Origin of the sequence: Pseudarthrobacter sp. 902506025 (assembly GCF_040702325.1) — a bacterium.
Lineage (GTDB): Bacteria > Actinomycetota > Actinomycetes > Actinomycetales > Micrococcaceae > Arthrobacter.
The window spans coordinates 172,429-215,005 of sequence record NZ_JBFBKW010000008.1 but is presented as its reverse complement, the minus strand read 5'-3'; the positions used below and the strand labels follow the sequence as shown (position 1 = coordinate 215,005).

General features: G+C 68.2%; 35 protein-coding genes (1 of these 35 cut by a window edge). 24 read left to right on the top strand and 11 right to left on the bottom strand.

Features of this window, described 5'->3' with window-relative positions:
* The 5 genes from AB0280_RS15525 to AB0280_RS15505 all read right to left on the bottom strand — a co-directional run.
* On the bottom strand, nt 1–182 hold a 182-nt coding region (locus tag AB0280_RS15525; protein WP_307488516.1), incomplete at its 3' end, for a hypothetical protein.
* Between the two features lie 139 nt (nt 183–321).
* Nucleotides 322–1,401: an adenylate/guanylate cyclase domain-containing protein gene (locus AB0280_RS15520; protein ID WP_236561043.1), complete on the bottom strand. Its 1,080-nt coding sequence runs from the start codon at nt 1,399–1,401 to the stop codon at nt 322–324.
* Nucleotides 1,402–1,513: 112 nt separating this feature from the next.
* Nucleotides 1,514–2,113 carry a PH domain-containing protein gene (locus AB0280_RS15515; protein ID WP_307488517.1) on the bottom strand — a complete coding sequence of 200 codons (600 nt, stop codon included), beginning with the start codon at nt 2,111–2,113 and terminating at the stop codon, nt 1,514–1,516.
* The gene (locus AB0280_RS15510) at nt 2,106–3,014 is read right to left on the bottom strand and encodes a biotin--[acetyl-CoA-carboxylase] ligase (RefSeq protein WP_366367716.1); all 909 of its coding nucleotides are present in this window, start codon (nt 3,012–3,014) and stop codon (nt 2,106–2,108) included. The genes AB0280_RS15515 and AB0280_RS15510 overlap by 8 nt, the downstream gene beginning before the upstream one ends.
* 84 nt (nt 3,015–3,098) lie before the next feature.
* Entirely contained in the window at nt 3,099–3,986 is an 888-nt protein-coding gene (locus tag AB0280_RS15505; protein ID WP_307488519.1) for an SDR family oxidoreductase, read from the bottom strand.
* A 215-nt stretch (nt 3,987–4,201) separates the two neighbouring features.
* Between AB0280_RS15505 and AB0280_RS15500 the strand changes: the two genes are divergently transcribed.
* From AB0280_RS15500 to AB0280_RS15480, 5 genes are all read left to right on the top strand, one after another.
* The gene (locus AB0280_RS15500; RefSeq protein ID WP_159632455.1) at nt 4,202–5,785 is read left to right on the top strand and encodes an acyl-CoA carboxylase subunit beta; all 1,584 of its coding nucleotides are present in this window, start codon (nt 4,202–4,204) and stop codon (nt 5,783–5,785) included.
* Nucleotides 5,785–6,033, top strand: a complete 249-nt coding sequence (locus AB0280_RS15495) for an acyl-CoA carboxylase epsilon subunit (protein ID WP_307488781.1) — start codon at nt 5,785–5,787, stop codon at nt 6,031–6,033. The genes AB0280_RS15500 and AB0280_RS15495 overlap by 1 nt, the downstream gene beginning before the upstream one ends.
* Before the next feature lie 41 nt (nt 6,034–6,074).
* Nucleotides 6,075–7,760 carry a DUF885 domain-containing protein gene (locus tag AB0280_RS15490; protein ID WP_307488520.1) on the top strand — a complete coding sequence of 562 codons (1,686 nt, stop codon included), beginning with the start codon at nt 6,075–6,077 and terminating at the stop codon, nt 7,758–7,760.
* Nucleotides 7,761–7,894: 134 nt separating this feature from the next.
* On the top strand, nt 7,895–8,746 hold the full coding sequence (locus tag AB0280_RS15485; RefSeq protein WP_307488521.1) for a phosphatase PAP2 family protein: 852 nt from the start codon (nt 7,895–7,897) through the stop codon (nt 8,744–8,746).
* A 119-nt stretch (nt 8,747–8,865) separates the two neighbouring features.
* Nucleotides 8,866–10,317, top strand: coding sequence for a dicarboxylate/amino acid:cation symporter (locus AB0280_RS15480; protein ID WP_159632457.1), 1,452 nt, complete (start codon nt 8,866–8,868; stop codon nt 10,315–10,317).
* 114 nt (nt 10,318–10,431) lie between these two features.
* Here AB0280_RS15480 and AB0280_RS15475 read toward each other — a convergent pair whose 3' ends face one another.
* Nucleotides 10,432–10,995, bottom strand: a complete 564-nt coding sequence (locus tag AB0280_RS15475; RefSeq protein ID WP_366367713.1) for a hypothetical protein — start codon at nt 10,993–10,995, stop codon at nt 10,432–10,434.
* A 198-nt stretch (nt 10,996–11,193) separates the two neighbouring features.
* Between AB0280_RS15475 and AB0280_RS15470 the strand changes: the two genes are divergently transcribed.
* The 6 genes from AB0280_RS15470 (at nt 11,194) to AB0280_RS15445 (ending at nt 18,300) form a co-directional block, all read left to right on the top strand.
* Nucleotides 11,194–11,883, top strand: coding sequence for a TetR/AcrR family transcriptional regulator (locus AB0280_RS15470; RefSeq protein WP_307488522.1), 690 nt, complete (start codon nt 11,194–11,196; stop codon nt 11,881–11,883).
* 18 nt (nt 11,884–11,901) lie between these two features.
* Complete coding sequence (locus AB0280_RS15465; RefSeq protein ID WP_366367711.1) at nt 11,902–14,424, top strand: MMPL family transporter; 2,523 nt, start codon at nt 11,902–11,904, stop codon at nt 14,422–14,424.
* A gap of 9 nt (nt 14,425–14,433) precedes the next feature.
* Entirely contained in the window at nt 14,434–15,078 is a 645-nt protein-coding gene (locus AB0280_RS15460) for a Maf family protein (protein WP_307488524.1), read from the top strand.
* 130 nt (nt 15,079–15,208) lie between these two features.
* Complete coding sequence (locus tag AB0280_RS15455) at nt 15,209–17,020, top strand: acetyl/propionyl/methylcrotonyl-CoA carboxylase subunit alpha (protein ID WP_370871747.1); 1,812 nt, start codon at nt 15,209–15,211, stop codon at nt 17,018–17,020.
* Between the two features lie 18 nt (nt 17,021–17,038).
* Nucleotides 17,039–17,476, top strand: coding sequence for a YybH family protein (locus AB0280_RS15450; protein WP_159632463.1), 438 nt, complete (start codon nt 17,039–17,041; stop codon nt 17,474–17,476).
* A 92-nt stretch (nt 17,477–17,568) separates the two neighbouring features.
* Entirely contained in the window at nt 17,569–18,300 is a 732-nt protein-coding gene (locus AB0280_RS15445) for a glutamine amidotransferase (RefSeq protein WP_224025498.1), read from the top strand.
* A gap of 57 nt (nt 18,301–18,357) precedes the next feature.
* Here AB0280_RS15445 and AB0280_RS15440 read toward each other — a convergent pair whose 3' ends face one another.
* The gene (locus AB0280_RS15440) at nt 18,358–19,767 is read right to left on the bottom strand and encodes an MFS transporter (RefSeq protein ID WP_307488525.1); all 1,410 of its coding nucleotides are present in this window, start codon (nt 19,765–19,767) and stop codon (nt 18,358–18,360) included.
* A 277-nt stretch (nt 19,768–20,044) separates the two neighbouring features.
* Between AB0280_RS15440 and AB0280_RS15435 the strand changes: the two genes are divergently transcribed.
* The 5 genes from AB0280_RS15435 to AB0280_RS15415 all read left to right on the top strand — a co-directional run bounded on the left by AB0280_RS15435 (nt 20,045) and on the right by AB0280_RS15415 (nt 27,561).
* Nucleotides 20,045–21,466, top strand: coding sequence for an MFS transporter (locus tag AB0280_RS15435; protein ID WP_307488526.1), 1,422 nt, complete (start codon nt 20,045–20,047; stop codon nt 21,464–21,466).
* 1 nt (nt 21,467) lies between these two features.
* Entirely contained in the window at nt 21,468–23,687 is a 2,220-nt protein-coding gene (locus tag AB0280_RS15430) for a molybdopterin oxidoreductase family protein (protein WP_307488527.1), read from the top strand.
* Nucleotides 23,684–25,243, top strand: a complete 1,560-nt coding sequence (locus tag AB0280_RS15425; RefSeq protein ID WP_307488528.1) for an FAD-dependent oxidoreductase — start codon at nt 23,684–23,686, stop codon at nt 25,241–25,243. Before AB0280_RS15430 ends, AB0280_RS15425 begins: the two co-directional genes overlap by 4 nt.
* An 84-nt stretch (nt 25,244–25,327) precedes the next feature.
* The gene (locus AB0280_RS15420) at nt 25,328–25,963 is read left to right on the top strand and encodes a hypothetical protein (protein WP_307488529.1); all 636 of its coding nucleotides are present in this window, start codon (nt 25,328–25,330) and stop codon (nt 25,961–25,963) included.
* Between the two features lie 140 nt (nt 25,964–26,103).
* Nucleotides 26,104–27,561 (top strand): benzaldehyde dehydrogenase, encoded by a 1,458-nt coding sequence (locus AB0280_RS15415; RefSeq protein WP_307488530.1) that lies wholly within the window; start codon nt 26,104–26,106, stop codon nt 27,559–27,561.
* A gap of 192 nt (nt 27,562–27,753) precedes the next feature.
* Here the strand turns inward: AB0280_RS15415 and AB0280_RS15410 are convergent, their stop codons facing one another.
* A complete protein-coding gene (locus AB0280_RS15410; protein ID WP_224025491.1) occupies nt 27,754–29,169 on the bottom strand; it encodes an NAD(P)H-quinone dehydrogenase in 1,416 nt (471 codons plus the stop codon).
* Nucleotides 29,170–29,273: 104 nt separating this feature from the next.
* On the opposite strand from AB0280_RS15410, the gene AB0280_RS15405 reads away from it, so the two are divergent.
* Nucleotides 29,274–30,092, top strand: a complete 819-nt coding sequence (locus AB0280_RS15405; RefSeq protein WP_224025490.1) for a purine-nucleoside phosphorylase — start codon at nt 29,274–29,276, stop codon at nt 30,090–30,092.
* Nucleotides 30,093–30,149: 57 nt separating this feature from the next.
* Nucleotides 30,150–31,898, top strand: a complete 1,749-nt coding sequence (locus AB0280_RS15400) for a phospho-sugar mutase (RefSeq protein ID WP_307488531.1) — start codon at nt 30,150–30,152, stop codon at nt 31,896–31,898.
* 49 nt (nt 31,899–31,947) lie between these two features.
* On the opposite strand, the gene nirD is transcribed toward AB0280_RS15400, so the two are convergent.
* Nucleotides 31,948–32,328, bottom strand: a complete 381-nt coding sequence (gene nirD, locus AB0280_RS15395) for a nitrite reductase small subunit NirD (protein ID WP_307488532.1) — start codon at nt 32,326–32,328, stop codon at nt 31,948–31,950.
* A gap of 259 nt (nt 32,329–32,587) precedes the next feature.
* Here nirD and nirB point away from each other — a divergent pair, with 259 nt between their 5' ends.
* The 6 genes from nirB (at nt 32,588) to AB0280_RS15365 (ending at nt 39,702) form a co-directional block, all read left to right on the top strand.
* Nucleotides 32,588–35,227 (top strand): nitrite reductase large subunit NirB, encoded by a 2,640-nt coding sequence (nirB, locus tag AB0280_RS15390; RefSeq protein WP_275180391.1) that lies wholly within the window; start codon nt 32,588–32,590, stop codon nt 35,225–35,227.
* Between the two features lie 2 nt (nt 35,228–35,229).
* The gene (gene cobA, locus AB0280_RS15385; RefSeq protein ID WP_307488533.1) at nt 35,230–36,261 is read left to right on the top strand and encodes a uroporphyrinogen-III C-methyltransferase; all 1,032 of its coding nucleotides are present in this window, start codon (nt 35,230–35,232) and stop codon (nt 36,259–36,261) included.
* A 14-nt stretch (nt 36,262–36,275) separates the two neighbouring features.
* Entirely contained in the window at nt 36,276–37,424 is a 1,149-nt protein-coding gene (locus tag AB0280_RS15380; RefSeq protein WP_159632480.1) for a uroporphyrinogen-III synthase, read from the top strand.
* Between the two features lie 224 nt (nt 37,425–37,648).
* Nucleotides 37,649–38,518 carry an FAD-dependent oxidoreductase gene (locus AB0280_RS15375; protein WP_224025486.1) on the top strand — a complete coding sequence of 290 codons (870 nt, stop codon included), beginning with the start codon at nt 37,649–37,651 and terminating at the stop codon, nt 38,516–38,518.
* 148 nt (nt 38,519–38,666) lie between these two features.
* Nucleotides 38,667–39,386: a deoxyribose-phosphate aldolase gene (gene deoC / locus AB0280_RS15370; RefSeq protein WP_224025485.1), complete on the top strand. Its 720-nt coding sequence runs from the start codon at nt 38,667–38,669 to the stop codon at nt 39,384–39,386.
* Between the two features lie 52 nt (nt 39,387–39,438).
* On the top strand, nt 39,439–39,702 hold the full coding sequence (locus AB0280_RS15365; protein WP_159632483.1) for a hypothetical protein: 264 nt from the start codon (nt 39,439–39,441) through the stop codon (nt 39,700–39,702).
* An 80-nt stretch (nt 39,703–39,782) separates the two neighbouring features.
* Here AB0280_RS15365 and AB0280_RS15360 read toward each other — a convergent pair whose 3' ends face one another.
* Both AB0280_RS15360 and mfd read right to left on the bottom strand, forming a co-directional pair.
* The gene (locus AB0280_RS15360) at nt 39,783–40,595 is read right to left on the bottom strand and encodes a metal-dependent hydrolase (RefSeq protein ID WP_224025484.1); all 813 of its coding nucleotides are present in this window, start codon (nt 40,593–40,595) and stop codon (nt 39,783–39,785) included.
* 6 nt (nt 40,596–40,601) lie between these two features.
* Nucleotides 40,602–42,577, bottom strand: the 3' portion of a protein-coding gene (mfd, locus tag AB0280_RS15355) for a transcription-repair coupling factor (RefSeq protein WP_307488534.1). The gene runs 1,711 nt beyond the window's last position; 1,976 of the gene's 3,687 nt are visible here — the last part of the coding sequence; its start codon lies beyond the right edge, outside the window — the gene reads right to left on this strand; it ends in the stop codon at nt 40,602–40,604.

Sequence of the window (42,577 nt, the reverse complement as noted above, 5' to 3'; positions counted from 1 at the left end):
CCACCGTCATTCAACTCCACCTCAGTGGTCTTGAACCCCGGATACAACACAGCACCCGTCACCACCACAGCAACCACAGCACCAAACGCAGTACCGGAGAACCACCGGGAGCGCGCCAGGCGGCTCCACCGGGGCGTGCCGGAGACAGGGCTTTGGGCGCGCGTTTGTCCGCGACGTTTCATGAGTGAAAATCCCCCGGTAGATCTAGGCTCTTTGCCTGCAGCCGGCGTCACGGGACCCCGGGCACCACAACGATACCGCTATACGCCAACAAATGGACAAATTCTTCCAGCAGGCCTGGCGGCGGCCGAAACCTGGTTCCTAGTCGAGGACCAGGCCCTTGCCCCGGCCCCGTGTGAGGCGGACGGGATTGATCTCGCCGAAGCCGCGCACGTTTTCCGGCTCCTGGGGAATCAGGACGAACCGCTCGTCGTGCTCCAAGGCGGAGGCGGTCATGGAGTCCACCAGCACCGTGCCCGGATCCGCAAGGGTGGTCAGGCGCGCTGCGAGATTGACAGTGGGACCGTAGATGTCGCCCAGGCGGGACAGGATCCTGCCCCACACCATGGCCACCCGGGCTTCGGGGAGGATCTCGTCCTCGGTGAAGGCCTCGGCGAGCGCCAGGGAGATCTCGGCACCGGCTGCCGGGGTTTCGGCGATGTACAGGACTTCATCGCCCACCGTCTTGACCAGCCGGCCGCCGCCGACGGAGATGATCTCGGCGCACTTGTTCTCGAAGCGCTGGACCAGGCGGGCGAGCGTCTTTTCGTTCATCCGGCGGGACAGGCTGGTGTAGGAGACCAGGTCAGCGAACCCCACGGCGCGGGCCAAGGGCAGCGGAGCGTCATCCTCGTCGCCTTCGCGGCCTTCTTCGCTGGCCTGCAGGCCGGCTTCGGCCCGGACCGCGAGCCGCTGGACCCCGGCGTTGAGCTGGCGGCGCCAGGAGTAGACCAGCACTTCCTCCAGCGCGTCCACCAGCGCGGGCAGTTCGTTGACCAGGCGCTTGCGGGCCACGGCATCCGTGACGCCCTGCTCGTGGACCATGTCCTCCACCAGCGCTTCGATCTGCCAGACCACCATGCGGTCGGTCATTTGGCCGATGGAGCGGGTCACCGAAATGGCGGCTTCCTCCGTGAGCTTGCCGGCGCGGACCAGGTCCACCACCGTGGACAGGGCCGCCTGGTCACGTTCGGTGAAGGCCACGTCCTCATCGCCGAAGTTCGGGAACCCCAGGGCGCGCCACAGTTTGCGGGCAGAGAGCAGTGAGAGTCCCGCGCCGGCAGCAACTTCACGCCGGCGGAGCTTGCGTTCACCACCCAGCAGCCGGGCTTCGAGCGCCTTCATGGCCAGGCGTTCGGCGGACATGGCGCCTGTGGGCGGGTGCCGGTCGACGGCAGGCATCTCCACGGGGGAATCCGGGCCGGCCAACGACGCGCCGGCATGGTAGTCGCCGGAAGCAGGCTCGACGGCGGCGGTTCCGGTCGGGATGCGCTCGACGCGTTCCTGCTGGGCCTCATCGGTCATCCCGTCCACCTTCTCTCATGTCCTCCGGAAAAGCACCGGCGGGGTAATACGTCGCGCCACCCGGCTGGGTCCCGCTGTCCTCCGGCAGTTCCCCGATGGCGTCGAGGATAAAGTCGCGGAACCGGGCAACCTCGGGCACGTCGCGAAAGGTCACCATGCCCTGGTGCCCGGTTTCCAAGGATATATTCCCTGAGCGCACCAGTCGCTGCAGCAGCGATTCATGGACCGTCAGGTTGCGCACCGACGCCAGGTTCACCTGCTGGTCCCGCCGGTTCAGCAGGCCATACCGGGCCACCATCCGCTGGCTGGTCAGGGTGTAGCGGGTGCCTTGCCAGCGCAGCAGGCGGGGCAGGCAGTAGCCCAGCCATACGGCTGCGGCGGCGAGGACGCAGGCGGTCACGAGCCAAGGCGTCCACTGCCGGCCCAGGGTGGGCACCAAGCGGGCGGCCCCGCCGCGGATGACCCAGCCGCTGGCGAAGGCGGCAAGTGCCGGCGCCAGGACAAAGGCCACGGCGGCTCCGGTGAGCTTCCTCGGCTGCGGACGCGTGGTGACGATGACCTGCTCCCCTGGCACGAGGGTTTTACGCATACCCACCCTGGTTTGGCGCGTCCGGGGAAGTCCAGGGCCGCAGGTGCACCACGTCACCGGCGGTGACCACGTGCTCGTGCGAGTCCCGGTCCACCACCAGCAGGGAGCCGTAGTCATCCAGCCGGGATGCATGCCCAATGATTTCGTGGTCGCCGGGCAGCTGCGCGCGTACCTGCTTTCCCAGGGTGACCATGACGGCCTCCACCATTTTGTGCAGCGAAGGGCCCCCCGCCATGCCGGCCGTCGGGTCGCCGTCGGCGTTGCAGAAACTGCGGTACAGGACCGCGAAGTGGGACAGGTAGCTTTTCAGCAGCGCGGTGCGGTCGGTGGTGCGGGCACCTTCGATGGCCACGGACGTGGCAGTGGGAACCGGAAGTTCGCTTTCGCGCAGGGTGACGTTCAGCCCGGTCCCCAGGATCACGGGGGGCACGCTGCCGTCCACCATGGGGCCCAGCTGGGCCAGGATGCCGGCGATCTTCCTGCCGCGCACCAGGACGTCGTTGGGCCATTTGAGCTCGGCCGGGAGGCCCGCCGTTTCCAGCAGTGTTTCACGCAGCGCCAAGGCTGCGATGAGGGACAGCCAGGAGTAGCTCTGGGTGGGGAGGGGCCTGCCCTCCGCGTTGACCGGACGCAGCACCACGGAGACCGACACCGAGCTCAGCGGGGGCGCCTCCCACCGCCTGTCCAGGCGTCCCCGTGCAGCTGTCTGGTACTCCGCCGTCAGGACGGAGAGGTCCGGCCAGGCCCCAGGGTCCACTGTGACACCGCGCAGGAGGTCGGCGTTGGTGGAGCCGGTGGAGTCCACGACGTCGATCCGGGGGATCCCCGCGGCGGCGAGGAAACGCTGGTCGGCCAGGTCCCCTCGGTTCAGGGGGGAACCCGGTGCATGTGCGTCATCCATAGCTAGATCCTACCGAGCCCGGCCCGGTCCCACCCAGCCACCTGCCGTCCCGGAACAGACCGTCAGGGCACCGCCGGGGGCATGCTAAAGGAAGATGTCGGGAACCAGCCGGTCTTCGGGTGCCCCCAGGCTGTAGGGGCGGAAGTCGGTCACGCCCGCGGCGGCGAGGACCTGCTCATCCGTGTAGAAGTTGCCCGACGGCGGCGCGCCCGCGGCGAGGTTGCTTCCAGTCAGGACGGCGTGGGCGGCGTCGGCCATGATCTGCGGGCCGCGCGCGGCCAGCACCATGGTGTCGCCGTGGGGCATGTTGCGGATGGCCGCCGTGTCGATCAGCGTGCATGGCCACAGTGAGTTGACCCTGATCCCGTCAGCCTTGAGTTCCTCGGCCAGGCCCAGGGTGGTCAGGCTCATCCCGTATTTGGCCATGGTGTATGCAAGGTGCTTTCCAGCCCAGGAGGGGTGGAGGTTCAGCGGCGGCGAGAGCGTCAGGATGTGCCCCTGTTTGGAGGCACGCAGCGCCGGGAGCGCCAACTTGGACAGCAGGAAAGTGCCACGGACGTTGATGTCCTGCATGAGGTCGTACTTCTTCATGTCCACGGCGTCCGTGGTGGAGAGGTCAATGGCGGAGGCATTGTTGATGACGACGTCGATGCCGCCGAACCGGTCCACGGCTGCGGCCACGGCGCCTGCCACGTCCTCGTCCCTGCGCACGTCGCCCACCAGGGGCAACGCCTGGCCCCCGGCCGCCTCCAGCTCCCGGGCTGCGGTGTAGACCGTCCCGGCAAGCTTGGGGTGCGGCTCCCCCGTCTTGGCAAGGAGGACGATATTGGCGCCGTCCCGGGCCGCCCTCAGGGCGATGGCCAGGCCGATCCCGCGGCTGCCGCCGGACAGCAGGATGGTCCGGCCCGCCAGGGAGCCGGCGGCCCGGTACGGGCTTTCGGAGGCATGCAAAGCATCGTCGCTTGAAGTCATGGGAACACTGTAACCCAACTATGTTACCGGTGAGTAACATTGCGAAGGGGCTGCTCGACCCGCAGAAAATTGTAGGTTCCCTACAGCCGTCGGCGCCCAAACCGTCACTAGACTTGCCAGCAGGGTTGGTCTTTTGTGTGGATGCTACTTAAAGCGCCGGACAACACGGGCCGCCAGCCGACAGAACTGACCTGCTACAGAGCCGGAGACACTTGATGAGCCACGATCTGACAACGACAGCGGGAAAGATTGCCGATTTCCGCGACCGCCAGGCGCGCGCCGAACAGCCTTCCGGCCCCGAAGCCATCGAAAAGCAGCACGCCCGCGGCAAGAACACTGCCCGCGAGCGCATCGCGCTGCTGCTGGACGAGGACTCGTTTGTTGAGTTTGACGCCCTGGCCGTGCACCGCTCCACCGCCTTTGGCATGGAAAAGAAGAAGCCGCTGGGCGATGGCCTGGTCTCCGGCTACGGCACCGTGGACGGACGCCTGGTGGCGGTCTACAGCCAGGACTTCACCGTCTACGGCGGATCGCTGAGCCAGGTCAACGGCGAAAAGATCGTCAAGGTCCAGGAGTTCGCGCTCCGCAACGGCTGCCCCGTCGTCGGCATCCTGGACGGCGGCGGCGCCCGCATCCAGGAAGGCGTGGCCTCGCTGGCCATGTTCGCGGACATCTTCCGCAACAACGTCCACGCATCCGGCGTGGTGCCGCAGATTTCGCTCATCATGGGCCCGTCCGCCGGCGGCGCGGCCTACTCCCCCGCGCTCACCGACTACGTGGTGATGGTGGACAAGACCTCACACATGTTCATCACCGGCCCGGACGTCATCAAGACCGTCACCGGCGAGGACGTGGACATGGAAACCCTCGGCGGCGCCCGGCAGCACAACGCCACCACCGGAACCTCCACCTACCTGGCCTCGGACGAGACAGATGCCATCGAGTTCGTCCGCGAACTACTGGACTTCCTCCCGTCGAACAACCTGGCAGAGGCACCCGTCCTGGGGCACCAGCAGGAGTTGGAGATCGACGACGACGACCTCGCCCTGGACACGCTGGTTCCGGATTCAGCCAACCAGCCCTACGACATGCGCGCAGTGGTGGAGCAGATCGTGGACGACGGGCACTTCCTGGAGATGCAGGCCCTGTACGCGCCCAACGTGATGATCGGCTATGGCCGGGTGGAGGGCCACACGGTAGGCATCGTGGCCAACCAGCCCCTCCAGTTCGCCGGCACCCTGGACATCGCCGCATCGGAAAAGGCGGCCCGCTTCGTGCGCCACTGCGACGCCTTCAACATCCCCATCATCACCCTGGTGGACGTCCCCGGCTTCCTGCCCGGCAAGGACCAGGAGTTCCAGGGCATCATCCGCCGCGGCGCGAAGCTTCTCTACGCCTACGCCGAGGCCACCGTCCCCAAGCTCACCGTCATCACCCGCAAGGCCTACGGGGGCGCCTACATCGTCATGGGCTCCAAGAAGCTCGGTGCCGACCTGAACCTGGCGTGGCCCACGGCGCAGATCGGCGTGATGGGTGCGCAGGGTGCGGTGAACATCCTCTACCGCCGCGACCTCGCAGCCGTTGCCGAGGACGGCGGCGACGTCGAGGCCCGCCGCGCCCAGGTGATCCAGCAGTACGAGGAAGAACTCCTCAACCCCTACCAGGCCGCCGAGCTGGGCTACGTGGACGCTGTCATCGCCCCCTCGGACACCCGTCTCCAGATCATCAAGGGACTGCGCGCCCTGCGGGACAAGAGGGCCAGCCTCCCCGCCAAGAAGCACGGGAACATCCCGCTGTGATCAGCACCCCAGGGGCGCCTGAGCCCGCCGAAGCCCCGGACGCGGCAGCCGCCGCACCCCTGCTCTCTGTGGTCAAAGGGCAGCCGAACGCCGAGGAACTGGCCGCGCTGGCCGCCGTCGTCCTTTCCCTCAGTGGGGAAAGCCCGGCGCCGGCCAGGACCGCCAGCGTGCGGCACTGGGTGCGGAGGCAGCAGCTGCGGCTTGCCCCCACGCCCGGACCGGGAGCCTGGAAACGCAGCCAGGGCTGACGGCTTCCACATCCTGTCCATGCGGCCGGTAGGCTCGGGATGTGACTACCGACACTGCACCCGCCACGCGCCCGCATACCCGGATCGACGATGTCGCGGACAACTACACCGACACCCTGATCAGGCTCAATCCGACCTTTGCCACCACCCTTGGCCTGCCGGGACATGAGACGGAATACCAGGACTTCTCCCCTGCCGGCATCGCCGGGTTCGCCGAGGCGGCACGGGACGCCCTCGTTGCGCTGGAAGGCCTGGAGCCGGAGGACGACGTGGACGCCGTCACCCTGGACGCCATGCAGGAGCGGTTGGGCCTGCAACTGCTGATCCACGCCTCCGGGTGGGAGTATGCGGACCTGAACAATATCGCCTCCCCGGCCCAGGACATCCGCGCCATCTTCGACCTCATGCCTACCGGAACCGAACAGGACTGGGAGCACATCGCCGGGCGCGCACACAACGTGCCGGCGGCCATCAGCGGCTACACCGAGTCCCTGCGCATGGCCAAAGATGCAGGCAAGGTCGCCGCTGCCCGCCAAGTGCGCATCGTCATCGAACAGGTCAACAAGTACGCCGCCGGGGACGGCTTCTTCGCAAAGCTGGCCGCGGGTGCCGCCACGGATGCGGGGCCGCTTCCCACGGCCCTGCAGGAGAAGCTCGACGCCGGTGCTGCCGCCGCCCGCCGGGCCTACGCCGGCCTGGCGGAATTCCTGCGCACCGAGCTGCTCCCCGCTGCTCCCGAAAAGGATGCCGTGGGCAGGGCCCGCTACGCACTGGCTTCCCGGTCCTTCCTCGGCGCAGAGGTGGACCTGGAGGAAACGTACGCGTGGGGCGTCCAGGAACTCGACCGCCTCATCGCGGAGCAGGAACAGGTCGCAGCCGCCATCAAGCCAGGCGCCACCATTGCCGAAGCCAAGGAAATCCTCAACAACGACCCCGCACGTCAGCTGAAAGGCACGGAGGCGCTGCGGGAATGGATGCAGGGCCTCTCCGACAAGGCCGTGGCCGAACTCGCCGGCGTGCACTTCGACATCCCCGAGGTGATGAAGACACTTGAGTGCCGGATTGCCCCCACCGACGAGGGCGGCATCTATTACACCGGCCCGTCCGACGACTTCAGCCGGCCCGGCCGCATGTGGTGGTCCGTTCCCGCAGGCGAGGACACCTTCACCACCTGGGCCGAAACCACCACCGTGTACCACGAGGGTGTTCCGGGCCACCACCTCCAGGTGGCCACCGCCACCTACCGGCGCGAACTGCTTAACAAGTGGCGCCGGAACGTCTGCTGGACCTCCGGCCACGGCGAGGGCTGGGCCCTCTACGCCGAGAAGCTCATGCAGGAACTGGGCTACCTGAACGATCCCGGCGACCACATGGGAATGCTGGACATGCAGCGCATGCGGGCAGCCCGCGTGGTCTTCGACATCGGCGTGCACCTCGAACTCGAGATGCCCGAACGCTGGGGAACCGGCACCTGGACCCCGGACAAGGGCTACGGATTCCTCAAGGAAAACCTCCCCATCAGCGAAGGCCAGCTCAACTTCGAGTTCACCCGCTACCTTGGCTGGCCGGGCCAGGCCCCCTCCTACAAAGTTGGCCAGCGGCTCTGGGAACAGATCCGTGCGGAGCTGGAGTCACGGCCCGGGTTCGACCTGAAGGAGTTCCACACCAAGGCCCTCAACATCGGTTCTGTTGGGCTCGATACCCTGCGCCGGGCGCTGCTGGGCTGACAGTCCATCCCCCGGCCGGATCCCTGGCCGGCGGACCGCGCCCCCGGCATTCGGTGGACAGCGCCCACGGCAATCCATAAGCTTACTTACTAAATTGCCGTGGCGCGCACCGCCGTATGGACAGGGAGACGACGTTGACCAACCTCCAAGAGACACCGGCCGGGACGGGGGTGTCTGGTGAACTGCGCCAGGACACGACCGTCGGCGGCAAGGACCTCACCAGATGGGACACCCGGACAGGCCGGCGCCTGGTGGAAGTGGTCCACCGCATCAGCCAGGTACTGGGCCCGCATGGCGCACTGATCCTGACGCTGCTGGTGGGGGCGGTCATTTCCGCCGCCCTGACCGCCGCGTTCAGCGAGGTCTATGAAGCGGTAGTGGCCGCCGACGGGGTGGCCGGACTCGACCATCCGGTATTGGCGGCCAGCAAGGACCTCCGTACCCCTGCCCTGGATGTGGCGGTCACGGCCTTCACCGATGTTGGCGGGACCATCGGGATGCCGGTCCTCGCCGTCGCCATCATGGCGGTGCTCGCGTTGCGGCGCCGCTCCTGGACCCCCGTCATCCTGATCGTCACCGCGGGCCTGGGTTCACTGCTGATGACGATCGCCGGCAAGCGCCTCGTGGGACGCACGCGGCCGGACCTCAGCGACGCCGTACCGCCCTACGAACACTCGGCATCGTTTCCCAGTGGACACTCACTGAACGCGGTGGTGATAGCAGGCATCGTGGCGTACCTCATCATCCTGCGGCTCCACTCGAACCGCGCCCGCATCCTCACCGCCGCGGCGGCAGCCCTCTTCGCTGTCGCGATCGGCCTGAGCAGGGTCTTCCTGGGCCATCACTGGCTCACCGATGTGCTGGCGGCCTGGGCATTGGGTGCCGCCTGGCTGGCCATCGTCATCACCGCCCACCGGCTCTACCTGACGGTCAGGAAACACCACGAACCACGAGACGTTAAGCACACCCCTGCCGGGAATAAGTAACAAATGCCGCCGTCATCCCTGATTCTCCGGGGATTTCCGGCTGGGGCCCGCATCCAGAGCGCGTAATATTTCTCAATGTTGGTTCGACGTGATATTTAACGGAGGTCTAGCTTGTTCTGGTGAGCACTCAGACAAGCACCCCCTCCCCCGCAGGGAAGACCGGATTCCAGCTCCCCAAGTGGGCGGGTTCCTTCGGCTTCCAGATCATCGCCGCCCTCATTGTGGGTCTTGGCCTCGGCCTGCTGGCAAAGTACACCGGCAGCACCAAGACCAACCCCAACGCCCTCGGCGCCACGCTGCAGACCATCGGCTCAAGCTATGTGTCACTGCTGCAGACCGCCGTTGTTCCGCTGATCTTCACCGCCGTCGTCAGTTCCATCTCCAACCTGCGGCAGGTATCCAATGCCGCCCGGCTGGCGTGGAACACGCTCCTGTGGTTCGCCATCACGTCCCTGATCGCCGTGCTGATCGGCATGGGCCTGGGCGTGCTGCTGCAGCCCGGCGCCAACACCGGCATCGCCGGAGACGCCAAGTACACCGGCAAGTCCGGTGACTGGTGGGCCTTCCTCGTAGGCCTCTTCCCCAAGAACTTCCTCGGCCTGGGCGCCAGCTCCACCGTCGCCGATTCCGGCGCCGTCACCACGTCGGTCAGCTTCAACGTCCTGCAGATCCTGGTCATCGCCATCGCGGTGGGCGTCGCCGCGCTGAAGGTGGGCAAAGCCGCAGAGCCGTTCCTCACCCTCAACGCATCAGCCCTTGCCGTGATCCAGAAGGTGCTGTGGTGGATCATCCGCATCGCGCCGCTGGGCACCATCGGCCTCATCGGCAACGCCGTCGCCGTCTACGGCTGGGACACCATCGGCTCGCTGGGCAAGTTCACCGTTGCCATCTACGCGGGCCTGGTCCTGGTGCTGTTCGTGGTCTACCCCATCCTGATCCGCAGCCACGGCCTGTCCATCAAGCAGTACTTCTCCGGCGTATGGCCCGCCGTGCAGCTGGCCTTCGTGTCCCGTTCCTCGGTGGGAACGCTGCCGCTGACCCAGCGCGTGACCGAGCGCAGCCTGGGCGTCCCCCGCGCCTACGCCTCCTTCGCCGTGCCCCTGGGCGCCACCACCAAGATGGACGGCTGCGCAGCCATCTACCCCGCCGTCTCGGCGATCTTCGTGGCCCAGTTCTTCGGCATCCACCTGGACTTCAGCCAGTACCTGCTGATCGCCCTGGTCTCCGTCCTCGGCTCCGCTGCAACCGCCGGCACCACCGGCGCCGTGGTGATGCTCACCCTGACACTCTCCACGCTGGGACTGCCGCTGGCCGGCGTCGGACTCCTCCTTGCCATCGACCCCATCCTGGACATGGGCCGCACCGCGGTCAACGTCGCGGGCCAGGCACTGGTCCCCACCATCGTGGCCAAGCGCCAGGGCATCCTGGACGAGTCGCTGTACAACGCCCCCCGCAACGGCACGCCCTTTGTTGAGGAAGAAACAGGCAGCGACGCCGCCGCCGGTGGCCCCGCCACGGACGGCACCAGCGCCGACACCGCACCCCGCGAACTGCAGGATGCAAAGGCATAACGCGCAGCAGCAATGAAAGACGTCCCCGGGAAACCTCCCGGGGACGTCTTTTTTGTTTCATGGGCTGCGCCTCCGGCCATTCACCGGCCGGCAGCAGTCAGCGGCCGGCATCAGTCAGCGACCGCCCCCGCCAATCACCCCGTTCTGGACCGCCTTGGTCACGGCGTCGGCTTCCGCCTGCGTCAGCTTTCCATCGGCCACGGCCTTGTCCAGGCGCGTCTTCAGCGCGGCGGCGTGCTCGGACTGCTCGTCGCTGCGGATCTCCTGGAGGGCGGCCGTCACTTTCGCCTCATCGATGCCCAACGACTCAGCCAGGGACTTCGCGAGCGCGGCCTCGCGCGCGGCGGGGTCCGGCTTCTGGCCGTCGGCGGGCGGAGTGGCGGGCTTGTTGGCGTCGCGGAAGGCCTTCAGCGCGTCAGTCACCTTGGCTTCGTCCACACCGAGTTTCGCTGCCAGCGCGGAGGCCTGCTCCATGCCGTGGCCGCCGCGGCCGCCATGCCTGCCCATGCCGTCGTGGCCGGTGCCGGTGCTGCCGTCAGCGGAGGCGCTGGAACTTGCACTCGGCGTGGGAGCGGGAGTTGTGGTGGTGGCAGAGGCCATGCCGGCCACGCCGATTCCTGCACCGAGCGCCAGCGCCGCGGCTGACAGGCCCAGGGTCATCTTCTTCGTGCGTGTCATTTCTTGTCTCCTGATTCGCCGTCGCCTGACGGCTGCTGGTGATACGCCTGGTGGCGGGACATTCCAAGCATCCGCGACCAGGTTCAGCAAAGGCTGTTGGGAACCTTTCGTTCTCCTGTGAATCCGGAGACACCCCCGCACCCGAGCCCTCGCGCAGATAACTTGCATGCAGTGCAAACTTGCACGTAGTGTAAGGCCGTGCCCAACCCCTTTTCACCGCCCGACGCGTCGCAGGACGCCGGGTCCGCCGCCCCTTCCCGGCGCGAGCTGAACAAGGCCGCCACCCGCCAGGCCATCACCGATGCCGCCCTGGGACTCCTGCGTTCCAAGGGCCCCGGCAACTTCACGGTGGAGGACATCGCCGATGCCGCAGGCATTTCGCGGCGCACTTTCTTTAACTACTTCAGCAGCACCGACGCCGCCCTGGCGTCCATCGTCCATGGCTTCCTGGACAACGCCATCCAGCAACTGCGCCTCCGCCCGGCGGACGAGCCCATGCTCGAGTCGGCCCAGGCCGCACTGGTGGCCCTGGCCGATCCCAAGGCCATCGCGCCCCTGGCTGAACTGTTCACGCTGACCCAGCAGAGCCCGCTGATGTCCCACACGGAACTGGAGGCGTGGGACCACTGCCGGGCCCAGGTCTTCACCGTGGCCCGCGAACGCCTCGCCGGCACCCCCGGCGAGCGGGACGAGCTGTATGTCCACGCCCTGGCCGGCTCCATCATCTCCTGCGGAAAAGCCGCCATGGAGGTCTGGTTCAGCCGGCGCGGCCCGGACCTGTCACCCGCCTCCCTGGCGGAACTCCGCCAACTGCTGATCGATGCCATGGCCCTGCTGGGCGCCGGCTTCACCACCACTGCTTTCCCATCCGCCACCCGTTCCTCCTGATCAGATCGGTCCTCCCGCATGGCACTCCTCCTCTACCGCCTCGGCAAGTTCTCCTACCGCCGGCGCTGGCTTGTCATCTCCCTCTGGCTTGCCGTGCTGGTGGCCGTTGGCGGTTCCGCCGCGGCCTTCCATGGCACGCTGTCCAACAACTTCCAGATCCCGGGTACCGAGACCCAGCGGATCGCGGACAAGCTCAAGCAGGATTTGCCGGCAGCCTCGGGCGGAAGCGCCACGATCGTCTTCGAAGCCCCCGACGGCGGGTTCACGGCTGAGAGCCGCGCGGCCGTCACGGATGCGCTGAAGAAACTTCAGACCATCCCCGAGGTCCGCGGAACGGTGGATCCGTTCGCCACCCAGGCCCAGGTGGACCAGGCCGGCAAGGCCATCACCGACGGCGAAAAGCAACTGGCCGCCGGCCAGGCACAGCTGGACGCCTCCCGGGCGCAGCTGGAGGCCGGCAAGGCACAGCTGGCGGCAGCCGAGCAGCAACTCACCGCGGCAGGGGCGCCGGCAGCTGCGATCGAGGCCCGGCTGGGCCAGCAGAAGGCAGGGCTGGCTGCCGGCCAGGCCAAGCTCGACGCCGGCGCCCAGGAACTGGAGGCCAACAAGGCGAAGCTGGAACTCGGCAAGCGCCAGGCCCAGGCGGCCTCCGCCATCCGCTTCGTCTCGGAGGACAACAAGGCGGCCGTGGCCCAGGTGCAGTTCAACACCTCCATCAACGGCCTGGCACCGGCGGTCCGCAAGCAGGTCCAGGAGATCGCCCACGAGACGTCCTCCGCCGGCGTCCAGGCCTTTGCCAGCAAGGAAATCACCGAGGACATCTCAGCCCTGTTCGGCACGGCGGAAATTGTCGGCATCGCCGTCGCTGCGCTGGTCCTGATCCTCATGCTGGGGACGCTGATCGCGGCCGGACTGCCGCTGCTGATGGCCATCATCGGCGTCGGCGTGGGCGTCGGCATCACCTTCGCCCTCTCCGGCCTCTTCGACATGAGCTCCATCTCCCCCATGCTGGCCCTCATGCTGGGCCTCGCCGTCGGCATCGACTATTCGCTGTTCATCGTCAACCGGCACCGGACACAGCTCCTGGCCGGCATGGATCCTGAGGAGTCCGTAGCCCGGGCCAACGGCACGTCCGGCAACGCCGTTGTCTTCGCCGGCCTGACCGTGATCATCGCCCTTGCCGCCCTGGTGGTCCCGGGACTGCCGTTCCTCACCGTCATGGGCCTGGCCGCCGCGGGAACCGTGGCCGTGGCGGTGCTCGTTGCCATCACCCTGACCCCTGCCATGCTGTCCCTGATTGGCCGCCGCATCATCTCCAGGCGGGCCTGGGCCAAGTCCGAGGCGCACAACGCGGAACCGGGCCATGAGGCAGCCGACCTCGCCACCGACCGCGAACGCAGCACCCACGGGTGGGGCGGCCTGGTCACCAAGCACCCCTGGGTTGCCCTGACCGCCGGCATCGTCCTGCTGGGCACCCTGGCACTGCCCGCCACCCAGCTCCAGCTGGCACTGCCGGACGGCGGCTCCGAGCCCGTGGAGTCCGAGGCCTACCAGGCCTACGACCTGACGGCACGCAGCTTCGGCGAAGGCGTCACCGGGCCGATCGTGGCCGTGGGCGAGTTCCCCGCGAACCTTGACGCAGCCCAGGCGCAGAAGCTGCAGTTCGACATCGCGGACAAGCTCCGCGCCGTGGACAACGTGGTGGCCGCCGTGCCGGTGGCCCTCAGCGAGGACCGCCGCACCGCCGTCTTCCAGGTCATCCCCAAGGAAGGCCCCGCCAGCGCCAGCACGGTCAAGGTGGTCTCCGAACTCCGCGGCCTGAACGCCGAAATCAAGGCCGACTACGACGTTGCCATGGGCCTGACCGGCCAAACCGCCGGCAACGTGGACGTCTCCACCAAGCTCGGTGACGCCCTGCCGCCCTACCTGGCGATCGTCGTCGGACTTTCCCTGATCCTGCTCCTGCTGGTGTTCCGCTCCATCGTGGTCCCGCTGCTGGCAACAGGCGGATTCCTGCTGTCCCTGTCCGCCGCCTTCGGCGCCGTGGTTGCCGTCTACCAATGGGGTTGGCTGGGGAACGTCTTCGACGTGGCCAACCCAGGCGCGGTGCTGAGCTTCCTTCCGATCATCCTGATCGGCGTGCTGTTCGGCCTGGCCATGGACTACCAGGTGTTCATCGCCTCCGGCATGCGCGAGGCCTACATGCATGGATCGTCAGCCAAGGAAGCGGTGCGGGTGGGCTTCCGGCACGCGGCCGCCGTGGTCACCGCCGCCGCGATCATCATGGTCAGCGTGTTCTCCGGCTTCATCTTCAGCCACCTCACCATGGTCCGGCCGCTGGGCTTCGCGATGGCTTTCGGCGTCCTGTTCGACGCGTTCGTGGTCCGGATGACCATCGTCCCGGCCGTGATGTACCTGCTGGGCGCCAAGTCCTGGTGGCTGCCGCGCTGGCTGGACCGGATCCTGCCGGACGTGGACGTGGAGGGCGCCAAGCTCAACCGCGGCCAGGCCGCACCGGCTCCGGGCGAGCTGGTCCACTAGGCTGAAACCGTGCTCCATCTGATCCTCGCCTCCCAGTCCCCCGCCCGCACCAAGCTCCTGGCGGAGGCCGGCATCCGGCATACCGTACTGGTCTCCGACGTCGACGAAGCGGCCGTCCAGGCGCGGTACGGCGTCACGGACCCGCACGACACCGCGCTGCTGCTGGCACGTGCCAAGGCCGAAGCCGTCGCCGCGCTGCCGGAAGCGGAGGGCGCGCTGGTCCTTGGCTGCGACTCCGTTTTCGAGTTCGACGGCGAGGCGCACGGCAAGCCGTACACCGCCGACGTCGCGCGGGAACGGATGCTCCGCATGAGCGGCAGCGCGGGGGTGCTGCACACGGGGCACTGGCTGGTGGACTGCAGGGACACGGACGACGATGGCAGCGCCGGCCGCGGTTCGGGCGCCACGCTCGGGGCGGTCGCCTCCGCCGAGGTGTCCTTCCTGGACATGGCACCGGAGGAGATCGACGCCTACATCGCCACCGGCGAGCCGCTGCACTGCGCCGGCTCCTTCACGATCGACGGCCTGGGCGGGGCCTTCATCCGGAAGGTCGACGGCGACCCGCACGCCGTCGTCGGCCTCTCCGTCTCCACCCTGCGCGGCCTGCTCGCTGCTGCCAACGTTCGCATCACGGACCTCTGGCCGCCGCGGTAAAGCACTCCCTTTTCTGCACCACTTGTAGCTTCCCTACAAAGGCGGGCCGGTTTACACGCGGATTCCGCAAGTAATATCGGCGGAACCTCCAAAACCGCGCTAGGCTCCCTGAAGGAAAGAAGGAGACGCCTTGTCAGCAAATTTGGAGCAGTCCGCAGGAACCACGCAGCCCAGCCTCACAAAGGTGCTGATCGCCAACCGCGGCGAAATCGCCGTGCGGATCATCCGGGCGGCCCGGGATGAAGGCATCGCCTCCGTGGCCGTCTACGCTGACCCGGACCGCGATGCGCTGCACGTCCGGCTCGCTGACGAGGCCTACGCCCTGGGCGGGACCACCGCTGCCGAGTCGTACCTGGTCATGGACAAGATCATTGACGCCGCCCACCAGTCCGGCGCCGACGCCATCCACCCCGGCTACGGCTTCCTGGCCGAGAACGCCGAGTTCGCCGCCAAGGTGATTGCCGCGGGCATCACCTGGATCGGCCCCTCCCCCGAGGCCATCTCCGCCCTGGGCGACAAGGTCCGCGCCCGGCACATCGCCGAAAAGGTGGGCGCTCCCCTGGTCCCCGGCACCGCCGACCCCGTCGAATCCGCCGGGGAAGTCCTGGAGTTCGTGGACCGGCACGGCCTGCCGGTGGCCATCAAGGCGGCCTTCGGCGGCGGCGGCCGCGGCATCAAGGTAGCCCGCACCCGGGAAGAAATCCCCGAACTCTACGAATCCGCCGTCCGCGAGGCAACCGCCGCCTTCGGCCGCGGCGAATGCTTCATCGAGCGCTTCCTGGACGCCCCCCGGCACGTGGAAACCCAGTGCCTGGCCGACGCCCACGGCAACGTGGTGGTGGTGTCCACCCGCGACTGCTCCCTCCAGCGGCGCAACCAGAAACTCGTCGAGGAGGCTCCGGCACCCTTCCTCACCGAAGACCAGAACCGCCGTCTCTACGAATCCTCCAAGGCGATCCTGAAGGAGGCCGGCTACCTGGGCGCCGGCACCTGCGAATTCCTGGTGGGCCAGGACGGGACTATTTCCTTCCTCGAGGTCAACACGCGCCTGCAGGTGGAGCACTGCGTCTCCGAGGAAGTCACCGGGATCGACCTGGTCCGCGAGCAGTTCCGGCTGGCCCGCGGCGAGGAACTGGGCTACGGCGATCCCGAGGTGCGCGGACACTCCATCGAGTTCCGCATCACCGGCGAGGACCCGGGCCGCAACTTCCTGCCCGCCCCCGGCACGCTCCGGGTCCTGAAGAACCCCACCGGTCCCGGGGTCCGCGTGGACTCCGGCGTGGAACAGGGCGACGTGATCAGCGGGAACTTCGACTCCATGCTGTCCAAGCTCATCATCACCGGCGCCAGCCGCCCGCAGGCCCTACAACGCGCCCGCCGCGCGCTGGAGGAAATGGTGGTGGAGGGCATCCCCACCGTCATCCCGTTCGACCTCGCAGTGGTCACGGACCCCGCCTTCGCACCCGCCGAGGGGCCCTTCACGGTCCACACGCGCTGGATCGAAACCGAGTTCACCAACAACCTGCCGGCCTGGACCCCGGACACTGCCGTTGACGGCGAGGGCTCCGCCGAGGAGCGCCAGCGCGTGGTGGTGGAAGTGGGCGGCAAGCGCCTCGAGGTGGTCCTCCCCGCATCCCTGGGCACCCCGGGAACGGCCTCGGCCGCCGCCGGCAAGCCGGGCAAGTCCAAGAAGCGCTCCCGCTCCGCCGGTCCGGCTGCGGCCACCGGCAATGCGCTGACCTCCCCCATGCAGGGCACCATCGTGAAGGTGGCCGTGGCGCACGGGGACGTGGTCACCGAAGGCGACCTGGTGGTGGTCCTCGAGGCCATGAAGATGGAACAGCCCCTCACCGCGCACCGGTCCGGCACCATCACGGGCCTGACGGCAACGGCGGGCGAAACGGTGTCCGCGGGCGCCATTATCGCCACCATCGAAGACTAGAAAGCGGCACACGCAGCCATGCTCGCACCAAGTTTCCAGGAAGAAGTGGACCGCTACCACCAGGCGGTCCCGGAGATCACCAGGGGAAACCCGGCGCCGATCAAGGACCTGTATTCCCGGCTGGATGACGTCACCCTGGCCAACCCGTTCGGCGGCATAGCCCGCGGCTGGGCACAGGTGGAGGCGCGGCTGGACCAGGCCGCGCGGCAGTTCCGCGACGGCGAGATGCTGGGCTTCGACACCGTCACCTCCTACACGGCCCGCGACACCGCATACCTGGTGGAGACCGAACACTTCCGGGCACGGCTGGACAGCGCCGCCGCCACGGAGGAGTTCGCGCTCCGCGTGACCAGCATCTTCCGCCGCGAGGAGGGCTACTGGAAGCTGGTGCACCGGCACGCGGACCCCGCCGCCCGGCCGCAGTCGCGCCGCTCGCTCACGCAGCCTCCGGCCTGAGGCGCCACCCAGCCTGACCTTTTCAGAAGCGCCTCCGGCCGTGTGCCGGGCCGGTGCTGGCAGGCGGCGCCGGCAGGATGCAGACTTAGCACATGCTGCCTTTCCTGCTCCTGGCCTCCCGCGCGGAAGACGCCGCCGCTGAGGACGAGTATGCCGCGTACCTGAGGTATGGCGGGCTGGAGGAGCGGGAGCTGCACCGGATCCGGCTCGAAGCCGCTCCCCTGCCCCCGCTGGACCTCTCCAGGTACTCCGGCGTCATCGTGGGCGGCAGCCCGTTCACGTCCAGCGACCCGCCGGAGCACAAGAGCACGGTCCAGCACCGGGTAGAGCAGGAGCTGGCCGCACTGCTGGACCAGCTGGTGGCCCGCGACTTCCCGTTCCTTGGCGCCTGTTACGGGGTGGGCACCCTCGGGAGCCACCAGGGCGCCGTGATCGACCGGACCTATGGCGAGCCCCTCGGCGCGGTGGAAGTGGAGCTGACCCGCGAAGGCCTGCAGGACCCCATCCTGCAGGGAATGCCCCAACGGTTCACGGCGCTGACCGGACACAAGGAGGCCGTCAGCTCGCTGCCCCCGCACGCTGTCCTCCTGGCACGGGCCGCAACCTGCCCGGTCCACATGTTCCGGATCAGGACCAACCTGTACGCCACCCAGTTCCACCCCGAACTGGACGCCGACGGGCTGGTGACGCGGATCGATATCTACCGGGACGCCGGGTACTTTCCACCGGAATCCGCCGAGGAGCTCATGGCCGCCGCACGGCGGTTCACCGTCACCGAGCCCATGGCCGTACTGAAGAACTTCGTGGCCCGCTACGCCCGGTGAAAACGGCAATGCCCGGCGTGCCGAAAGGCAGCGCCGGGCATCGGGGCAAACGAAGCGTCAGGCGACGTTGTTCTCGTAGTCCAGGTCGCGGGTCTCACGGGTGAGGAACAGCGCGATCAGGGTCAGCACAGCCATGCATGTCAGGTAGATGCCTACCAGCAGCGGGCTGCCCTTGGCGGCTTCCCACAGGGCGACGGCGATGAACGGGGCCACCGCGGCACCCAGGATGCTGGAGAAGTTGTAGCTGATGGCCGAGCCGGTGTACCGGACGTTCGTGGGGAACAGTTCCGGCAGCAGCGCACCCATGGGGCCGAACGTGAGGCCCATGAGGGAGAACCCGAGGATCAGCAGGCCCATGGTGCCCACGAAGCCGCCGCTGAACAGCGGGACAAACAGCAGGCCGAAGACGAAAATGCCGGCGGTGACGGCCATGAGCATCTTGCGGCGGCCGTACTTCTCGGCCAGCGGTCCGGAGACCAGGGTGAAGATGCCAAAGAACACGACGCCGGCAATCAGCATCCACAGGAAATCGTTGCGGCTGTAGCCAAGGCCCGGAACGAACGCGGCGGCAGCGGCCTCGGACATGGGCTTGCCGGCCTTTTCGGCTGCGGCCTTGGCGCCCTCCAAAGTGGGCTTGGTGCCGTAGGTCAGCGTGAACGTGGTCATCAGGTAGAACAGCACATACGTGGCCAGCATGATGAAGGTGCCCAGGATCAGCTGGCGCCAGCTGGACTTGAAGACCCGGCCCAGCGGAAGCTTGGCTACCTCGTTGGATTCCACCACCTTGGTGAAGGCCGGGGTTTCGATCAGCTTGAGCCGGACGTAGAGGCCCAGGATCACCATGACGGCGCTGAGCAGGAACGGGACGCGCCAGCCCCAGGCCTGGAAAGCTTCCGGGGTCAGGGTGTAGCTGGCCACCAGGAAGATGACGTTGGCAATGATGAAGCCGATGGGGGCACCGAGCTGCGGGAAGGTGCCGTAGATGGCGCGCTTGTTGGCGGGGGCATTCTCCGTGGCCAGCAGGGCCGCGCCGCTCCACTCGCCGCCGAGGGCCAGGCCCTGGGCGAACCGCAGGACCACCAGCATGGCCGGCGCCCAGAACTCCCAGCCAGGAACCAGCGCCGTGGGCAGGCAGCCGATGAGGAAGGTTGCGATGCCCATGGTCAGCAGCGACGCCACAAGGGTTCCCTTGCGGCCGAACTTGTCACCGAAGTGCCCGAAGACGATCGAGCCGAGGGGGCGGGCAATGAAGGCCACGCCGAAGACGGCGAAGGAGCTCAGCAGCTGGGTGGTTTCGTTCGCGCCCGGGAAGAAGAGCTTCGGGAACACGAGCACGGCGGCCGTGGCATAGACGTAGAAGTCGTAGAACTCCACAGTGGTGCCGATCAGGCTGGCCACGATAACGCGGCCGCGGGAGTTCACCGGCTGGTGCGAACCAGGCACCTTGGTGGTATCGGTGGATGACATGGGTAAACGCTTTCGTGAGATCGGCCGGGCGCAGGCAGTGTTGCCTCCCGGCGCGAATAGTTAGAGTTCGATCTTACTTCGCCGCGTCCAGTCAATGGACGAAACGTCCACAATGCGGACGTGTGTTGTGCATCTCATATTCCGGGCCCCGGCACCGCCTCACGCCGCATGGCGGGCCCGGATAGGCAAAAGTCACAGCGCGTTAACAAACATCGACTGTCCGCGAAACGCGCCGTCCCTACCTTGGAGGAACAACATCCCCCGAAGGAGGTAACCCGTGACTGTTGACCGCACCGTTGATGCCGTATCCGCCAGCGCACAGCCCGGCCCTACCCGCACTACTGACGCCCCCGCCCTTGAATTCCGCCCCGGCCGCTGGATCGCCAACTGGGATGCCGAGAACAAGGAACAGTGGGAGGCCGCAGGCCGGGCCATCGCCCGCCGCAACCTGAACTGGTCCATCTTCGCCGAGTTCCTCGGCTTCGTCGTCTGGCAGCTGTGGTCCATCGTCGTGGTCCAGCTTCCCGCCGCAGGCTTCACCTTCTCCACCTCGGAAATATTCTGGCTCATCTCCATGCCAAGCCTGGTCGGTGCCACCCTCCGCATCCCCTACACCTTCATGGTCCCCCGCTTCGGCGGCCGCAACTGGACCATCGTCTCCGCCCTGCTGCTCCTGATCCCCTCCACCGGGCTGGCCCTCTGCGTCTCCAACCCGGACACACCGTTCGGTGTCATGCTCCTGGTGGCTGCCCTCGCCGGGTTCGGCGGCGGCAACTTCGCCAGCTCGATGGCCAACATCACGTTCTTCTACCCGGCCAGGGAAAAGGGCTGGGCGCTGGGACTGAACGCCGCGGGCGGAAACCTGGGGGCCGCCGTCGCACAGCTTGCCGTTCCCATCGTCATCACCCTGCTTGCCGCGGGCACCGTCAACCTTCCCCTGGCGGGCTGGATGTGGGTCCCCTTCATCCTGCTGGCCGCATTCGGCGCCTTCAAGTACATGAACAACCTCACCAGCGCCAAGGGTGACGTGGCCGGCTCGGTCGCTGCACTGAAGGAACCGCACCTGTGGATCATGGCGCTGCTGTACATCGGCACCTTCGGCTCCTTCATCGGCTTCGCCGGCGTGTTCCCCAAGCTGATCAAGGACTACTTCCCCGCGTTCTCCTCCATTGGAGTGGGAACCGTGGCCCTGTCCCTGGCCTTCCTCGGCCCCCTGGTGGGTTCGCTGGCCCGTCCCTACGGCGGCCGCATGGCGGACCGCATGGGCGGGGCCCGGATGACCGTGTCCGCCTTCGCCGCGATGGCCGTGATCACGCTGACCATGATCTGGACCCTGCCGCTGAAGAACTTCCTGCTCTTCCTGGTCCTCTTCCTGATGCTGTTCACCGCCAGCGGCTTCGGCAACGGGGCCACGTACCGGATGATTCCGGTCATCTTCGCCACCTCCAGCCGGGCTGCCCGCAACGGTGCAAACCCGGTGGCCACCCAGCGGCTCGCGTCCTCCGCCCTCGGCCTGATCTCCGCGATCGGCGCTTACGGCGGCTTCGTGATCCCCCAGGTGCTCAATGCCTCCAGCACCGCCAGCGGCTCCTACACCCCGGCCTTCTACGGATTCGTCGGCGCCTACGTCCTGATGCTGGTGGTCTGCTGGACCTGCTACATCCGCAACGCCGGCCGGAACGCGATGGGACACGTCTAACATGACCAAAAGCGCCGACACGCACTGCCCTTACTGCGCCCTGCAGTGCGCCATGACGCTCACGTCCCCGGCGGACCTGGCCCCGGCTTCGCAGCCGGGGCCAGGCCCCGCTCCTGCACCTGCCGGCTCCAAGGCATCCCCCGTCCTGGACGTGGCCGGCCGGGACTTCCCCACCAACCGCGGCGGCCTGTGCCGCAAGGGCTGGACCTCGGCCACGCTCCTGAACCACGCGGGCAGGATCACCGAGCCCCTGCTCAAAGGTGCTGACGGCATCCACCGTCCCATTGGCTGGGACCAGGCCCTGGACCTCGCCGCTGCGGCAGTGAAGGACGCCCGCGCCCGGTACGGCGCGGACGCCGTCGGCGTCTTCGGCGGCGGCGGCCTCACCAATGAAAAGGCCTACCAGCTGGGCAAGTTTGCCCGGCTGGCGCTGGGCACCTCCCGGATCGACTACAACGGCAGGTTCTGCATGTCCTCCGCGGCCGCAGCGGGAATGCGCGCCTTCGGCGTGGACCGCGGGCTGCCGTTCCCGCTCGAGGCCCTGGACACCGCCAGCACCATCCTGATGCTCGGCTCCAACGTTGCCGAGACCATGCCGCCGTTCGTCCAGCACCTGCAGGGAGCCCGCGACGCCGGCGGGCTGGTTGTGGTGGATCCCCGCCGCTCCGCCACCGCGGCCTTCACGGCCGACGGCGCCGGCCTCCACCTCCAGCCCCTTCCCGGCACCGACCTCACCCTGCTGCTGGGCCTTTCGCACGTGGTCATCCACGAGGACCTGGTGGACACCGCCTACCTCCAGGAGCGCACCTCGGGCTACAACGCCGTCGTCCGCAGCGTGAACGCCTTCTGGCCTGAACGCGTCCAGTCCATCACCGGCGTCCCCGCGGACCTGATCCGCGAAACCGCCAGAATGCTTGCCGCAGGCGCCCGCAGGGGCGGCAGCTACATCCTCACCGGCCGCGGCGTGGAACAGCACGTGGACGGCACGGACACCGCCACCGCGGCCATCAACCTCAGCCTCCTGCTGGGCCTGCCCGGCTCCGCCCGCAGCGGCTACGGCACCCTCACCGGCCAAGGCAACGGCCAGGGCGGCCGCGAGCACGGCCAGAAGGCCGACCAGCTGCCCGGCTACCGCAAGATCACCGACCCCGCCGCCCGCGCGCACGTCGCCGCGGTCTGGGGCATCCCCGAGGAACTCATCCCCGGCCCCGGCCTGCCCGCCGTCCAGCTGCTGAAATCATTGGGACAGCCCGACGGCGTCCGGTGCCTTTTTGTCCACGCCTCAAACATCGCGGTGGCGGCACCTGACGCCAACGCCGTGATCGAGGGGCTGCGGAGCCTGGACTTCCTGGTGGTCTGCGACTTCTTCCTGTCCGAGACCGCTGCGGAGGCGGACCTGATCCTTCCCGTCCTCCAGTGGGCGGAGGAGGAAGGCACCCTGACCAACCTGGAAGGCCGCGTCCTGCGCCGCCGCCGTGCCATCTCCCCTCCCGCCGGCGCCCGTAGCGAACTCTGGATCATGGCCCGCCTGGCCGAGCGCCTGGACGCCCCCTCCACCTACAGCGACGATCCGGAAACCGTCTTCGAGGAACTCCGCCTGGCTTCCGCGGGCGGCCTGGCCGACTACTCCGGCATCGACTACGCCATGCTGGACCGCGGCGAGGCCGCCTACTGGCCGTACCCGGCCGGCAGCACCGGAACGCCCCGGCTGTTCCGGGACGGCTTCGCCCACCCCGACGGCAAGGCGGTCATGGTCCCGGTGGCGCCGCGCCGCCGCCGGACTCCCGCGGTTGAAGCCGCCGGGCACGCAGCAGGCCCCGCCGGCACAGCCATGACCCTCATCACCGGCCGCCTCCTGGAGCACTACCAGTCCGGCGCCCAGACCCGCCGGGTCGCCGAGCTCGCCGCCGCCCAGCCGGAGGCCAGGATGCAGATCCACCCGGCGGCGGCCGACGCCATAGGCATCGCCGCCGGAACACTGGTGTCGGTGTCCAACGGGCGCGGCGAGGTGGTGTGCCGGGCCGAGCACAGCACCGCCATCCGCCCGGAAACGGTGTTCCTGCCCTTCCACTTTCCCGGGGCTGAGAGCGCCAACCGGCTGACGGAAGCGGCGACGGATCCGGTCTCCGGGATGCCCGAGTTCAAGTTCAACACCGTTTGGGTCCGGCCCGTGGCCGCGCCCGAATCCGCCCGCATGCTTCAAACGACGGAGGCCTCATGAGCGAGCAGATTGTCATTGTGGGATTCGGCCCCGTGGCCGCCCGGCTGGTGGACGAGCTCCTGCCCGCCGTGCGCAGCGGACACGCCAGGCTCACAGTGGTGGGCCAGGAAGCCGAGGCCGCCTACAACCGCGTCCTGGTGGCCGATCTCGGCGTCGGCCGGACCACCGCTGACGCCCTTGCCCTCGCCGACAGCGCCGAGCTGGTTGCCGAGGGAGTGGATGTCCGGCTGGGCGTCCGGGTTAAGCGCGTGGACCGGGCGCGGCAGCAGGTGGCCCTGTCCGACGGCGCGTCCGTGCACTACGACCGGCTGGTGTTTGCCACGGGATCCCGGCCGGTGATTCCCAACCTCACCGGCATCAATCCGGACCCGTCTTCCCCCGTGCTGCCTGCCGGAGTCACGGCACTGCGGGACCTGCGCGACGCGGAAGTCCTGCGGCAGGCGGTGAACGGCGGCAAGCGCGTGGTGGTCCTGGGCGGCGGCGTCCTGGGCCTGGAGACGGCGCTGGCGGCCGCGGAGGAAGGCGCCACGGTCACTGTGGTCCACAACGGCCCGCACCCGCTTGGCCGCAGCATCGACCGCGGCGGCGGGGCGGTCCTGGCTGCCGGGCTGCGCCGCTGCGGCGTCCGGGTGGCCGGCAACGCCCGGTCCACCGGCGTTGAGCACAACGCGCCCGACGGCGGGTTTTCGGCTCTGCTGCTGGACGACGGATCAGCGATCGACGGCGACCTCCTGGTCATCTCCTGCGGCGTGCGTCCCCGGACGGAGCTGGCCGAAGGCTGCGGCCTCTCCACCGGCACCGGCATCCTGGTGGACCACCGGCTGCGGGCGCACCACGAGCCGCACATCTTTGCCATGGGCGACTGCGCCGAGGTCCGCTGCCCGGATCCCGGCTGCGCAGCCTGCCGCAACGCCAAGGGGCCCTCCGGCCTGGTGGGTCCTGGATGGCGGCAGGCCGAATGGCTGGCCGGCTACCTCACCCTGCTGGCCGAGGGGTCGGAAGCGGACGCCGAAGTGCTCCCCGCGCTGCCGCCGGAACAGCCCGGCGTCGTGGTCCTGAAAGCCCGTGGCATGAACATGGCCGTGGCCGGGGACAACGCCGCCGAGCCGTGGGACGAGGAAGCACTCACGGCCGGAGCGGTCAACGGAAGGCCGCGCCTGCAGGTGTCGCAGTGGGCCGATCCCGAGCACGGCCGGTACGTCAAGATGACCACCCGGGGCGGTGTGCTGGAAGGCCTGGTGGCGGTGGGCATGCCCCGGACCGCGGCCGAACTCGTGGGGCTTTTTGAACGGGGCGCCGAGCTGCCCGCCGACCGGTCACTGCTCCTGCGCCTGGATGGACCGGACCAGCTGCCCGGGGGCGGGGCTGCCGACCCCGCTGGCACCGTGTGCCGGTGTGCGGGGGTCAGCGGGGCGGCCATCACTGCCGCCGTAACTGGCGGCTGCTCGACCGTGGCGGACGTTTCCAAGGCCACCCGCGCCGGAACCGGCTGCGGCGGCTGCCATGAGGACATCAAGGGGCTCATCGAACAGCACTTCCAGGCGGCAGCGGCCTAGCGGCTGCGGGGCTTTGGCCCCTTGGCGCCGGGATTCCCCAGGGCTTGAATGGTCACAGGATTCCACCGGCCGCAGGAGGCACCCATGTCCTTCCCTCTCATTCTGGCGTTCATCGCGGTGGTGCTCGCCGCCGCGGCCGGAGTACTCCTTGTCCGGGAGAAGGATCCGCAGCGCCGGGCCCGTGCACTGGTGAAGATGGGCGCGGTGGTCATGACGGTCTTCACCGCGGCGGCCGTGGCCTTCATTGGCGGCTACGCCATGGATCAGCCCGGCGGCATGACGGGGCTGATGATGACCTTGTCCTGGTTTGCTCCCATGGTGGTCCTTGCGGCCCTCGCCTGGTTCCGGCCAGCCGGGGCCTCTCCCCTCCTGGCGGCGCTGGCCGTGCTTCTCGTCGCGGCCTGCGTGTGGTTCGCCCTCGATCCCGCGACGTCCCGCAGCCTCCAGGATTCGAACGGGCCGGTAGTGGCCATCGGCGTCGTCGCCCTGGCGTTCCCGGCCGCTGTCCTGGGACTTAAACGGTCAGGCCCGGCCGGCTGGCTGCTGTGTGCCATTGGCACGCTGCCGCTGCTGATCACGGTTCTTGGCCGGTCGGGGCCTGCGGCCTCCCTGGCCGCCGCCAGCGCGGTTCCGCTGATAACCGGCATTACCTACCTGGTAGCCGCGCGGCTGGCACGGCGGGACCCGGCCGCCCGCAATAGGCTCCCGGCCTCGGCATAAGCTTCCGCACGGATACCGCTGCCTTTTCCTGTCCAAGCCCTTGACGGCGGCGTCCGCACAGCATGTGATGGACGGGACTGACCCGCGCTCCCATCCTCCGGGCCGGACGCCGGACGTCCGGACCAACGAAAGGACCACCTATGTCCCTGCTCGACTCCGCCCTCTGGGAAGGCAAGATCTACCTCAACGGTTGGCGGGCGGGCGGCGGCGGGACCGGCAGCAGCATGGAACCGGCCACCGGTGAGCAGCTGGGCAGCTATGGCGTGGCTTCCGTGGCGGACGTCCGCGAAGCAGCAACCGCCGCCGCGAAGGCACAGAAGGAATGGGCCGCCCGCAACCCCGAGGACAGGGCTGCGGTACTGCGCCGCGCCGGGCAGCTCTGGGAGGAGCACGCAGCCGAGGTCCAGGACTGGATCGTGCGCGAATCAGGTGGGATTCCGCCCAAGGCAGGGCTGGAAACACATATCGCCGCCAACGAATGCTACGACGCCTCGGCGCTGCCCTCACTCCCTGCCGGGGACGTCCTCACGTCCAACGAAAACCGCTGGTCCTTTGCCCGGCGCCGTCCGGTGGGCGTCGTCTCCGTCATCGCGCCGTTCAACTTCCCGCTGATCCTTTCCATCCGCGCCGTGGCCCCTGCCCTGGCATTGGGTAACGCCGTGCTGCTCAAGCCGGACCCGCGGACCGCGGTCTGCGGCGGCGTGAGCGTGGTGCGCATCTTCGAGGAGGCCGGGCTTCCGCACGGCCTGCTCTCCCTGCTGCCCGGCGGCGCGGACATCGGAGCCGCCGTCGTCGAAGCCCCCGAGGTCCGCGTGATCGCCTTCACGGGATCGACGGCGGCCGGCCGGAAGATCGGCGAAACGGCGGGCCGGCTGCTCAAGCGTGCCCACCTGGAACTGGGCGGCAACAATGCGCTCATCGTGCTCCCCGGCGCCGACCTGGCCAAGGCGGCCTCCGCGGCGGCGTTCGGCTCGTTCATGCACCAGGGCCAGATCTGCATGGCTGCCGGACGCCACATCGTGCATGAGGACATCTACGACGACTACGTTGCCGCCTTGTCGGAGAAGGCGGCCCACCTGCCCGTGGGAGATCCCAAGAGCGGCACCGTGGCGCTGGGTCCAGTGATCGACGAGCGCCAGCTGCAGCGGGTGGACGGGATCGTCCAGGACGCGGTCCAGGCGGGCGCCCGGCTCGCCGCCGGGGGAACCCACGACGGCCGGTTCTACCAGCCCGCCGTGCTGGTTGACCTGGACACTGACAGTCCTGCCTGGAAGGACGAAATCTTCGGCCCCGTGGCCCCGGTGATGAAGTTCTCCACCGTGGATGAGGCTGTGGCGCTGGCCAACGACAATGAGTACGGCCTGTCCATCGGGATCCTGGGCGACGTCGGACTGGCCATGACCATCGCCGACCGGCTCGACTCCGGGAAGGTCCACATCAACGAACAGACCGTCTCCGATGAAGCGAACTCCCCGTTCGGCGGAACAAAGAACTCCGGCAACGGCTCGCGGATCGGCGGCCACCACGCCAACATGGAGTCGTTCACCGAGATCCAGTGGCTCACCATGCGACCGGACATCGCCCCGTACCCGTTCTAGGCCCGTTGTCGCAACCTGGCCAGGTCCACGAACTGGCCCTCCACTGGCTGTACTGCAGTTCCATAAGCGTCTCCCTGCGTCGACGCAGGTACAGGAACGGCCGGGAACTTCAAGGAAATTCCCGGCCGCGCCTGGTTCGAGTCTAAGCAGGGGCCCCGGAGGGGTCCAGCCCGCGCTTGCCCGGGGAAAGCCTTACATGTGGACGTGCAGGCGGCGGGCTGCCTCGGAGATGGATCCGGTGAGCGACGGGTACACCGTAAACGTGCTGGCGACGTCGTCCACGTGCAGCTTCTGCTTGACCGCGATGGAAATGGGGAAGATCAGCTCCGAGGCGTTGGGTCCGACCACCACGCCGCCGATCACCGTGCCGGAGCCCTTCCGGGCGAAGATCTTCACGAACCCGTCCTTGGCGTTGCGCATCTTGGCGCGGGCGTTGCTGCGCAGGGAGAGCTTGATGACGTCGGCCTGGTACTTGCCCGACTCGATCTCGGCTTCGGAGACGCCCACGTTCGCGATTTCCGGTGAGGTGAAGATGTTGGAGGCCACCTGGTGGAGCTTGAGCGGGGTGACGCCGTCGCCCATGAAGTGCGCCACCGCGATCCGGCCCTGCATGGCGGCCACGGAGGCCAGCGGCAGGACGCCGGTGCAGTCACCGGCGGCGTAAATGTTCGGGGCCGTGGTCCGGGAGACGCCGTCGACCTTGATGTGGCCGCTTTCGCTCACGGCCACGCCGGCCTCCTCAAGGCCAATCCCCGCAGTGTTGGGGATGGAGCCAAGGCACAGGAGGCAGTGGCTGCCCGTCACCTTGGTGCCGTCGGAAAGCGTGACCACCACGCCGTCGTCCGTGCGTTCCACGGTCTGGGCACGGGAGCGGGACAGGACCCGCACACCGCGGCGTTCAAAGACTTCCTCCAGGACCACTGCGGCGTCAACGTCTGAGCCGGGCAGCACGCGGTCACGGCTGGAGACCAGGGTGACCTTGGAACCCAGGCCGTTGTAGGCGGACGCGAATTCGGCGCCGGTGACGCCGGACCCCACCACAATGAGCTCCTCGGGCAGCTCGTCGAGGTTGTAGATCTGCGTCCAGTTCAGGATCCGTTCGCCGTCCGGGCGGGCCGTTTCCAGCTCGCGGGGGTGCGCGCCTACCGCCAGCAGGATGGTGTCGGCTTCGACGGTTTCGGTGCCGTCCACGGTCAGGACTTCGATCCGGTGGCTGTCCAGGAGCCGGCCGGAGCCTTCGATGATGCGCACGCCCTGTTTCTCCAGGCCGTCGCGGATGTCCCGGGACTGGTTGCGGGCCAGGTTAAGGAGGCGGTCGTTGATGTGCTTGAGGTCGGCGCGCATGACCGGGACGAAGTCGCCGCCGTCGACGTCGAACTTCACCCCCAGCTCGCCGGCTTCCGCGACGCGGGTCATGAGGTCGGCCGTGGCAATGAGGGTCTTGGAGGGGACTACGTCGGTCAGCACCGCGGATCCACCGAGCCCGGCACGTTCGATGACGGTAACGGTCGCCCCCAAAGAGGCGGCCACCATGGCAGCTTCGTATCCGCCGGGACCACCTCCCAGGATTGCGATCCGGGGGGAACTGAAATCTGGATGCGTAGTCACAGTCATCCATTCTCTCCCATTTACGGCCCGACCACCAAGAAATCAGGGTGCTTTCCGGGCCTGCCGTGACCGGGGCAACATGGGCGGCAGGATAACTTGTACTGGTGAGTACAACAGACTTCCTGAACACGGACCCGTTCGCCGCCGCCCGCGCCGCCGCGGACTACATTGCGGAAGAAACCGGAGTGGACCGCCATGACACCGCCCTGGTTCTCGGTTCCGGGTGGGGCGAGGCCGCAGACCTGATCGGCGAGACCACCGCCACGCTGTCCGCCGAGGAAGTTCCCGGCTTCCACGCCCCCGCCGTGGAAGGCCACGTTGGCACCATCCGCTCCGTGCTGACCACGTCCGGCAAGCGCGCCCTGGTCCTGGGCGCGCGCACCCACTACTACGAGGGCAGGGGCGTCCGCGCCGTGGTGCACGGCATCCGGACCGCTGCGGCTGCCGGATGCAGCACCCTCGTCCTCACCAACGGCTGCGGCGGCCTCAACGAGGACTGGGCCCCCGGCACCCCGGTACTGATCCGGGACCACATCAACCTCACCGCCGCCTCCCCGCTGGAAGGCGCTACGTTCGTGGACCTGACGGACCTGTATTCGCCGCGAATCCGCGGGCTGGCCCGGGAAGTGGACCCCACCCTGGACGAGGGCGTGTACGCACAGTTCCCCGGCCCGCACTATGAGACCCCGGCGGAGGTGCAGTATGCCAAGCGGATCGGCGCGGACCTCATCGGGATGTCGACGGCGCTTGAGGCCATCGCAGGCCGTCATGCTGGCATGGAGGTGTTCGGCATTTCGCTGGTCACCAACCTTGCGGCAGGCATCAGCCCCCAGCCGCTCAGCCACCAGGAAGTCATCGAGTCCGGCCAGGCAGCGGGCCCGCGCATTTCCAGGCTGCTGGCTGACATCATCGCCCGGCTCTAACGGGTCAGGCGCCCGGGGTGCGCCACGTGGGCGGGCAATGACGATAGCGTTATGCCCATGACGTCTTCCGATGCCGAACTTCGCCTGCTCACCGAAGCCCGCGAATGGGCTGCCCAAGACCCGGATCCCGCAACGGAGGCGTCGCTCCTCGAGCTGGTCCGCCTCGTGGAGGATGGCGATCCCGCGGCCCGGCAGGAACTGGAAGACAGCTTCCGCGGCACACTGCAGTTCGGCACTGCGGGACTGCGGGCCGCGCTGGGCCCCGGCCCAAACCGGATGAACCGAGTGGTGGTGCGGCGGGCTGCAGCGGGACTCGCGGCGTTCCTGGTGGAGGCCGTGGCCAAGGCGGAGGCCGGCACCCGGCCGCGTGCCGTCGTCGGCTATGACGCCCGGTACAACTCGGATATTTTCGCCGCGGAAACGGCGGCGATCTTCACCGCGGCCGGCATCGAGACCTTCCTGCTGCCGGCAGCCCTCCCCACTCCCCTGCTGGCCTACGCTGTCCGCGCCCTGGAGTGCGACGGCGGCGTCATGGTCACCGCCAGCCACAACCCGCCGCAGGACAACGGGTACAAGGTGTACCTGGGGCGGCACGCGGTAACGGCAGAGGGCGACGGCGCCCAGATCGTGGCGCCGTACGATGCCGAAATCGCCGCGCACATAAGCGCCGTGGGGCCGCTGGAGTCAATAGCGCTGGCAGGGGACGGATGGACCGTCCTGGACGGCTCCATCGCCGCCGAGTACCAGCGGGCGACGGCGGCACTCGCCATGCCGGAGCGCTTTCCGGCCCGCGATCTTCGGATTGTCCTGACGCCGCTGCACGGCGTCGGAGGCGGGACGGCGCTGGAAGTGCTCAAGGCGGCAGGTTTCACGGATGTCACCGTGGTGGCCGAGCAGGCCGATCCGGACCCCGATTTCCCCACCGTCAGTTTCCCCAACCCGGAGGAACCCGGCGCACTGGACCTTGCCCTGGAGGCAGCGGCGCGGCTGGACGCCGACCTGGTCATCGCCAATGACCCCGACGCCGACAGGGCTGCCGTGGCGGCCAAGGACCCCGACACCGGCGCGTGGCGCATGCTCCGCGGGGACGAAGTGGGGTCCCTGCTGGGCGCCCACATGGTGGCCCGGCTCGCGGACGGCGACTCCCTTGCGGAGGCTGACGGCCGCCGTGTGTTCGCCAATTCGATTGTGTCCTCCCGCCTGCTGGCCCGCATCGCCGCCGCCGCCGGACTCGACCATGAGGAAACGCTGACCGGATTCAAGTGGATTTCGCGGGTGCCCGGGCTGGTCTACGGGTATGAGGAGGCGCTGGGCTACTGCGTGGCGCCGGAGCAGGTGAAGGACAAGGACGGCATTTCCGCCGCAGTCCTGATTGCCGAACTCGCTGCCACCGCCAAGGCCGCGGGCAAGACGGTCTTCGACACCCTGGACGAGCTGTACCTCCAGCACGGCCTGCATGCCAGTGACCAGCTGAGCATCAGGGTTGCGGACCTGGGACTGCTGGACGCCATGATGAACCGCCTCAGGGTTTCCCCGCCGGAGTCGTTCGGGCAGTCAGCGGTGGAGGTGTTCACGGACCTGGCCGAAGGCAGCGCGCAGTTGCCGCCCACGGAGGGCCTGCTTTACATCACCCGGAACCTGACCCGCGTGATCATCCGGCCCAGCGGCACCGAGCCCAAACTCAAGTGCTACCTGGAAGTCATCCACCAGGTGGGCTCCGCCGCGGAACTGCCGGCGGCACGCCAGGCGGCACGCGCCTCGCTGGATGAAGTCCTCCACGACGTGAGCGAGGCGCTGGGACTTTAACCGGGGAAAGGGCGTGCCTCTTCGGCGCGCCCTTACCCTGCGGAAAATCCTAGAGCTCCACCTCGACGAAGCCGTCCCTGACACGGGTGCTGAACGCTGTCAGCCGCAGGCCCGGAGTGGTGAAGCATTCACCGGTCTCCAGATCGTAGACCTCCTTGTGCAGCGGCGAGGCGATCGTGGGGCGGGTGCCCCTGGAGCCGAGGATACCGCGGGCCATGACGTGGGCTCCGGTGGCGGGGTCCTCATGCGCCACGGCGAAGACTTCGCTGGGGCCGGTGCGGAACAGTGCCACCTGGCGGCCTGCCACCAGGGCGGCCTCGCCCCATGCCGGTTCGAGGTCATCCACCATGCAGACACGGTGCCAGCCGGTCCCGAACCCGGCGGTGTCTGATTCGGCGGCGAGCGCCCCAAGTTCAAGTGTTGCCGTCATGTCCGGCTCCTTTCCCTGTGCCTGTTGTCCCTTGCATTGGCAGCTTTTGCGGCCGTGTCCCACGCTAGGGTCCGGGTGTTTCAAAGGGGTGCGGTGAATGTGTCCGGCGCGTAAAAGAGACCTAACGCGGGCGGAAATGCGTTCGTGATGCAGAAGTTAAGTTGACGAAACAATTGGGAAACTGAGGCGAAACTGCCCCTTCCTAGGCTGGATGCACAAGCTGCAGAGCACCGTCTGCGGCCCATGCGAAAGGCCCACAGTGACCGAACAGACTTCAAGCACAGAGACTCCGCGCCGCATCGTCGTCGCCGGCGGCGGCCCAGCGGCCCACCGTTTTGCGGACGCCATGCATGCCCGCGGCCTCGACGGCTGGCATGTCACGGTCCTCACCGAGGAAGCCCACCTCCCCTACGACCGGGTGGCACTTTCCAAGGCCCTCACCGATGCCGGGGTGGACCTCACCCTGGGCACCGCCTCCATGTGGGACCACGGCTCGCTGGTCCTGAAGACCGGCGAGCGCGTGGTGAAGATCAATCCGGAAACAAAGAGCGTGGAAACCGCCGCCGGCCACAGCTACGAGTACGACCAGCTGGTGGTGGCCACGGGCTCGGACGCTGTACGCCTGCCCATCCCCGGTGCTGAGCACGCCCACGTGTACCGGACGCTTGAGGACGTTTGGGCCATCAACAAGGCCATCGCCGAACTCACCGCAAAGCTCGGCCGCAAGATCAACGCGGTGACCATCGGCGGCGGACTCCTGGGCCTTGAGTCGGCCGCCGGCACCGAGCAGCTCGGCGCCACCCCCGTCGTCATCAACGGGGCTCCCTGGCTGATGAACACCCAGCTGGACGAGGGGGCGGGCCAGGCCCTGGGCCGGCTCATCGAGGCGAAAGGCTTCGAGGTCCACGGCGGTGTGTTCCCTTCCGAGATTTTGGCGGACGACGACGGCCAGGTCACCGGAGTGCTCATGGCTGACGAACGCGTCATCCCGGCAGACCTGGTGATTGTCGCCGTCGGCGTCAAACCCCGCGACGAACTCTTCCGCGCCGCCGAGGGCGAAGACCAGCTCTTCAGCCTGGGCCCCCGCGGCGGGGTGGTCATCAACGATTACTGCGCCACCGAAGTACCGGGCATCTGGGCCATCGGCGAAGTGGCCAACTTCGGCGGCATGTGCCTGGGCCTGGTGGCGCCCGCCAACACCATGGCCGAGATTGTGGCCGACCGGCTCCACGGCGGCGACGCCACCTTCCCGGGTTTCGACACGGCCACCAAGCTCAAGCTCTCAGGCGTGGACGTTGCCAGCTTCGGCGATGCCTTCGCCCGCACCGAACATGCCCTCGAAATCGTCTACGCCGACCCCGCCCGCGGCGTGTACCAGAAGATCGTGACCACCGACGACGCGAAGACCCTCCTGGGCGGCATCTTCGTGGGCGACGCCTCCCCGTACATGAGCCTGCGCCCGCTCCTGGGCCGCGAACTTCCCGCCGAGCCCGGCGCGTTCCTCAGCGCGGCCGGCGGCGGAGACGCTCCGGAAACCGAACTGCCGGACGACGCCACCCTCTGCTCCTGCAACAACGTCACCGCGGGAACCATCAGGGACACCATCAACGGCTGCGGCGCCTGCGAGGGCAACGCCCCCGTCCAGGAGCTGGGCGAGCTGAAGGGCTGCACCCGTGCCGGCACCCAGTGCGGTTCCTGCGTGCCGATGTTGAAGAAGCTGCTGGAAACTGAGCTGACCAAGTCCGGCGTCGAGGTTTCCAAGGCCCTGTGCGAGCACATCGAACTGTCCCGGCAGGAACTCTTCGACGCCATCCGTGTCCTGGGGCTGACCTCCTTCGAGGAGATCATGGCCAAGTACGGCACCGGCGCGGGCTGCGACATCTGCAAGCCCACCATTGCCAACATCCTGGCCAGCCAGAACAGCGCCTACGTGCTGGACGCCGGCCGCGGAACCCTGCAGGACACCAACGACCGTGCCCTGGCGAACATGCAGAAGGACGGCACCTACTCGGTGGTCCCCCGCATCGCCGGTGGCGAGATCACCCCGAAGAAGCTCGGAGTAATCGCCGCCGTCGCCGAAAAGTACGGCCTGTACACCAAGATCACCGGCGGCCAGCGGATCGACATGTTCGGCGCCCGGCTCGAACAGCTCCCGGAGATCTGGAAGGAACTGGTGGACGCCGGCTTTGAGTCCGGCCAGGCGTACGGCAAGAGCCTGCGCACGGTGAAGTCCTGCGTCGGTTCCACCTGGTGCCGGTTCGGCGTCCAGGACTCCGTGGCCATGGCCATCCAGCTGGAGCTGCGGTACCGCGGCCTCCGGAGCCCGCACAAGCTCAAGATGGGCGTCTCCGGCTGCGCCCGCGAATGCGCCGAGGCGCGCGGCAAGGACGTGGGCGTGATCGCCACCGCCGACGGCTGGAACCTCTATGTGGGCGGCAATGGCGGTGCCACGCCGGCGCACGCACAGCTGCTGGCCAAGGACCTGGACGACGAGACCCTGATCAAGTACATCGACCGCTACTTCATGTACTACATCCGCACCGCCGACCGCCTGCAGCGCACCGCCCGGTGGCAGGAAGAGCTCGACGGCGGCATCAAGCACGTGGAGGACGTGGTGGTCAAGGACACGCTGGGCATCGCCGCGGAGCTCGAGGCTGCCATGGCCAAGCACGTGGACACCTACGTCGACGAATGGGCCGACACCCTGAAGGACCCCGAGCGCCTGCGCCGGTTCCGCTCCTTCGTCAACGCCCCCGACCAAAAGGACGATTCCATCACCTTCGTCCCGGACGAGCGCGGCCAGATGCGCCCCGCCACTCCCGAAGAAAAGGGAAAGGTCCTGATCGGCTCCTCCATCCCGGTCCGCACCGCCACGACCACCCCTGGAAACGAGGCATAACCATGCAGCTCAGTATCGACCTCACCGGCCGGGACGTCCTGGTGACCGGCACCCCTGCTGCCGCGCGGCAGGCGGTGCGGCGGTACAAAGCCGCGGGCGCCGTCGTCCACCGCCTCACCAGCCCGCACGCCGCCCAGGGCGCCCCGCTGCCGAAAGGACTGTTCCTGGTGGCCGCCGTCGAGGACGGACAGCCCGGCTGGGCCGGCCTCCTGGACCGCTGCCGGGACGCAGGCATTCCCGTCGCTGCCGAACCTGCTGCCGGTGCCGCCGGGCACGTCACCCTGGTAGGGGGCGGGCCGGGCACCAGCGACCTCCTCACCGTGGCCGCCGTCAAGGCGCTGCGCGATGCGGACGTGGTGTTTTATGACCGCCTCGCTCCGTACCAGGAACTGCCGCTGCTGACGTCCGCGGAACTGGTGGATGTGGGGAAGAAACCGGGGCACCACAAGGTCAGCCAGTCGGATATCGAACAGCTGATGGTGGAAAGCGCGCTGGCCGGGAACAATGTGGTCCGACTCAAGGGCGGGGACCCCTACGTGTTCGGCCGCGGAGGCGAGGAAGTAGCCGCCTGCGTGGCCGCCGGCGTCCAAGTCCAGGTGGTGTCCGGCGTGACCAGCGCCATCTCGGTGCCCGCCGCTGCAGGCATCCCGGTCACCCACCGGGAAGTCAGCCACATGTTCACGGTGGTTTCCGGGCACGCCCCGCTGACGGAAAAAGAGCACCACCACCTGGCCGGCCTGGGCGGCACCATCGTGGTGCTCATGGGTATCGGAACCCTCCACCAGCTCGCCGCCGGCCTCCGCCGTGCCGGGATGCGCCCGGACATGCCCATGGCAGTGGTGGAACGCGGATACCGGCCGGGCCAGCGCACCACCATCGCCGATCTGGGCACCATCACCTCTGCCGCGGCCGGCTGCAGCAACCCGGCCGTGCTGGTGATCGGTGAGGTGGTGCGGGTGGCTGAAGCCAACCAGCAGCACGCCGCTGCCGCCGCCGACCTGGACCGGCTGGCGGCCTCGCTGCTGGGATCATGAAAGGATTGACCCCCATGACTGCACTTGCACCGGCCGAATCACCGCAGGCTGAAGAATCCACAGACGCCGCGGAGTCGCCGCTGGAGGGATTCCGCATCGGCGTCACCTCGGACCGGCGGTCCCGCGACCTCATAGAGGCCCTGGAACGGCGCGGCGCCGAAGTGCTGCACGCCCCCGCACTGAAGATCGCCCCCGTCCAGGAGGACATGCGCCTCATCGAGGACACCCGGGCCATCATCGCGGCAAAACCCGATCTCTGCATCGCCACCACCGCGTATGGCATGCGCCGCTGGTGCGAGGCAGCGGATTCCTTCGGGATCGGCGACGAGCTGCTGGAGACGCTGGGCAGCTGCCGCATGTTCGTCCGGGGACCGAAAGCCCGCGGTGCGGTGCGCGCGGCGGGCCTTGCCGACGTCGGCATCAGCAGCGACGAAACCACCTCCACCCTGGTGGACATGCTGCTCACCGAGGGCGTCCGCGGCAAAACCGTTGCCATGCAGCTGCACGGCTACACCGATGTGCGGCAAATCGAGCGCCTGCGCATGTCCGGCGCCACGGTCCTGACAGTCACGCCCTACCGCTGGGTCAAGCCCGACGGCGAGGACAGGCTTCCGCGGCTGATCGACGCCGCCTGCACCGGCAACCTGGACGTCCTGACCTTCACCAGCGCCCCCGCCGTGGACGCCATGTGGAGCACGGCCCATGAGATGGGGCTCTACAAGCAGCTGGTGGAGAGCCTGAAACTGAACGTCACCACGGCCGTGGTGGGTCCCGTCACGGCCCAGCCCCTCCTCGACGCCGGGATCACGCCGCTCATCCCGGAGCGGTTCCGGATGGGCGCCCTCATCCGGCTGGTGTGCGAGCACCTGGCACTGAACCACGTCCGGCGGCTGGAGACCCGCTCCGGGAGCATCGAGCTTCGGGGCCGGAGCCTGCGCATCGACGGCCAGCAGGTGGAACTGGCACCGGCTCCCCTGCTGCTCCTGCGTGCCCTGCTCGGCGCCGGCGGAGCGGTCCTGTCCCGCGAATCGCTGTCCGACCTGCTGGAACTGCGCGGCTCCGTCCACGCGCTGGACATGACCGTGAGCCGCCTGCGGTCCTCGCTGCCGGACGGCAAGCTGATCGAAACCGTAGTCAAGCGCGGATACCGGATCCGCGTCTAGGTGGTCGCGGCCGGGCGCCCAGCGCCCGGCGCGGCGGCTTTTGTGTCGGCGGACGGACGAATGAGAGGTGCGTCACGGGTTCTGTTACCGGCCGGTAAATACTGGCGAACACGGGCCCGTTAAACAGCAACTGAGGGGAAACACCCCGGAAAAGACGCGCGCCTACGCTGTTTTCCATCACGAAGTTCCGGCCGCTTACCGGCCGCCAGCGAAAGGGCCAGCACATGTCCGCTCCGGCACCCTCACCGTCCACCTCCACCGCAACCCGCATCGTCATTGCCGGCGCCGGCCCCGCTGCGCAGGCCCTGGTGGCGCAACTGGACCGTGCCCGGTTCGCCGGCACCATCACCGTGCTGAGCAACCGCGATGACACCCCCGGCGAACTGCTGGAGCTGGCTCTGCTCCCCCAGGTTTCCGTACGCTTTGGCCAGCCTGCCAGCCACATCGACGCGGTCAACCGCACGGTGGCAACGGCTGACGGCATGGAGTTCGCCTACGACCAGCTGGTCATCGCCACCGGCTCCGCCCCCGTGGCGAACCCGGTCGACGGGGCCGCGCAGTGCCTGAGCTATGCCACCATCGATGACGCACCGCGCATCGCGAAGGGCGTGCAGAAGGTGGCGCGGGAGCTGGGGCGGCGCCCGGTGGGGATCCTGGTCGGCACCGGAGCAGCGGCGGGACAGGCCGAAGCGGTTCTGCGGGCCAAGGGTGTGCGGCCCATCCGCACCACTGCCCGCCCTGCGGCCGTCATCCCTGCGGTCGTATCCGGTGCCTCCGCCTCCCGGGTGGCCGCGTCCGCCGTGGTCTTCGAGGATGGCAGCAGCATGACCGGTGACCTGGTTGTCCTGGCTGAGGAACGGGTCTCCCGCGATGGCCTGGCCGCCAGCGCGGGCCTGCAGACCGCAGCCGGGGGTGGCATCGTGATCAGCCGGGACTACCGCACGTCTGTTCCGGGGATCTGGGCCATCGGGGACGCGGCAGCGTTCGACGGCGTGCGGCTGGGGCTGCTGGTGGCAGCGGCTTCGGCGGCAGGCGCCTGCGCCACCCAGCTGCTGACGGCGGCAGCGGAAGCGCCGGCCCTGCAGGCGGCCTGAGCGGCCGTGCCCCGCTGCGGGCGTCCCGGGCGCTTCCGGTGCTCCCGGTGCCTCCGCGTGGGGCCTGCTGCGGTGCGGCCCGCTGTGACAAGATGGTTCCCGAAACCGAGTCAACGCCGGGCCCACAAGGCCCTCCGAGAGGACCATCATGAGCAACGAAGCCACCGTTCACGCAGGCACCGCCCACCCGGCCGGCCCCGCGGACATCGCCTCCTACATTGACCACACGCTGCTCAAGCCCGAGGCCTCGGAAGCTGACGTGCTGAAGGTCTGCGCCGAGGCGGCCGAGTACCGGTTCAAGTCGGTCTGCGTCAATCCCCTCTGGGTCAAGACCGTCACCACCGCCCTCAGGGGCTCGGGCGTCCTCACGTGCTCCGTGGTGGGCTTCCCCCTGGGGGCCACTCCCACGGACGTGAAGTCGTTCGAAGCCCGCGGCGCGGTCCTGGACGGCGCGGCGGAGGTGGATATGGTGATCAACATTGCTGCCGCCCGGGCCAACGACAAGGGCGCCCTCGTCGAGGACATCGCCGCGGTAGCCGAGACCGTGCACGCGGGCGGCGCCATCCTGAAAGTCATCATCGAAACAGCCCTCCTGACGGATGAGCAGAAGGTGCTGGCGTGCCAGGCTGCCGTGGAGGCCGGAGCCGACTTCGTGAAGACTTCCACGGGGTTCAACGGCGGGGGCGCCACCGTTGAGGACGTGGCCCTGATGCGCAGGACCGTGGGCCCGGAGGTGGGGGTCAAGGCCTCCGGTGGCGTACGGTCCCTTGCCGATGCGCAGGCTATGATTGCAGCAGGTGCAACACGAATTGGTGCCAGCTCCGGAATTGCCATCGTCAAGGGTGAACAGGGTTCAGCCGCTTACTGACCCTGGCCGGAAGCCGCCACAGATCACGCCCCGCGGGGCCGAGGAGGAACACATGTCCAGCCAGATCAACGCGTCCAGCAGGGACACGGCGTCCAACAAGGAAACCGTCCGGACCCCGCAGAACGAAAACAACCTCGCCACCAGCGTGGTCCTGTTCGTGATCTGCTTCGCCTTGTTCCTGGGCGCCATCTACTCGCTGTCCTTCCTCACCCTGGGCAACCCGTGGCCCATGGCCGTCTGCCTGGGCCTCTTCGCCCTGGCGTTCTGGCTTCCGCAGACCATCTTTGGCCGCTCCGACTCGGCCGGCGAGCACTAAAGGCCTGAACAGCAGCACAAGAAGGGACCCCGGACATTGTCCGGGGTCCCTTCTTCGTCTGTTGATAATGGTGCCCCCGGCTAGAACCAGAGCCTGATCCACGCGCCTGCGGCTGCCGCCACGCGGCCCCAGTGGTGCTGGGCAATGGCCCAGCCGGCCATGGTCATCCCCACCATGGCGTAGGCGCTCACCGGGATCAGCACCAGCCATTCCCGCTTGGAACCGGCCCGGCCCAGCAGGGGCACGGACAGGGCGCCGTTGGAGCGCCAGATGTTCCGCAGCAGGGGCAGCCGGCGGAGGATTTTCGGCGGCCGGACCACCAGCGGCCACAGCAGCGGCACTCCCCCGGTGGTGATGAGGTCTCCGACGATGTGCACCACCACCCCGATCAGCATCGACGTGGGCAGCCAGGTCCACTGTTCCGGCGCGTAGGCCGTGACCAGGCCGGCCATGACCAGCGCGAAGATCCAGTTGGAGATGAAACCGCTCTTGGGAAAGAGTTTCAGTGCCTTCGCCGCGATGTTGATCAGGAACATGCACAACAGCCCGGCGCCCACGGAGAGGCGCCCCCATCCCGTGTCCATGTGGACCTGCGATGCCAGGCCGGCCAGGAACACGAAGAACGCCGCCCCGAGGATGGAGTGCGTGCCCTGCCGGTGGCCGCCGCTGGCATTCTCAATGCCGCGCGCAATCACGTTGGACAGCGGCGGCAGCGAATGGGCCACCGTGCTGGACCGGTGGTCCCAGTCGCACACCAGTGCGGTGCCCGCGGTGGCCATGCCGCCGATCAAGATGCCGGTGGGATCCAGCGGGTACCAGCCCAGCGTGTACGGGCCGGTGGACGCAACAGCTACCCACGCCGCGGCTCCCGACGCGGCGTGGTGTCCTCCCATCAAGTGCTAACTCACCGCCAGTGGGGCATCGGAAAAGATGTTCCGGATGACGCCGTTGGCCCATTCCAGGATCTCGGCGTCCTGAAGGTCCCGGCCGCCGATCCGTGCCGTCTTGGGCTTGGGAATGAGGATGGCGTCCAGGGCCGGCTTGGACTGCGACCCGGGGTACATCCGGTTCAGCCGCATGGTCTTGGACTCCGGGAGCGATGCCGGGGAGAACTTGATGAAGTTGCCCTGCAGCGCCACGTCGGACAGGCCGGCCTCACGGGCGGCGACACGGAACCGCGCCACCTCCACCAGGTTCTGCGCGGGCAGCGGCAGCTCGCCATAGCGGTCCACCAGCTCGGCCTGGACCTCGTCGATGGCCTCGTTGGTGAGGGCTGCGGCGAGCTTGCGGTAGGCCTCCAGGCGCAGCCGTTCGCCGGGAACGTAGTCGTGCGGCAGGTGCGCGTTGACCGGCAGCTCGATCTTCATCTCCGCGGCCTTCTCTTCGGCTTCGCCGCGGAAGTCCGCCACGGCCTCACCCACCAGGCGGATGTACAGGTCGAAACCCACCCCCTGGATGTGGCCGGACTGTTCCCCGCCCAGCAGGTTGCCGGCACCGCGGATCTCCAGGTCCTTCATGGCCAGCTGCATGCCGGCACCGAGCTCGTTGTGTGCGGCGACGGCTTTGAGCCGTTCCAGCGCCACCTCGCCCAGGGGTTTCTCTGAGGGGTACAGGAAGTACGCGTAGGCTCGTTCACGGCCTCGGCCTACACGGCCGCGGAGCTGGTGCAGCTGGGACAGGCCGTACTTGTCCGCCCCGTCCACGATCAGCGTGTTTGCATTGGAGATGTCCAGGCCGGTCTCGATGATGGTGGTGCACACCAGGACGTCGAAGCGCCGTTCCCAGAAGTCCACGATGATCTGTTCCAGGCGGCTTTCGGACATCTTGCCGTGTGCCACCTCAACCCGTGCTTCCGGGACCAGTTCACGGATCTTCGCCGCGGTCCGTTCGATGGTGGACACCCGGTTGTGGACCAGGAACACCTGCCCTTCGCGCATCAGCTCGCGGCGGATGGCGGCAGAGGTCTGCTTGTCCGTGTACGGGCCAACGTAGGTCAGCACCGGGTGCCGCTCCTCCGGCGGGGTGGCCAGGGTAGAGGTTTCCCGGATGCCGGTGAGGGACATTTCCAGGGTGCGGGGAATCGGGGTGGCGCTCATGGCCAGGACGTCCACGTTGGTGCGCATCTTCTTCAGCGCTTCCTTGTGTTCCACGCCGAACCGCTGTTCCTCATCAACGATCACCAGGCCGAGGTCCTTGAACTCGAAGTCCTTGGACAGCAGCCGGTGGGTGCCGATCACCACGTCCACGGCGCCGCTCTTGACGCCCTCGGCGGTTTCCTTGGACTCCTTGGCGGACTGGAACCGGGACAGCGGCTTGACGCGCAGGGGGAAACCGGAGAACCGCTCCGTGAAGGTCTCGTAGTGCTGCTGGGCCAGCAGGGTGGTGGGCACCAGCACCGCCACCTGCTTGCCGTCCTGCACGGCTTTGAACGCAGCACGCACCGCAATTTCGGTCTTTCCGTAGCCCACGTCGCCGGACACCAGCCGGTCCATGGGGATTTCCCGCTCCATGTCCGCCTTGACCTCGTTGATGGTGGTCAGCTGGTCCGGCGTCTCCACGTACGGGAAGGCTTCCTCGAGCTCGCGCTGCCAGGGGGTGTCGGGGGCGAAGGCGTGCCCACGGGAGGCCATGCGGGCCGAGTACAGCCGGATCAGTTCACCGGCGATCTCCTTGACGGCCTTGCGGGCCTTGGACTTGGTGCTGGCCCAGTCCGCGCCGCCCATCTTGCTCAGGACCGGGGCGTCGCCGCCAACGTAGCGGGTCACCTGGTCCAGCTGGTCCGTGGGGACGAACAAGCGGTCGCCGGGGGCGCCGCGCTTGGCGGGCGCGTATTCGAGCACCAGGTATTCCCGGACGCCGTCGCCGCCGCCGGCCA

Bases quoted from the DNA above. Each gene is read 5' to 3' on its own strand.
- AB0280_RS15440 (WP_307488525.1), bottom strand. From the start codon at position 19,767: ATGTCATCCACCGATACCACCAAGGTGCCTGGTTCGCACCAGCCGGTG.
- AB0280_RS15400 (WP_307488531.1), top strand. From the start codon at position 30,150: ATGACGTCTTCCGATGCCGAACTTCGCCTGCTCACCGAAGCCCGCGAA.
- AB0280_RS15465 (WP_366367711.1), top strand. From the start codon at position 11,902: ATGGCACTCCTCCTCTACCGCCTCGGCAAGTTCTCCTACCGCCGGCGC.
- AB0280_RS15380 (WP_159632480.1), top strand. From the start codon at position 36,276: ATGACTGCACTTGCACCGGCCGAATCACCGCAGGCTGAAGAATCCACA.
- AB0280_RS15515 (WP_307488517.1), bottom strand. From the start codon at position 2,113: ATGCGTAAAACCCTCGTGCCAGGGGAGCAGGTCATCGTCACCACGCGT.
- AB0280_RS15475 (WP_366367713.1), bottom strand. From the start codon at position 10,995: ATGACACGCACGAAGAAGATGACCCTGGGCCTGTCAGCCGCGGCGCTG.
- AB0280_RS15430 (WP_307488527.1), top strand. From the start codon at position 21,468: ATGACCAAAAGCGCCGACACGCACTGCCCTTACTGCGCCCTGCAGTGC.
- cobA (WP_307488533.1), top strand. From the start codon at position 35,230: ATGCAGCTCAGTATCGACCTCACCGGCCGGGACGTCCTGGTGACCGGC.
- AB0280_RS15445 (WP_224025498.1), top strand. From the start codon at position 17,569: ATGCTGCCTTTCCTGCTCCTGGCCTCCCGCGCGGAAGACGCCGCCGCT.
- AB0280_RS15425 (WP_307488528.1), top strand. From the start codon at position 23,684: ATGAGCGAGCAGATTGTCATTGTGGGATTCGGCCCCGTGGCCGCCCGG.
- deoC (WP_224025485.1), top strand. From the start codon at position 38,667: ATGAGCAACGAAGCCACCGTTCACGCAGGCACCGCCCACCCGGCCGGC.
- AB0280_RS15375 (WP_224025486.1), top strand. From the start codon at position 37,649: ATGTCCGCTCCGGCACCCTCACCGTCCACCTCCACCGCAACCCGCATC.
- AB0280_RS15500 (WP_159632455.1), top strand. From the start codon at position 4,202: ATGAGCCACGATCTGACAACGACAGCGGGAAAGATTGCCGATTTCCGC.
- AB0280_RS15415 (WP_307488530.1), top strand. From the start codon at position 26,104: ATGTCCCTGCTCGACTCCGCCCTCTGGGAAGGCAAGATCTACCTCAAC.
- AB0280_RS15360 (WP_224025484.1), bottom strand. From the start codon at position 40,595: ATGGGAGGACACCACGCCGCGTCGGGAGCCGCGGCGTGGGTAGCTGTT.
- AB0280_RS15450 (WP_159632463.1), top strand. From the start codon at position 17,039: ATGCTCGCACCAAGTTTCCAGGAAGAAGTGGACCGCTACCACCAGGCG.
- AB0280_RS15510 (WP_366367716.1), bottom strand. From the start codon at position 3,014: ATGGATGACGCACATGCACCGGGTTCCCCCCTGAACCGAGGGGACCTG.
- AB0280_RS15520 (WP_236561043.1), bottom strand. From the start codon at position 1,401: ATGCCTGCCGTCGACCGGCACCCGCCCACAGGCGCCATGTCCGCCGAA.
- nirD (WP_307488532.1), bottom strand. From the start codon at position 32,328: ATGACGGCAACACTTGAACTTGGGGCGCTCGCCGCCGAATCAGACACC.
- AB0280_RS15420 (WP_307488529.1), top strand. From the start codon at position 25,328: ATGTCCTTCCCTCTCATTCTGGCGTTCATCGCGGTGGTGCTCGCCGCC.
- AB0280_RS15505 (WP_307488519.1), bottom strand. From the start codon at position 3,986: ATGACTTCAAGCGACGATGCTTTGCATGCCTCCGAAAGCCCGTACCGG.
- AB0280_RS15365 (WP_159632483.1), top strand. From the start codon at position 39,439: ATGTCCAGCCAGATCAACGCGTCCAGCAGGGACACGGCGTCCAACAAG.